Here is a 57,671-nt window from a genome sequence, read left to right as displayed (position 1 = left end):
GAATAAGCATTGCTAAGGAATATGCTTCTTCTCCCGTGCTACATCCAACATCCCATATTTTAAGGACATCGTTATTTGATTTACTTTCAACAAGTTCTGGAATAATATCATCTGCAACAATTTCCCAAACCCGTTCATCTCTAAAAAAGTTGGTGACACCAATTAAGAATTCACGATAAAGCATAGGTATCTCTTCATCGTTATTTAATAGCATGTCGTAATACTCTTCTAAACTACTGCAACTGCAAACATTTACACGTCTAGCTACCCTTCTTGCTAATGTAGAATACTTATATTCTCTAAAATCAAGCCCAGTTTTTTCATCAATCAAACTCAATATTTTAGAAAGCGTTTTTTGATCAAATTCTACATCATGATTTTCAATATCAAAAATTAAAGGGGCATTTATAAATTTTCTAAGCTCTTCCCCCATTTCTTCTGCAGGTAGAATGTAATCTACTAATCCAGTTTGGATGGCGCTTTTAGGCATTCCATCAAATTTGGATTGATTGGGATCTTGCACCATTACCATCCCATCATTGCCTTTAATCGCTCTAATGCCTCTGGTTCCATCACTCCCCGTACCGCTAAGAATAATTGCTACCGCTCTGTTCTTTTTATAGCGTGAAAGCGATTCCATAAACATATCTATGGGTAGATTAAGATGTGCTCTTTCTGGTTTTTTCACCAATTTAAGTTTCCCGTCTTCTATCAAAAGATTAGATTTTGGCGGAATAAGATAAATAGTTTTATCTTCTATGGTGATACCGTCCTGAATCTGTTTTATAGGCAGATTTGTAAATTTTTCAAGCAATTCTCCCATCATACTCTTATGATCGGGTGATAGATGCTGAATTACAATATAGGTGTTATTGTCCTCTTCCGGTAAGCCACCGAAAAAAGCTTTTAAAGCTTCTAGTCCCCCAGCACTTGCTCCAACAGCAATAATCCTGGATTCTACATCTTTACTATTAATCTGCTTTACTTTTTGCGTCGTTAGTTTGTTATTTCTAGTCATTAAAATTTATGAGCAGTAGTTTACACGTGTAAATGTCAAATATATCGGATTAATTGCATTTGTAATAATACAAAAGAGTTTAAAATGCACGGTATTCACAAGATTTTAGTTCAAAAATTAAAAAGCGGGACTAAAGTTTCTGCCAGCTTATCAGTTGCATTTGTCAGTTCGGCAGCTATAAAAAATAATTATTAATCATAGAAAATTTCAATACATACATAGCGCGCTCATTTCAATTAATAAATTTTATGATATTTTAACAATAATAAAATCTAAATATTTGTGGCTAAATACTCTCCAAACACCTTCTAGCGACCTTTATATATTGCTTTAAATAATATAAAGTTCAGAATACATTCTTTAAATCTTTGCATTTCTTTAACTCCAGTTGAGATTTTGTTAAAACAATTTCATCCTATATTAAGCCCTCTTAAATTTTGTGAGCAGAAACATACATTTTGGCTCGCACGGTCTTTGAGATATAAAACAAAGTTTAACTAAATAAATGCGACAGAGGTCGCAAACAAAATTGAAAAACATAAAAATGAAAGTATTAGTTATTGGAGCAGGAAATATGGGACTCACTTACGCCGAAGGAATGGCGAAAAGCAGTCTGCTAAATCGAAGAAATCTTATGATTTTCGATAAATCTGCCGAAGTTATTACCGACTTAAGTAAAGTAGACCATTTTGATGTTTTCGATAAAATAGACCATTGCTTACCGCAAGCAGATATTGTATTTTTAGCTGTAAAACCATATCATACCGAAGAGCTTTTCAAAGAAATAAGCCCTATGGTTAATGACGAACAAATTTTTGTTTCCTTAATGGCAGGTGTTACCATTAAAACCATACAAAATGGCTTAGGCATCAAGAAAGTTGTTAGATCTATGCCTAATCTTCCAGCACAAGTTGGTAAAGGAGTTACTTCTTACACCGCTGCGAAGGAAGTTTCTAGAGTAGAACTTTTAATGGTTAGAAATTTGTTGGATACCACTGGCGAATCTATAAAAGTTAAAAACGAAAATTTCATAGATGCCTCTACAGGTATTAGTGGTAGTGGACCAGCATACGTATTCTATTTTATGGGATCTATGCTTGAAGCAGCTTTAAAAATGGGATTCTCTGAAAATGATAGTAAAGTTTTGGTTAGCCAGACTTTTGAAGGTGCAGTAGAACTTTTTAATCAGCACGATCTTTCGCCAGATACTTGGATGGAAAGAGTAGCCTCTAAGGGTGGAACTACAAGAGCAGCTTTAGACTCGATGGACGATAATAATGTGAAAGAATTAATTAAAGAAGCGGCATACGCAGCCTTCAATCGTGCTGTAGAACTTGGCGAAGAGTAATTAACTAACTAATACTATCAAAATTTTATAATGGAAACTAAAAAGAAAAGAATTGTCGTAAAAGTTGGTACTAATGTTATGACCAATAAAGACAATAGAATTCTGGGACCAATACTTAAACATTTAGTAGAACAAATCTCAGAGTTATACGAAGAAGATATTATGACGGTTTTAGTATCTTCAGGTTCAGCTATTGCAGGTAAAGAAATCTTGGGAGAAATTAATATCAAAGAACCTTCAAAAAGAAGACAAGTATACTCTTCAGTAGGGCAACCAAGAATGATGAGACATTACTATAGTATTTTTCATGACTACGGAATGCGTTGCGCCCAAGTACTTGCCACTAAAAGAGATTTTAGCCCAGGGATTCATAGAGAAAATATGATTAACTGTTACGAATCTTTACTTTCTGAAGGAATAATACCGATTGCGAACGAAGATGATGCCGTATCAGTCACCATGTCGATGTTTTCTGATAATGATGAACTAGCTAGTCTTGTAGCTGAACTTATTGGTGCAGATTCTCTTATCATTTTAAGTGATACAGATGGGCTTTATACTGGACATCCAGATGATGACGATTCTGAAAAACTCAATAAAGTCCAGGTAGATCAAAATGTTGAAAAATACGTTCAGGAATCTGGTAAAGGTGAAGGTGAAGGTCGTGGAGGAATGGAGTCTAAAATTAAGATTGCAAAAGAAACAGCCTCTAAAAATATCACTACATATATCGCAAATGGTAAAAGACCTAATGTGATTCTCGATATAGTGAAAGGTAAACCGGTTGGAACCAAATTTACCTCTTAAAATAACTCTGGAATACACTAAATAACTAACCAACCAATTTGTAAGATTCCAGAAACTAAATAAAATTAAATCCTATATATAGGATTAAACCACTAAAATTAGATTAAATGATACTTTTAAATTCAGATAAAAAGAATAACGTTTTAAAATCTATGATGCGCATCCTAGATGAAAAACGCCAAGAAATTATCACAGAAAATAAAAAGGATCTTGAAGCTTTTGGAGAAGGAGATCAGGCGATGTACGATCGACTGGTTTGTGATGATAAAAAAGTGGATGGTATGATTACATCTGTAAAAGATGTAATGGAACAGGAAGACCCTGTTGGCCAGACGATCGAAAAAAGAACTTTGGATACTGGTCTGGATATCACTAACAAAACGGCACCTTTTGGAAACATCATGATTATTTACGAATCTCGTCCTGATGTGACTATAGAAGCTGCCGTACTTGCTTTTAAAGCCAATAATAAGATATATTTAAAAGGTGGTAAAGAAGCAATAAATAGTAATAAAATTCTTGTGCAATGTTGGCATGATGCACTAAAGGAAAATGATTTAGATTCAAATTGGATTGAGTTATTGCACCTTAGTCGACCAGAAACTCAGGAATTCCTAAAAAACCCACCAGTACAATTAGATTTAATAGTACCACGTGGTGGAGAACGACTAATAGGTTTCGTGAAAGAACATGCTACAGGAGCAGTTTTAGTAAGTGGTAGAGGAAATAATTTCCTTTACGTTTCTAAAAATGCCGACTTTGAAACTGCAAAAAAAGTGATGCTAAATGCAAAAATCGATAAGATTTCTGGTTGTAATGCTTTAGATAAAGTTTTAGTAGACGTTAATGTTCCTAATTATGAAGAAAAGTTGAAAGAACTTCAGGAGATGTTCAAATCTAACGAAGTCAAAATCTTGGTTGATAAGGACGTTAAAAAAATACTTAGTGACGAAGAAGAAGTACCATCAGAATCTACGTGGTATGAAGAATTTCTTGCCATGAAGATTGTAATTGGTAGTATTGATGGTTTAGACGCTGCTATCGAAAAAATTAATAAATATTCAGGTGGGCACTCTGCCTCCATTATTACAACAGATAAAGCGGAAGCAACTAAATTTATGGAACAAGTAGATAGTGCTGCTGTTTACCATAATGCTTCTACCAGATTTACAGATGGTGGCCAAATGGGAGTTGGTGCAGAATTAGCAATTAGTACTGATAAATTACACCACCGCGGGCCATTAGGATTAAAACAATTAACAACAAATAAATATTATGTGTTAGGTGATGGACACATTAGAGAATAATTTCAATTTAAATTGAGACTTAAAAAAAGAGTGGCTTAAAAAGTCACTCTTTTTTTATATCCGTACCCAAAATAAATTATAATAAAATGTAACAATTTCTGTTAGTAATAGTCTAAATAGGAAAGAAAATAATACAATGAAGAAAATACTGTATACAGCGGCTTTATTGGCCAGTTTGTACTCATGTAAGACCACTCAAAACCTAAGTTCTAAAGATCAGCCGGTTATTGCTAAATTAGATCTGGTAAATGTTGAAGACGACAAAGTAAAAGTTACCATAGATCCTGCAAAAATCACTACCGAAGAAATTAGCTTTTTTATCCCGAAAACCGTTCCCGGGACCTACTCCACCGATAATTACGGCAGATTTGTAGAAAATTTTAAAGCCTATGATTACGACGGTAACGAATTACAAGTATCGCACAACGACGACAACACCTGGACAATAAGCGACGCTAAAAATTTAGATAAAGTTTCTTACCAGGTAAATGATAGTTTTGATATCGAAGGCGAAAAAGATGTATTTTCTCCAGCAGGTACAAATATCGATGCTTCAAATAATTTTATGCTGAATTTGCATGGATTTGTAGGTTATTTTAATTCGCTGCAGGAAGAACCTTATCGCATAGAAGTTACACGTCCAGACGGTTTAATCGCAGGTACAAGCTTAATTTCTCAAACAAAAAATGAAGATAAAACTGACAGCGTTAGCACAGATATTTATAATGTAGGTCGTTACTTTGAAGTTACCGATCATCCTATCATGTATGCAAAACCAGATACCACTAGTTTTGATGTACAGGGAATGAAAGTTCTTTTGGATGTGTATTCACCATCTGGGAAATTTTCAGCACAAGATATCAAGCCTGGCATTCAAAAAATGATTAGTGCGCAAAAGCAATTTTTAGGAGACATAAACGACACTAAAAAATATGCGATATTACTTTATCTTTCAAATCTAGAAGCTCCAGATGCTCGTGGTTTCGGTGCTTTAGAACATCATACCAGTACGGTAGTTGTACTTCCTGAAACAATGACGAACGAGCAGCTTGATGAAAGTATGAAGGATGTGGTTTCGCACGAATTTTTCCATATCGTAACACCATTAAGTGTTCATTCTAATGAGATTCATTATTTTGATTATAACGACCCTAAAATGAGTCAACATTTATGGATGTACGAAGGAGTTACTGAATATTTCGCCAACCTTTTTCAGGTAAATCAAGGCTTGATTGATAATCAGGATTTCTATGACCGTATGGCTGATAAGATCAAATCTTCAATGAATTTTGATGATACAGTACCTTTTACGGTGATGAGTGAAAATATTTTAACTGATGAATACAAAGACAGTTATTATAACGTATATCAAAAAGGTGCGCTTATTGGTATGGCATTAGACATCAGGCTGCGAGAATTAAGCAATGGTAAAATGGGTATTCTGGACTTAATGAAAAAATTAAGTAAGAAATATGGTAAAGATAAACCCTTTAACGATGAAGATTTAATAGGTGATATCGTAGACTTGACTTATCCTGAAATTCAAAATTTCTGCGACTCGTATGTTACCGGTGAAACTCCGATTCCTTACGACGAATTTTTTGCTAAAGTTGGTCTTGAAGAGCAAAGCAAAATGGTAAACACAGGATATTTTCTGCATGGCCAGGTTCCTTATATCGATGGCGAGCCAACTTCCCAAGAATTATTTTTTAGAGAAGGCATTAAATTGAATAGCTTTCTTGAAGAATTAGGTGTAAAAGGCGGTGATGTTATCAAGAAAATTGATGGGACTGAATATACAATCCAAAATGTATATGCCCTTATTAATAGTTCTAGATCTTGGGAAGAAGGAAAAGAAGTGGAATTTGTTATAGAAAGAGATGGTGAAGAAATGACATTAACTGCCACAACTTCCCAGCCACAAACTGAAGAAACTTCGATCACAGAAATGGATTTACCAGCTGGAAGTCCAAAAGTTGAACTTAGAAAAGCATGGCTTAAAAATTAAATTATAGTCTTTAAAAGACTGAATTATTGCTGCTTAGAATTTTTCTTTACTATCTAAAGTTGGATAGTTTAAAGATCAATTTTAAGCAGCTTTTTTTTTTCATTTAATTCAGCTAAATTACCAACAAACTAACCTAAACCAATTTACTGATGGAAATCCCAATTTTACAAGATATTGTTGTTATTCTGGGATTATCTGTACTTATAATTCTGGTTATTCAAAAGATAAAAATACCCAGTATACTTGGCTTTTTATTAGCGGGGATTATTGCTGGACCGCATGCTTTTAATTTAATAAGCAACGGCCACGAGGTTGAACTCTTAAGTGAAATTGGTATTATTTTCTTACTTTTTGTAATTGGGATAGAACTATCTTTAAAGGGCCTCGCCGCAATTAAAAATACTATTTTTATTGGTGGTGGTTTACAGGTTGGTGGTACCATTTTATTTACAGCTCTAACAGCCCAGATTTTAGGTTTACCCTTAAATACTTCTATATTCCTTGGATTCTTATTTTCTCTAAGTAGTACAGCAATTGTTTTAAAATTATTTCAGCAACGTGGTGAGATCACTTCTCCCCACGGAAGAATTAGTATAGGAATTTTAATATTTCAGGACATAATTGTTGTTCCCATGATGCTACTTACACCAATTTTAGCTGGAAAATCTGATAATATCTTAATGACCGTTGGGATTTTAGTAGGGAAAATTGCACTGGTTTTGGTAGTGATCTTACTTTTGGCAAAATATGTAGTACCTAAAGTTCTTGGTTGGGTAGTAAAAACCAAAAATCAGGAGTTATTTATTCTAACCGTTGTTGTTTTTTGTTTTGCGATCGCCTGGTTAACAAGTTCAGTCGGTTTGTCGCTTGCCTTAGGTGCCTTTTTCGCCGGACTTATTATTTCTGAATCTGATTATAGCCATCAGGCCACAGCCAACGTGCTTCCTTTTAGAGAAATATTTATTAGTTTCTTTTTTATCTCTGTAGGAACGCTTTTGGATTTAAAGTTCTTTTTCTCCAATATTGGCTATATTCTTCTCTTAGTACTTGGGGTTGTTCTACTAAAAATGCTGGTAATAGGGATTACAGTTTTGGTACTTAAATACAAACCTAGAACGGTGTTTCTTACATTATTTAGTCTATTTCAGGTAGGTGAATTTTCTTTATTACTATCTAGCGTTGGTCTAGAAAATGGATTGCTTCCAAATAATATTTACCAGTACTTTTTAGCAATTTCTATTTTAAGTATGGCGCTAACGCCGTTTTTGATTATGAATGCTTCTAAGCTTACCTATGCTATTTTAAAAGCACCCATTCCTTCAGCTGTACGCTATCGCTTATCCAACATTAAGAAAAACACTCAATCTGAAGATCAATTTTCCGAAGAAAATTTAACCGACCATATTGTAATTATCGGTTACGGTACTAATGGAGAAAACATTGCAAAAGCCGCTAGAAGCGCAAATATTCCTTATGTAATTGTCGATATCGATCCCGATAGTTTTGAAAATGCAAAACGAAATAATGAACCAATTGTTTTTGGAGATGCTACCAATTCAGTAATTCTAAAACATATCCATATTCAGGAAAGTCGTGTTGTAGTAATAGCGATTTCTGATGCTACGGCAACAAAAAAAATAATCAGTTCGATAAGATTATTTACACAAACTGCATTTATTATCGTACGAACAAGACAAGTAAAAGAAATCGAGGAAAATCTTCGAGTGGGCGCAGATGAAGTAATTCCGGCAGATTTCGAAACTTCCATAGAAATATTTACGCGTGTGTTGAAGAAATATTTAGTTCCTTACGATGAAATTGTAGATTTCACCAGCAGTATTCGGTCAGCAGATTACGAGATGCTTACAAAAATTAAAGACAAACCACATAATCCTGCATTGCATCATTTAAATATTCCCAATAAAGAGATTGCCACGCTAAGTGTTCAGCAAAAAAATAAAAATATTGTTGGAAAGACTTTAGAGGAATCTGGTATTGCGAAAAATTACGGCGTTACAGTATTGGCGATTAAACGCGACACTCAATATTTAACCGAAATAACACCTAAAACAAAAATAAAAAGAGGCGATTTAATTTACATTTTTGGTAATCCTTCAAATATAAATCACCTTAACAGCTTGCTTTCTATTTAATCCAAAAACAGGATAAGATACATTCAAAGTAGTGGTAGCTTATCAAAGTGCTAAAAGTAACAAAAGAAGGACTGTTAGAATTCTAAAGAATCGTAATTTGCAGGGAATGTAATGCTACAAAGTGCCTATGTCTCTATTGCCAGAAAACTTTAATCGCTATAGAAAATTTTTCGGTTTTATGCTGAAATATGGAAATAGTGATCTTTTTAAATCGACTACTGCTAATGCTTTTGATGATGCTACTAGCAGAAATGAAAACCAAGAAGAGTTTGATCGATCTCCAGAAGAATTAGTAGAGGATTTAAAAGCCATGGGGCCAACTTATATCAAACTGGGACAATTACTGTCTACACGCCCCGATTTACTTCCCGATGCGTACTTAAAAAGGTTAGCCACACTCCAAGACGATGTACCTTCTATTACTTATGAAGAAGTACATCAAATTGTTGAAGAGGACTTAGGAACCAGAATTTCGAAAGCCTTTGATACCTTCGAAAAAACACCTATTGCCAGTGCATCCATAGGACAAGTGCATTACGCTACGCTTAGAAGTGGCCAACCAGTTGCAGTAAAAATCCAAAGACCGGGAATTAAGCGCAAGTTTTTGGAAGATATGGATACACTCCAGGAAATGGCAGAACTTGCAGTTAAGCACTCCAAAGTCGCAAAAAAATATGCTATAGATACGGTCTTAGCAGAACTGCGACGAATTTTAATGAATGAGCTAGACTATTCTAAGGAACAACAAAACCTTATCACTTTACGGGAAAACTTAATTCCCTATAATTATCTGATAGTTCCAAGACCAATCCCAGATTACTGCGGAACCAGAGTTCTCACAATGGAATTTATCGACGGGAAAAAAATCACTTCTTTATCGCCACTAAAACAACTGGAAGTAGATTACGCGCCAATGGTCGATCAATTGGTTGAAGCTTATTTGCAACAAATTATAAACGACGGCTTTGTACATGCAGATCCGCATCCTGGCAATATTCAATTTACCAAAAACAGTAAAATCGCACTTATTGATCTTGGTATGGTTGCAAAATTTACCAGCCACATGCAGGAATGCATGCTACAGTTATTAATTGCTATTAGCAATAATAATGGGCCCGAAACAGCTCATATTATCATTAATATGAGTGAAACAGATGAGGAAAGCGACCTTGTTACCTTCAACAAAATTATAAGCGATATTATTTTAGACAGCGAGAACAGCCCGGCGAAAGAATTACAAACGGGTCGCTTATTAATTCAGTTAAATAGACTTACTGCTGAAACCGGAATCCGTATGCCAGTTGAAGTAAATATTTTAGGTAAGATTTTGCTGAATATGGATCAGATCATCGCAGTTCTTGATCCCGATTTTGATTTAAGAGTTGCCATTAAAAAGCACGCACAAAAAATCATGCAAAAGAAGATGTATGATGAATTGAAGCCAGAGAATTTCTTTTCAATGCTTTTGGAATCTAAAAAATTATTAGAGCATATTCCAGAACGACTAAATAAAATAACCGAAAACTTAGCCGAAAACAAATTTAAAGTAAATATCGAAGCTTTAGACGAACAACGTTTAACCGACGGTTTTCAAAAAATAGCCAATAGAATAACTCTAGGAATCATTATCGCTGCCATGATCATTGGGGCATCTATGCTAATGCAAATTCCTACCGAATTCGAAATTTTTGGTTATCCGGGATTTGCTATTTTGTTCTTTATTTTAGCTGCTTTTCTAGGTTTATGGTTAGCTTACGTGATCATTTTTAGAGATAACAATCTTAATAATAAAAAATAGGAAAGAGCATTTTTTTAAATGATTTCTATCAATATCAGGATTAATTTAAAGGTAAAAACCAACAGTTTTTTGCAGACTAAGGGAAATAGCAGTATTTTTCAGCAATAACCCTAAACAAATTAATCCAAAATGAAGAAAATTTATACTATTTTTTTCTTGCTTATTGCAAGCATTTCTTTCGCACAACAAGTAAAAGTACCGGTAGATACTACCGTAGTAACTAACCATTCTGTTACAATTAACGGTAAGAATATTAATTATTCAGCAACAACGGGTATGCAGCCGGCATGGGATAAATCTGGAACTCCAATTGCCAGTTTGTACTATACATATTATCAAAAAAAAGATATTAAAAATACTGAAAATCGACCTTTAGTCATCTCTTTTAATGGTGGGCCCGGTTCGGCGTCAGTTTGGATGCATATAGCATACACCGGCCCAAGAATCCTAAAAATTGATGATGAAGGATTCCCCGTACAGCCTTATGGAATTAAAGAAAACCCATATTCCATTTTAGACGTTGCTGATATTGTTTATGTGAATCCTGTAAACACTGGTTATTCTCGACCTATTCCTGATAAAGATGGGAAAGTTGATAAAAGTAAATTCTTTGGCGTGAATGCCGATATTAACTATTTAGCGGAATGGTTAAATACTTTTGTAACTAGAAACAATCGTTGGTTATCACCAAAATATTTAATTGGTGAAAGCTACGGAACTACCCGAGTTTCAGGCTTGGCTTTAGAACTTCAGGAAAGTCAGTGGATGTATTTAAACGGAGTTATTTTAGTTTCTCCTACTGAATTAGGTATCGACAGAGAAGGCTCTGTTGAAGTCGCCAACCGTTTGCCTTATTTTGCTGCTACCGCATGGTATCATAAATTGCTTCCGCAGGAATTGCAGAGTAAATCACTCAACGAGCTTTTAGAAGAAGTTGAAGCTTACAGTATCAATGAAGTGCTTCCTGTTTTAGTTAAAGGTGGATTTACTTCCGAAGAAACTAAGAATGCTATTGCTGAAAAAATGGCGTATTACTCCAGCATCGATAAAAAAGTATTTCTTCAGAATAATTTAGAACTACCAATTGGTGCCTTCTGGAAAGAACTGAGAAGAGATGAAGGTTTTACTGTTGGACGTTTGGATTCTCGCTACTTAGGTATCGATAGAAAAGAAACTGGTAATTATCCAGATTATAATGCTGAATTAACTTCTTGGTTGCATTCCTTTACTCCGGCTATAAACTATTATTTACGTGAAGATCTCAACTTTAAAACTGATCTTAAATATTTTATGTTTGGCCCTGTACATCCTTGGGATCGTACACGTAATAATACTGGAGAGAATTTAAGACAGGCTATGGCCCAAAATCCAAATTTAGATGTGATGATCCAGTCTGGTTATTTCGATGGTGCGACTACCTATTTTAACGCTAAATATAGTATGTGGCAATTAGACCCAAGCGGAAAAATGAAAGATCGGCTTTCGTTTAAAGGTTATGAAAGTGGCCATATGATGTATTTGCGAAAAGAAGATCTAAAAACGGCAAATGATGATATTCGTGAGTTTATAAAAAATAGTTTACCGGCTGAAGGTGCCTCAGCAAAGTACTAAGTTTTAGAAATTTTTAGAACTAAAAAAAGCCTTTCTAAAATAGAAAGGCTTTTTTAATTTATCACAATCAATATTTAAGCGTTCCCATACATATTTGATTCTCCACCGTCAATGGCAAGAGTCTGCCCATTTACATATCCATTATCGTCACTTAATAAAAACGCAACTACTTTTGCTACATCGTTTGGATCACCTAAGGCTCTAGTGGGGTTTCGACTTGCATATTCTTTTTCGGCTGCTTTAGGATCTGATGGATTTACCTGCTTAAAAGATCCGGCTACCATAGGTGTTAAGATAGCTCCTGGTGCAATCGCATTGGTCAAAATTCCATATTGTCCATATTCAATTGCTGCATTTTTCGTCATTCCGCTTACTGCGTGTTTACTAGCAACATAAGGTGTTTGATTAATTACACCACGAATTCCGCCTACAGATGCTACATTTACAATACGACCGTAGCCCTGCTCTTTCATTACAGGAATTACGTATCGAAGTCCAAAATAAACACCCATTAAGTTAATATCAATTACTTTTTTAAACACATCCATGTCGTAATCGGCCATTAAAGCTTGTTTACCTTCTATCCCCGCATTGTTATAAAAAGCATCAATTCTTCCGTATTTCTCTACTGTTTTATCCACGTAAGCTTTAACCTGATCTTCTTTAGAAACATCAGCGCTTATCGTTAATATTTCAACATCAGAAAACTGCTCTTTCAACTTTTCCTCGGCGTCTGCCAAAGCTTTATCGTTATAATCTACTAAAACCAATTTAGCTTTTTTAGCAGCCAACTCTTCAGCAGCAGCATAGCCCAAACCAAGAGCCGCGCCTGTAATAATTATAATTTTATTTTCCATAACTTTCAATGTTTCAATTTAATACATTAAAGATATGGAATGCTCGATTTGTCATCAATTTACAAGCATTAAAAAATGCTTAAAATTTACCGAATTTAAGATTTCTACTTTAGCAAAAAGGCTTTTAAATCTTCGTAATCTCTAATTGAAATAGCTTTTTTCTCTTTATCGAGAACCGATTTGATTGCATCTGGAATTTCAATTTCTTTTCCGATTGCTTCCTGAACTGTTTCTCGAAATTTACAAGGATGGGCAGTTTCTAAAAAGGCGCCAACCTCATCAGGATGTGTTTCAAAATAGCCTTGCAATCCAAGATAACCAACCGCTCCATGAGGATCCATCACATAGCCTGTTTCCTTATAAACTGAATCCATAGCTTGTTTGGTAACCTCATCATCATAACTGAAGCTAGTCAGGTTTTCTTTTACATTTCCGTATTCATTTTGGAATAATTGCAAAATCCGTACAAAATTACTTGGATTACCGATATCCATCGCGTTAGAAATTGTTGAAACACTTGGTTTTGGCTGGTAATTGCCTGTTTCTAAATAATCAGTTATCGTTCTATTGGAATTATTAGCGGCTATAAAATGTTTTATAGGAAGCCCTAATTCTTTAGCGACCATCCCGGCACAAATATTTCCGAAATTACCACTGGGCACAGAAAAGACAATATCTTTTCCTTCGGAAGCTAATTGGCGATAGGCTAAAAAGTAATAAAACATCTGCGGAAGCCAGCGCGCTACATTAATCGAATTTGCTGAAGTTAACTGGCGTTTCGACTGAATTTCATCATCTAAAAATGCCTGCTTCACCATATCCTGGCATTTATCAAAAGCGCCATCAATCTCTAAAGCGGTTACATTTTGCCCAAGCGTGGTTAATTGCTTTTCCTGTATTTTACTCACTTTCCCTTTAGGGTATAAAATCACCACATCGATACCTTCTACTCCTAAAAATCCATTAGCGACTGCCCCTCCTGTATCTCCAGACGTAGCTACCAAAACAGTTACTTTACCCACTTCATTTTTGGTAATAAAATAACCTAAACTTCCCGCCATAAAACGAGCACCAACATCTTTAAAAGCTAAAGTTGGTCCATGAAAAAGCTCTAAAGTATAAACGTTGTCTTTTATGTGAACTATCGGAAACTCAAAATCTAAAGTTGTAGCAATAATTTCTTTAAGCTCTTTTTCAGGAATTTCATCACCCACAAATTGTTTAATGGCCTGATAAGCCACTTCAGTTTGTGGTAAATCAGGTAGTTTTTCAAAAAAAGAATCCGGTAATTTTTCGATATTTTCGGGAAAATATAATCCTTTATCGGGAGCCAGCCCTCTAATTACCGCATTCTCAAAACTGGAAGAATGACTTCGATTATTCAGACTAAAATAGTTCATTGTTTTATAAGATTTTAACTCCTTCAGGGTTTATTTTTGATACATGAAGATCGTAGGTTATACTTTGTTTTTCCATAAATTGAGCAATCTGCTGTTTTACATTTTCAGCTTGCTCGCGGCCACGACACATTGCGTAAACCGAAGGCCCAGATCCTGAAATTCCGAATCCGAGTGCGCCACTTTCTAAAGAAAGTACTTTAATTTCATCGAAATATGGTATTAAAATAGAACGAATCGGTTCTACAATTTCATCTTTTAAGCTTCTGCCCAACAAATCATAATCGTTAGTATATAAAGCGCTTACCAATGCGCCCAAATTCCCCCATTGGCTTACCGCTTTATCCAAACTAATATTGCGTTTGATGATTGCACGAGAATCTTTCGTTTTCACTTCAATTTGCGGATGAAGAATTACTACATTCAATTCTTCCGGAGATGGTAGCGATAAAACCTCTAAAGGATAATAACTTTTTACTAATGTAAATCCGCCTAACAAGGCCGGCGCCACGTTATCGGCATGCGCATTTCCGCTAGCCAATCGTTCTCCTTCCATCGCAAAAGGTATCAATTGATTTTTAGTAAATGGGGAACCTAATAATTTATTTACGGCAAAGACAGCACCGGCAGAACTGGCAGCACTACTACCAATTCCGCTTCCTGCTTTTATTTTCTTATAAATTTCGATATCAAAACCGGCGTTAGATTGCAGCTTTTCGAGCATAGCTTTTACTGCTACACCTGCTACATTCTGATCAACTTCCATAGGAAGATCTTGTCCTTCCAATTTGGTAATTCGAAGCTCGTTAAAATCGTTCTTTTTAATGACCATCTCGTCGCCAACATTATCCAGACAGCAACCTAAAACATCGAAACCGCAAGAAAGATTAGCCACCGTTGCCGGCGCAAAAACTTTTATTTCTTCCATGGTTATTTTTTACCTATTCGTATAACATCAGCAAAAATTCCTGAAGCGGTTACATCGGCTCCGGCACCTGCTCCTTTTACGATTAGTGGTTGTACACTGTATCGATCGGTAAAGAATAATACGATATTATCGCTACCGCTTAAATTATAAAATGGATGCTCGGAACCTACTTTTTGTAATCCTACCGAAGCTTTACCATCTTCAAGCTGGGCTACATATTTTAACTGAGCCCCTTCTTTTGCTGCATCTTCGTAGATTTCTTTGAATTTACCTTCATCTTGCTGAAGTAATTTAAAGAAATCTTCATTATTCTCGGTATTTAGGCTTTCTTCGGAAAGGAAACTTTTATTTTCAATATCACTAAGCTCCATTTTCAATCCGCTTTCACGGGCCAAAATCAATATTTTACGAGCTACATCTACCCCGCTTAAATCGATTTTAGGATCAGGTTCCGTATACCCCTCTTCCATCGCTTGCTCTACCGTTTTGTAGAAAGGTTCAGTAGCATTATAGGTATTAAAAACAAAATTTAAACTACCCGATAATACCGCCTGAATTTTATGAATTCTATCTCCGGAAGCGATTAAATTTTTAAGGGTATCGATAATCGGTAATCCGGCACCTACATTGGTTTCATAAAGGAAAGAAGCTCCATATTCTCTAGACAGTTCTTGTAAATGCTGATAGTTCACCAAATCGTCTGCGGCTGCAATTTTATTACAGGTAACCACGGCAATGGAGTTTGCTAAATATTCTTTATACCATTTTGAAATCTCGGCACTTGCCGTATTATCTACAAAAATGCTGTTTCTAAGGTTGAATTCTTTAACACGATTAAAAAAGTCGTGCTTACTGGCTTTTTCACCATTGCCTAAGGCTTCTTCCCAATTGCTTAAATCGAGTCCGTTTTCATCAAAAACCATTTTTCTGGAATTCGATAAACCAAGAACACGAACTTTCAATCGTAGATTTTCAAGTAAGTATTTTTCCTGTTTCTTTAATTGCGCTAACAATTTACTTCCTACATTTCCTACACCGGTTATAAATAGGTTTAGTTCTTTAGAAGGTACTTCAAAAAATTGCTCGTGAAGCGTATTGAGGGCTTTATTGATATCTTTTTTAGCAATGATTGCAGATATATTACGCTCTGAAGATCCTTGCGCTATGGCTCTAATATTAATATTATTATTCCCTAGTGCGCTAAACATTTTACCGCTTAACCCGTGGTGACTCTTCATTCGATCTCCTACTAAGGCAATAATGGCTACATTTCCTTCAATTTCTACCGGTTTGATCTTTTGATAGTCGATTTCTACCGCAAAAGCTTCATCTAAAGCCTCTTTTGCAACCTGAGCTTCATCTCCTTTTACAGCTACACAAATACTATGTTCTGAAGATGCCTGAGTGATAAGAACAACATTGATATTCTCCTGATAAAGTGTTTCAAAAAATCGCTTAGAAAAACCTGGAATCCCAACCATTCCACTACCTTCAATATTTAATAATTTGATATCGTCGATATGCGTTATACCAGTAACCCATCTAAAGTTTTCTTCACTAGATTTAGAAATCAATGTACCGGCATCATCTGGTGAAAATGTATTTTTTATATGAATTTGAATCCCTTTATCCAATAAGGGTTGAAGCGTTGGTGGATATAGAACTTTAGCTCCGAAATGCGATAATTCCATCGCTTCCTGATACGATATTTTTTCTAGCGGATACGCCTGATGCACCACATTTGGATTTGCAGTGTACATTCCGTTTACATCGGTGTAAATGATTACTTTGGCAACATCTAAAGCACCACCAAAAATTGCAGCTGTAAAATCGCTACCGCCTCGTCCTAAAGTACTGGGTACACCTTGTTCATTTTTTGCTACAAATCCAGGAACCACAAATAAACTAGCATCATTTTCTTTAAAATACTGAACTACATTTTTATTCGTCAGTTCATAATTCAGCTGAATCTTTTCATTGTTATTCTTACAAACAATCAACTCTCTAGAATCAATTAAGAGTGCATCGGTAGCCAGACTTTTAAAATACTCCGCAATAATTAAAGAGGACAATATTTCACCAAAACTAGACACTACATGTTTGGTTTTGTTGGAAAGTTCGTTTAGCAAATACACCCCTTCATATAAAGTTTCCAAACGATTAAATTCGGTTTTTACTTTACTTAGAACTCCGCTTTGATTTTGTACCGGAATTAATTCTTTTACCGCATCTAAATGTCTTTTTTCATTTTTTGCAAGAATTTGTTTATAAGCTAAATCCTCATTAGCGGCAAGATCTGCCATTTTTAAAAGATCGTTGGTAACCCCTCCAAATGCCGAGAATACTGCTAAGGTTTTATCTTGTTGCACATGCTTTTTTACAGTTTCAGCTACAAGTTTGATTCGCTCCGGAGAGGCTAAAGAAGATCCTCCGAATTTTAGGATATTCATAAGAATAATTTAAAAGTTGAAATAAAAGTTTAAGTTTCGTTGAAAAACGTGTGTGAGTGCGGACGGAAAATTATATACATATTACCCCAAAGGGGTAATAAATGTGCGAGTAATAATAATAGAAATAGCAGCTCCTGTTGTAGAAGTAATCCCAGAACCATTATTTAATTTAAAACTCTTCATTATTTTCCTTAAAAAGATGTGATAAAAGTATACAAATAAGAACATAAAAAAAACTAAAACCTCTCTTTTGCTGAAAAAATGTGAGATTTTCATAATTTCGAAAAAACAAAAGCCCGATTTTTAGTGAAATCGGGCTTTTGTTCTTTTTATTTCAATAGGAAAAATTATAATCCGCTGATATAACTTCCGTAAAGATCATTAAATTGAATACCTTTTGTATAGCGTTGTTTACTAAGCTTCTTAAATTCAACTAATCCCCATAGCAAAAATTCTTTTAGAAAATAGGTGTCGATTTTATCCATTTTGGGTTGATATTTTTCGATCAGCTCATTTAATGGCTCTATTTCATCTAGCTTTTTCTTATATTCTTCATCGGTTAAATTATCAGGTAATTCAAAACCGGTTTGTTCAAAAAACCATTCTACCAAATTATCATACGGTGTTTTATCATCAGGCCTTTGCAGTTTCTCAATCTTTGGGAAATACTCTGGAAATAGTGTTTTTACCGCATCGCCTAACAACTGTGTTGCAACGGCTGCAGCACCTTCTTGCTCGCCTTCGTAAACCAGCTCTACTTTACCAGTTACTGAAGGAATTACCCCCATAAAATCACCAAACCTTAGTAAGGTTTTTTCTTCGCCATTCTTCAAGGTTCGTCGTTCTGCAGCACTTAATAAATTTTCGTAAGCAGTAATGCTCATTCGGGCACTAATACCACTTTTCTCATCGATAAATTCGCTTTCGCGAGCTTCAAAACCAATTTGCTCTAATAAATCTTTAGCTAATTCTGGAACATATACCATATCGGTTTGTCGGGAATCTAATTTAGCTTCTTGCTGCGTGATCGTTTTGGCGATCTCAATAGTTTCCGGATAATGCGTTAAGATCTGTGAACCAATTCTATCTTTAAGCGGCGTTACAATACTACCTCTATTGGTATAATCTTCGGGGTTTGCGGTAAATACAAATTGCATATCTAAGGGCAATCTGAGTTTAAAACCACGAATTTGAATATCGCCTTCTTGAAGGATATTAAAAAGGGCTACTTGAATTCTTGCCTGTAAATCGGGCAACTCATTAATTACAAAAATACTTCGATTAGCTCGCGGAATCATCCCAAAATGAATCACACGATCATCGGCATAACTTAGCTTTAAGTTAGCGGCTTTAATAGGATCGACATCTCCAATTAAATCGGCTACTGTTACATCTGGTGTGGCTAATTTTTCAAAAAACCTTTCACTACGATGAATCCAGGTTATTGGCGTTTGGTCTCCTTTTTCAGCGATTAACTCTTTAGCATAACGCGAGATTGGATGCAACGGATCGTCATTTATCTCGGAACCTTCAACTGCCGGGATGTACTGATCTAAAAGATTTAGCATTAAACGCGCTAACCTAGTTTTAGCCTGCCCGCGTAATCCTAATAAATTAATATTATGTTTCGATAAAATTGCACGTTCTAATTCAGGGATCACGGTATCATCATACCCATGGATTCCGGTAAATGCCGGTTCATCTTTTTTAATTTTTTCAATTAAATTATCACGAAGCTCGTCTTTTATACTTTTGCTAGTATATCCTGAAGATTTTAAATCTCCCAGAGTTTTCAATTTTTCAATATTCATATCTTCTTTTTCTTTTAGCCTCTAATTCTTTTTTTTCTGTTTGTTTCGTAATCTTCAAAAATCATTTCTCCTAAGCCTTGTAGGCCAGTGTAAAATGCTTTTCCTTGATTAGCTTGTGTAAACTCCCTTATAAATTGCATCAAATAAGGATCTTGAGCAATCATAAATGTCGTAATAGGAATTTGCAATTTTCTTGCTTGCTGTGCCATGTTATAGCACTTATCTACAATATAGGGATCTAAGCCCATACTGTTTTTATAATAACTCCCATCTCGTTCTCTAATACAGCTTGGTTTACCATCGGTAATCATAAAAATTTGTTTGTTGGTATTTCTCTTTCTTCGTAAAATATCCATCGCCAATTTTAAACCATCTACCGTATTCGTGTGGTAAGGCCCTACTTTTAAATATGGTAAATCTGCAATGGAGACCGGCCAGGCATCATTCCCAAAAACGATAATATCTAATGTATCTTTTGGGTAGCGCGTAGTAATTAATTCAGCCAAAGCCATGGCTACTTTTTTAGCCGGAGTAATTCGGTCTTCCCCATACAAAATCATACTATGGCTAAGATCGATCATAAGCACGGTACTCATTTGCGATTTGTAATGTGTTTCTTCAACCACCAAATCGTCATGCGTCATACTAAAATCACCAATACCATTATTGATTTGGGCATTTCGTAAACTTTCTGTCATAGAAATTCGGTCTAAAGAATCCCCAAACTGATAATTACGAAAATCGCCAGTATGTTCATCGCCACGGCCAACATGACTTGTACGATGATTCCCTGAATTACCTTTACGCATTTTTCCGAAAATCTGATCTAAAGCCTGCTGGCGAATAGCTCTTTCGGTTTTGGCGGTAATCTTTAAACTTCCCGAACCCTCACCTTCTCCATCAGCACCGTCTGGATCTAGTTCTTCTTTAATATAGCCTTTTTGTTTAAGATCTTCGATAAAATCTTCGATGGTATACTCGTCGTCGGTAAGTTTATATTCTTCATCTAACTGGCGTAACCAATCGAGCGCTTCGTCTAAATCTCCCGAAGTGTGGGTGATTAATTCTTTAAAAATTTCAAAGAGTTTTTCGAAAGGAGTTGTGCTTTCTTCTTCATATTTCTTGAAAACAAATCCCTTTTCCCTCATTTTTTCTTTCTTCTTCATAGCTTAAATTTAAGCTTTTTTCAGCAGAATTAAAATTGAACATTTCATAACTTTTCTTAATTGAAAAACTTATTAGTTAGTCTAGATATACGTTTATGCTTACGTTATTCTTTTCTTAAATACTTTCTAATTTTGCTGAATAATTAGAAATTTGACACTAATCTACATCAACCGGCTTCTCAAGCTAAAAATCGACTGTCAGCATGAAAACCGCTGAAATTATAATACTTTGTTTAAATATTATTTTCTTAATTCCTTCTATAGCTTCTATTACCAGGTTTGACCAGTGGTGGATTCGTGGTTTTGATTTTCCAAGAATACAAATCTCCTTTTGTCTATTAGTAATACTGAGTCTTTGTGTATATTATTATGATTATTCTAAAACTTGGCATTATGTAGGGTCTGGACTTTTAGTATTAAGCCTTGTGCATCAATTTTTCAAAATCTATCCTTATACCTATCTCTCTAAAAGACAAGTGGTAAAATTTAAAGGAAAGGAAAAAAATGATACCATTTCTATATTGGTAAGCAATGTCCTTACCACAAATAAACATCCTGAGAAGCTTATTTCTTTAGTTAAAGAAAGGGATCCAGATATTTTATTAACCTTAGAAAGTGATAAAAGATGGGAAAAAGCTTTAGAAGAAATCGAAGACCGCTACAAATATACAGTTAAAGTGCCTTTGGATAATCTTTACGGTATGCACTTATATTCAAAACTTGAATTAGTAGATACCGATGTACATTACCTTGTACAAGATGATATTCCATCGATACATGGTTTTGTAAAATTAAGAAATGGTGAATATGTAAAAATTCATTGTTTGCATCCTATGCCTCCAAGTCCTACGGAAAGTTATACCTCTACAAATCGCGATGCCGAAATTTTAATGCTAGGTCGAGATATCACTCCAGAAGATAGAAAAGTCTTAGTATTTGGCGATTTAAACGATGTGGCCTGGTCTAGAACTACTAAGTTATTTCAGGAAATGAGTGGACTTATGGATCCAAGAATTGGTCGTGGATTTTTTAACACGTTTCACACGGGTTATCCTTTACTTAGATGGCCTTTAGATCATGTATTTCACTCCAAAGATTTTACATTAATTGATATTGCTCGCGAAAAAAATATTGGTAGCGATCACTTTCCTATGTATATAAAATTGCATTACGAACCACGGGCTGAAAATGTTCAAGACGAATTAGAATTGGATCGGAAAGATGAGCAATGGGCTTTTGAAAAGATTGAGGAGGCACATCCTTTAGAAAAAAGTATTAATATGCCTAAAAAAATGAGTTAATCGGCTCGAGCTGCTTTAATGTTTTACAATGTTTTATCGTTACGGGCTTTTCAATGTAATCTATTACTCTCTGGTAATTTTTTGCCTTTAATCGATCTTTTTGATCTATCGAAGAAGTTACCATAATAACATTCATATTACCATATAATCGATGCTTTTTTAATTCATCTAAAAATTCCCAGCCATTCATTTCTGGCATATTAATATCTAGTAAAATTAAATAGCGCTTCTCAAAATCCTTAATCATTTTGGGATGATTTAGGTAATCAAGAGCTTCTTTTGCACTCTTGAATGCTAAAGGCTTAGAGGCGATACCGCATCTTAAAACCATTTTTTTTTGCATCATCAAAACAATATCATCGTCATCTACTAATATGACTTCTAACATAAGCTAAAGGTAGGTTTAGATTAAAGGTTCAATAGACTTGAGGGTATAAATCTAATTATTGTATGTTTTCTCAGCTATTTTTCTAACGATAGCATCCAAATCATCCGCGGAATTTAATAATTTTTCTAACAAATCTTCATTTTCTACGGCATTTTTTTTATCGTGCTTTATAAGTTGCACTAATCCCATGATTTTTGCTAGCGGTGCTCTAACCATATGTGACTGCTGCCAGGCGATTTCCTCCAGTTTACGATTTCTTTTTTCAATTTGTTTCAGATGCTCTATTTGCTGAGTAATATCTTGTTTTGACGCTATAATTTTTTCGGGTTTACCGTTCGAGCCAAAAACAATATAACTACGATCTAAAAAAACTTTATAAAATCCATTAGCGCATTTAAAACGATATTCAAGCTGAAATTTGCGTTCTCCAGAAACGATTGCCTTTTGAATCTTTTCATTTACTTGAACACGATCTTCAGGATGAATATTTTCATTCCACCAATCTATAAATTCATTTTGTTCAATTTCTTTAGGATCGTATCCGCAAACCTTATAAATCGCCTTAGAAATTTTTACAGTTTCATTTCGTATATCATACTCAGTTATTATATCACTGGTTGCTTCTGAAACAATTTCATAATTAGATAAACTTTCTGAAAGCCTATTTCTTTGCTCTACCAAATCGGTTACATCTCTGCTATTAATAACTATTCCCTTTACAGGGCCGTAATCTAAAAGGTTGGTAGCTTTAGTTTCAATAAAGCGACAATATCCATTACCATCAAAGTATCTATAGAAAGGAAAACTCGTTTTTTTATTTGGCACTTTTTTTACCGCTTGTAATAAAGTAGTTATATAGGGTTGATCTTCGGGATGTACATGATTTAGAAAACTTTGATGTTCGATATCTTCCAACTTAAAATGTAAAATATTCTCGCTACCAGGACTAACATATTTATATTTTAAATTTTTATCTAAAATGGCAATTAAATCACCACCTTCCTGAACCAAAGCCTTAAAACGCTCTTCGCTATTTTCCAGAGCTTTTTTAATTTTTAAGTTCTGTGTTACATCGTTGGCAATTGTTAATCTGGCGGCACGACCATCGAAATCTATAGGCGTACTGTGAAAATTAACTCGAATTAATTGTCCGTTTTTTTTTCTATGACCAATGGTATCCTTGAAGAACTCACTCGTTCGTTTTTTCTGAATTAATAATTGCTTTTTTTCTTCATCGACATCCCAAATTTTACTTGCAGATTTCTGTAAAAATTCTTCTTCAGAATAGCCATAATGATTTATAGCGGCTTGATTGACACTTAAAAACTTTAAAGTTTGGCGATCAAGAACCCACATTGGAAGTGGCGAAGCATAAAAAAGTGTTTTATAATTGTTCTCCGATCGCTCTATTTTGCACTTGTAATATTTACGCTTTATAGTAAAATCTATGCTGCGTTTTAAAGAAGATGGTGTTACTTCTGCTATATGCATATAATCTTCTATCCCTCTGGCAAAAGAGTCGTAGGCATATTTTCTAACTTTGCTATTTGTTATTATTAATACAGGAAAATCTTTATGGTGAGTTACAAAATCTAATATTTTATTTAAATTCGATTCTCTATAATTTAATTGCAAAACCAAAATGTCAAAGTCGCAATTTTCAATTAATATCCTTTTTAGAGAATCTAAGCTAGTACAATGTGAAATATAATTATGAGGTTCTTTTTTTAAAGCGCTCATAATTATTTCGGTTTCTGCAATAAAACCAAAAAGAAGTATATGTAAGCTTGACGAAGTGTTCATAATTTCAAAGTACCTGCATTCATCATTCATCAATTAATAGAATTACCAAATTAGTATTTTTTAAGTTAAAATGATGAAATTTTACTATAAATAAAAATAAAGTGATCATGACATTAAAAATCGAAAAATTGGAGTTTTTATTACTTGGCGGTGTGCCAAAAACACACTAATTTTCGAAAAAAGTAATTTAGATGTTTTCATTCTTTTCGAAGAAATATTTTTTTGTGGATTTGCTAGAAGGTTTTACCGACTTTCATAACCATATCCTACCAGGAATCGATGATGGTTCTCCCGATGTTGAAACAAGCCTTCAGTTACTACAAAAATTTGGAGAGTTTGGAGTTACAAGCTTTGTACACACCCCGCACGTGATGAATGACTATCATCCCAATACTCCAAAAACCATTAATGCTGCATTGGCAGAATTACAAGCTGCCCAAGCAGCGCATATTAAAAATTCAGCAGCTGCAGAATATATGATGGATCAATCCTTAATGGAAAAACTTGATGATGAAGAACTCCTAAAAATTTCAGGAAACTTCAGCCTGGTTGAGATGTCGTTTTTACAAGCCCCCATTAACCTAAAAGAAATCATCTTTAAACTTCAAAATAAAGGTCACGTATTAATACTTGCCCATCCAGAGCGCTATGGATTTAATCATTCCGCAGATCTAAAAAAATATATAGATCTTAAAAATCGTGGCTGCTATTTTCAATTGAATATGCTTTCGCTTTCTGAACACTACGGAAAAGGAATCCAAAAAATGGCCTTTAAACTTCTCGAAAATCAAATGATCGATTATATAAGTAGTGATACACACCGAATGGAACATCTAGAAAAACTTCAAAACATCAAATTAAAATCGAAAGAAATAGAAATGCTAAAACCGATTATAGAAAAAAGTAAAGAGCTTTTTGCCTAAAGTTTATAGTCTTCTATAATCGTTTTTTTTTCCTCTGGCGAGATTTTATCACTCAGCAACACGCTAAGCTGTTCCATAAAATCGTCATTGATCTCGGTATTTTCCAGAATTAAAAAATTACCATTTCGTTGAATCTCTTTCTCATTTTCAGCAAGTAATTGTTCTTGCTTCTTTTCGCCCCGCTTTAATTCTGTCCGCAAAATATCGGCAGATCGATTATACAACTTAAGATTTGCAAGTGTGTTTAACGAAACTGCTTGTTCATTCTCGGAAATGAAAATTTTACCAGAACTTTCACTTTCCAAAATAAAATCGGTAAGCTTAAATACCTCCTGAAGCGTAAAAAAGTATCGTGAAGCATTGCCATCGGTTAGATTTATAGCATTTTTCCACTCAATCTGCTTCTGCCAAACCGGTAAAACCGAGCCAGTGCTTCCCAAAACATTCCCAAACCGAATCGTTTTAAAAGCTGTCTTCTCTCCCATTTGCGAAAACCAGAAACATAATCTTTCTGCCCAAAGTTTGCTTTTTCCCATAACAGATTTTGGCTCTACCGCTTTATCTGTCGACAGTAAAATACATTGCTCTGCTTTATAAGTTTCGGCTAGATAAAACAAAATATAAGCGCCAGCAATATTATTTTTTATCGCTTCTTCAATCTCATTTTCCAATAAACTAACATGTTTATAAGCTGCTGCATGAATCACAATTTCTGGTTCAAATTCTTCGAATATAGAAGTCATTTTTTGCCGGTTGGTAACATCGGCTAAAAAACATCGAATATTGGCACTAGGGTATAAAAAACCAATTTCTTCTTTTAGAAAAAACAAGGCCGACTCACTCTGATCTAAAATTATAATTTCTGAAAACGAATCTGAATAATATTTTACCAAAGCTGAACCGATATACCCGGCACCACCAGTAATCAATAACTTTTTATTTTTCTGCGGAAATTTACTCGGACGTACCTTTTCGATTTTATAAAGATCCTGAAGCTCAAATTCTTTAAAATTGAAATCGTTTAGATTTTCCTGAAGAGCAATCGTAAAAAGATCTGCTTTTGCTCTAATGGCATTATCTAAAAAACTAGCTTTAGTTCCAAAATCAGATTTATAATTCTCTTCAACATAAATTACAGAACAGTTATTTTCTTGAAACTCAAAATTCAAAAAATCTTCAGAATAAAGCTGATATTTATCGAAATTTAAAATGTTCGATTTTGGCCATTTTCGGTGAATAAATTCAGAAACTTCCTGAAATTTGGAAGCTTCTCCTATTAAAATAATTTGCTCTTTTAGATCTGGTTTAAGCATGTTTTACAGCCGCTAATAGTTCGGTTTTTATAAATTGAAGATCTGCTTTAGTCATCGCAGTTCCTGAGGGCAAACATAAGCCATTTTCAAAGATTTTCTCCGCAACCTCGCTCCCATAGAAATCAAATTCAGCAAAAACAGGTTGGGTATGCAAAGGTTTCCAGATACGCCGACTTTCGATATTTTTCTTAGCCAATTTTTTCATCAGGTCTATAACCGAAATTGGAGATTTTTCAGGATTAATTTGAAGAATCGTCAACCAATGATTACTAAAAAATTCTTCCGAAGCTTCTTTAAATACTTTAAAACCTTCAACTTTATTCAGAAAAGAACTATAAAATTGCTGAATTTCTTGTTTCTTTTTTACGCGCTCTTCCAAAACATCTAATTGTGACAAACCAATTGCTGCCAACACGTTACTCATCCTATAATTGTAACCAACTTCCTTGTGAAGGTAAAAATCTTCATCTTCTTTAGACTGCGTTGCCCAAAAAATAGCTTTATTTTTCTGAATTTTATTACTACAAATCAGCGCACCACCAGCCGAAGTAGTAATTATTTTATTACCATTGAAAGAGTAAATCGCTAAATCCCCATAGCTACCGCAAGGTTTGTTTCTATAATAACTTCCCATAGCTTCAGCAGCATCTTCGATAATAGGTATTTCATATTGAGCCGAAATTCGATGAATTTCATCTACTTTATAGGGCATTCCGTAGATATGGACCGCGATTATTGCTTTGGGCTTCTTTCTTTTTTTGATCTGGTCTTTTATAGCTTCTTCCAGAAAATCTGGCGAAAGATTGTAGGTTTCCTTTTCGCTATCTACAAAAACCGGTAGCGCACCTTGATACAAAACCGGGTTTACCGAAGCGGCAAAACTTAAACTTTGGCAAATTACCACATCTCCTTCTCCAATATTCAATAATTTTAAAGCTAAGTGTAAAGCTGAAGTTGCTGAGTTGGTTGCAACAACTTGATGACCTTCAGTTTCTAAAAATGAAGAAATTCGAGCTTCGAATTCGGCAATCTGGGGACCAACCGGTGCGATCCAGTTTTCCTGAAAAACCTGTTGTATTTTTTGCAATTCGTTACCACTTAAATGCGGCGGTGAAAGCCATATTTTTTTCATCTACGACTCATTTTTAGGAATTATAGCTTATTCTGCGTTTTTTTCAGGAATAACATTCTCAAAATTTAAAGCATCGTAACCATTAGAGCTCAGTAATGTTTTCAGCAAAATTTTAAAATCCAACCAAAAACTCTGGTTTTCGATATAATAATTATCTAGTCGATATTTTTGTGGCCATTTCAATGAATTTCGGCCAGTGATTTGTGCTAAACCGGTGATTCCGGGCAACACACGATGCCGATCACGTTGTAATTCATTTTCTAGATCGATGTAATAAACCGGCAAAGGTCTTGGGCCAATAAAGCTCATCTCTAATTTAAGAATATTAAAAAGTTGCGGAATTTCATCTAAACCAGATTGTCTTAAAATTCGGCCTAAAGGAGTAACGCGAAGATCTTCTTTTAAAAGTTTCCCTTCAAAATCCGTTTTATCGTTCATCGTTTTGAACTTGTAAATCCTAAAACTGCAAGCATCCTTCCCTACCCGATCCTGAATAAAAAATGGATTGAAACCATCGAAAATTAATATGAGTAAAATAATTATTAGAAAGACAGGAAGAAATAATACGATTGTAAACAACGCAAAAATAAAGTCGGCAGTGCTTTTTACGTATTTACGATACATATTGAAAATCCGTTTAAATTAAAGCAGAATTTGTCTAATTTTAGATAAAATTTACAATTTTTTATCGGCTTTTTCGCCTAAAACACCTTTTACATCGTAAATTACAGCATTTTCAGTTTTCAATTCGGTTAAATCTATTTCCAAAAATTTCTGATGTGCTACAGCTAAGATCAAAGCGTCGAATTTTGCATCTGGTTTTTGATCGAGTGTTTTCACGCCGTACTCATATAAAACTTCTTCAGGGTTCGCTAAAGGATCATAAACCGACACGTTTACTCCATATTCAATTAAATTTCGATAGACGTCGATCACTCGTGTATTGCGCACATCTGGGCAGTTTTCTTTGAAAGTAAATCCTAAAATTAGAATATTGGAATCTTTAACTTTAAGATCATTTTTCAGCATTAATTTTACCATTTCTGCCGCAACATATTGGCCCATACTATCATTCATACGTCTACCGGCAAGAATAATCTCTGGATGATATCCCACTGCCTGTGCTTTTTGCGCTAAATAGTAAGGATCTACACCAATACAGTGACCACCAACCAAACCTGGGGTAAACGGAATAAAATTCCATTTTGTTCCCGCAGCTTCTAAAACCGCTCTGGTATCAATTTCAAGAATATTAAAAATTTTTGCCAACTCATTTACAAAAGCGATATTAATATCCCGTTGCGAGTTTTCTATAACCTTCGCAGCTTCAGCAACTTTTATTGAAGGCGCCAGATGCGTTCCTGCTGTAATTACCGAGGCATATAGGTTATTTATTTCTTCAGCAATAACTGAAGTTGAACCCGAAGTTACTTTTAAAATTTTATCTACAGTATGCTTTTTATCTCCTGGATTAATACGCTCTGGCGAATAGCCGACAAAAAAATCTTTGTTGAATGTGAGTCCGCTTATCTTTTCTAAAACCGGCACACATTCTTCTTCTGTAGCGCCTGGATAAACTGTACTTTCGTAAACTACAATATCTCCCTCCTGTATCACTTTCCCAACTGTTTCACTGCTTTTATATAATGGCGTAAGATCTGGTTTGTTATTTCTGTCTACTGGAGTTGGCACAGTGATAATGTAGAAATTACAAGATTCCAGATCACTTAAATTATTTGTGCAGAATAGTCCGTTTTCTTCTGAATTTTCTTCTTTTAAAACAGCTTTTAGAATTTTATTTTCAACCTCAAGCGTTTTGTCTTCGCCGTGATTTAGCTCACTTATGCGAGATTGATTAATATCAAAACCTACAACAGCGTATTTTGTAGCAAAAAGTCGCGCTAAGGGCAGCCCTACATATCCAAGACCAATTACAGCTATTTTCTTTTTAGTCATTTACTTTAAGTTATTCCAATACCAGGAAACGGCTTCAGTTAAACCTTCTTTTACTGAAAAATTAGGCCGATATCCAAGTAGCTCTTTTGCCTTTTCTATTGAAGCCTGAGAATGTGGCACATCACCTTGACGTGCGGGACCATATTCAGCAGAAATCTTTGAAATTTCAGGATCAAATTTAGCTAATTCTAATTGCAATATATCAAGAAGTTCATTAAGATCGGTTCTTCCTCCACAAGCGACATTATAAACCTGATTAACGGCTTTTGGATTGTCGGTGGTAACTGCAAGAAGATTCATTTGAATCACGTTATCTATATAGGTAAAATCCCTGGAGAAACTTCCATCGCCATTGATCGTTGGCGATTTATGATCCATTAGTTTTTTTACAAACTTCGGAATTACCGCAGCATACGCACCGTTGGGATCCTGATTTCTACCGAAAACATTAAAATAACGTAAACCAATATTTTCTAAGCCATACGTTTTCTGAAACACATCAGCATAAAGTTCGTTTACATATTTAGTAATAGCATATGGTGACAAAGGTTTCCCTATATTATCTTCTATTTTTGGCAAATCTGAAGCATCACCATAAGTAGATGAACTTGCTGCGTAGATAAATCTTTTTACTTTATTTTCTTTCGCAGCGACCAACATATTTAAGAATCCACTTACATTGACCTCGTTGGTTGTTTGCGGATCTTTAATTGAACGTGGCACCGAGCCCAAAGCAGCCTGATGCAAAACATAATCGATATTTTCGCAGGCTTTTTTGCATGCTTCTGAATCTCGAATATCTGCTTCTATTAGACTAAAATTAGGATGATCTTCAAAACGTTGTAAATTTTGTCTTTTTCCGGTAGAAAAATTGTCCAGACAAGTTACTTCAGCATTAAAATCTAGAAGTGTTTTGCAAAGGTTTGATCCAATAAAACCAGCTCCTCCGGTAACAAGAATTTTACTGGAGGAAAGCTTTGCTGTTTTATTTTCGTCTATAATTTTTTTCACTTATCAGAATCAAAATCGGTAGATTCTAAATGCATCAATTTAGTTTTGATAATTTTCTCGGTGGTTTTATTCAATTCTGCTTCTCCTTTTAATCGTTTTCCTAGAAGTTTCATTGCTCCTTTACCAATCTTACGTGGATTCTGCTCTATATAGCTGATTGACGGAGTTAGGTATTTAGTAATTTCTTCATTTAGAAATCCTACAACTTTTAAATCCTCAGGAATACGGATATTATGTTCGTGAGCGTAACGATAAACTTTCATCGTACTTTCGGTATCACAACATAGCACAGCCTGAACACGATCTTCAATAAGAATTTCGCGAATTCTTTCATCTAAAAATTCTCTACGAGTAGAAGCAGCTATATGTTCTTTCATGCTTGGTAACAAAGCTTCCTGATAACCACGAATCCTTTCCTTACCATTTACCAAATGCAGTATTGTTGAAACAACACCAATCTTTTTTAGTCCTTTTTTGATAAGTTTATTAGTTACCTTTTTAAAGCTTTCGGCATCATCTACACCAACTTTATCCACCGGCATATCGTAATTAATACGATCGTATAAAACTACAGGAATATCGTAATCGATTAGCTGATAGATATGATCAAAAGCACGCTTACGCTGAGTTTCTTCGGCTATAGAAAGTAAAACACCATCAACAAAACCAGACGTTAGATGATCTATAATTTGTACTTCTCTATCATAAGATTCGTTAGAAATATAGGTAATTACCTGCAAACCTTCTTCCTGTGCTCTAGCTTCGATACCAGAAAGTACTTTTGCAAAGAACACATTGGCAATATTTGGAATGATCACACCAATGGTGCCGCTTCTACTGCTTTTTAAATTAACAGCTACAGGGTTAGGACGATAATTATGAAGTTTCGCCAACTCCTTTACGCGCTCTACAGTTTTCTGACTGATTTCAGGACTGTCATTAAGTGCCTTCGATACAGTAGAAACTGAAACGTTTAGCAATTTAGAAAGCTCTTTTAAGGTGATCTTGTTTTTCATACCTCCAACCTAAGTTTAAATCTGGTTTACATTCAAAGAAAAGCATTTTTAACTTTGAAAGAAAATTAATTCGACGAGATGTAACTCGTCATAATTTTTTCTAAGTGTGCAAAGATAGCTTATCCAAGTCACAAACCCAACCCCCTATTTTTATTAATATTGGTGTTTATAATTATCTATCTAAAGCATTTCAGAATATTACTAGGGGGCATTATTTTTAATTACACATATTATAACATATAGCCCCCTAAAAAATCTTAGATTCAATGAATAAAATCAGAAATTTTAGAATGATAGCTTCAAACCATTTTTAAAGAATTTTGAGTTAATTTGCTGAAATAAATAGCTTATCGGCAATAAATAATGCTTAAAAAATAGCTTATACAAACAATTTTCTAAATGAAAATCCCAAAGTCTTATTGGTTTTATATTATCGCTGCCATCATCACAATTGTTGGTATTGTAACGGGGTGGTATTTCTTTTTTCTACTTGTTATTCCGTTTGGTTTATTTGGTAGAAATAAAGATGAATAATACAAGTTCTAAAGGAATCGCCAAATCAAGTTAAACTTATACTAAACACCCTGAATGGCTTGGAAATAAAGGATTCTCGACGTAATTTAACATTTGAAATAAATTGAAAATAAAGAAAATGAAAGATTACGGAACCCTGTCTCAGGCAATTAATAAATTAAAATTAGAAGAAGGTTACGAACATGATTTTAACCTTTTGGACGAACATTTAGAACTTAAATCTGAAAAAGAAAAATTTGCTGCTCACGAATTTGATGTAGACAAAGTTTTACGATTTGAAGGAATGAGTAATCCAGACGATAATTCAATTTTATACGCGATAACTACAGAAAGTGGTCGCAAAGGTATATTAGTTGATGGTTATGGGATTTCTAGCGGTCAGCTTTCAGAAGAAATGAGCAAAAAATTAGATCTTAAAGAAAACCGACCAATAAAATAAATTTATAATCGTATTTGGTTTAACTTCTACAATTAGAATTTTGATCGAATAAACTATTGTAAATTTGTATCGAAATAAGAAAAACTATAAATAAAAATTATGAACTATTTAGGATTAGACAAGGAAAAAACAGCCGTTACAGTTGATGAGCTTAATATTCTGTTGGCTGACTACCATCTATATTATCAAAAACTTAGAAATTTTCATTGGAACGTAATCGGTAAAAATTTCTTCGATTTACATGAAAAATTTGAAGAAATGTACGATGATGCAAAACTTAAAGTTGATGAGATTGCCGAACGTATTCTAACGCTACGATTTCAGCCTACAAGTAATTTAAGTGATTACTTAAAAATGTCGAATCTAGAAGAATCGATATCTGAACTTACAGATTACGACATGATCGAACAGCTAATTAATGATCATGGTGTTTTGCTAAAACAAATGCGTAAGGTTGTTAAAAGTGCAGATGCTGCTGGTGATGAAGGAACTATCGATCTAATTGGTGCTTATATAAGAGAACTTGAAAAAACAAGTTGGATGTTAGATGCATGGAAGATGAAAACAACAGAAACTCACAAAGCTATAGCAGCGGAATAATCCTTAAGTAAATGTTTGAAAGATTTGATTTCAAAAAATCTTTAGAATCTTTAGTTGAAAAACTAACTGGATGGCTTGACAGCCTTATCGTGAACCTGCCAAATATAATTTTGGCAGTTCTCGTTTTTATACTTTTTTGGTTTGTGGCAAAATGGGTGGGTAAGTTTGTAAATCGCCTATTAATAAAAAAAGTTAAGCAGGATTCTATAAGAGAAATTACCGTAAAAGTTTTAAAAGCGACCATTACGCTTGTTGGATTTTTTGTTGCATTAGGTCTTTTAAATCTTAATCAACTACTAACCTCTATTCTTGCCGGTGCCGGAGTTATTGGTTTGGCTGTCGGTTTAGCATTGCAAGGGCCGTTAAATAATAGCTTTTCTGGTGTTATATTAAGTTTTTTACCAGAATTACAGATTGGTGATTGGGTAGAGACCAACGGCTATGCTGGTAGCGTAATAGAAATTAATTTACGAAGCATTAAGATTAAGCAATCTGATAATAATTTTGTAATTATACCGAATACTAAGATCGTAAATGAATCTTTTAAGAATTTTAGTAGAACCGAACGCTCAAGAATATTCGTGGATTGCGGAGTGCATTATGATTCTGACCTAGAAATGGTACAGAAATTAACCGTAGATACCATAGCAGATTTATTTCCGCAAAACGGTCAGGAAGAAGTGGAATTTATGTATAATGAATTTGGTGATAGTTCGATTAACTTTACAGTGAGATTCTGGACCGACGCTAAAAAGAATTACGATATTTTAGTAGCTCAAAGTCGAGCTATTATAGGGATTAAGAAAGCTTTTGATGGTGAAGGTATTAATATTCCATTCCCAATTAGAACCATTGATTTTTCAAATAAACTAGATTTGAATCAGGCTCAAGAAAAATCTAGTAAGGATTCAGAAGATTAAAATTGATAAGATTTCTTTATAAAATCGGCTTTTGAAATTTCAGAAGCCGATTTTTATTTAACTCAACTTAGAAGAAAAAATTGGTTTCTCTAACTTCTCCTTTTTTACCCAAGGTATTAAACTTATAACTAAAACCTATCATGAAATATTGTTGTAAAACTGTACTTTGCACATCCTCTACAAAGTTTTCTGAAGTTTGACGTTCTGTATTTGTATTTTGATTTAAAAGATCAAAAGCTTTTAAACTAATATTTCCTTTATTATCTAGTATTGAATACGTTAATGTACTATTCCATAAGAACGTATTTTTCTGAAAAGCTTCCCCCACATTAGGATTATTAAAATAGCGAAAATCATTTTGCCACTCTAAATTTTTTGGCCAATTTGTAGTTGCTCTTAATCTCAATTCGTGCCGCGTAAACTCATAATCTTGTATGGCATTGATATCGAAATCGGTATTATTAAACCTCATGGTATATCCTGGTCGTAGTTCTAAGAAATCTCCAAGAGTATACGTTAAATTTAAAGTTGGGTTTAAAGCTGTGGTGTTGCTGTTATATATTTCATTATTTATAAAATTCACATTTCTTAGTAAGGTTCCATAGAATCCTAAACCAATTCTTAGGGAAGAAAGAGAATCAATTTGAACTTCTTTACTATAACTAATATTTCCTGATCCTCTATAAGCTCCGTCAACATTATCATAGGTTGTGGTTCTCACAAAATTATCATCTACGGTAGACCTTGAAACTACCTGATCGTTGGTATAACTATACATGACATACGCGTAAAATCCGCTTCGCGATTGAAAATCAAAATTATTATAATTTAAATAAAATTGTGTTTCGTTAGAAGGTTTTAAATCTGGATTACCTTGGATAATATTCAATGGATCTGAAACATCAACATAAGGTGATAATTGCCTAACTTGGGGGGCATTATTATTTCGTGAAACCGATGCGTAAATTCTCGTCTTCTGACTAAGCGAATAATTCATATTCAAATCAAATTCGATGGCATCAAAATCCTGAGAAAAATCAAAATTCCTTAAATTATCACGACTGGACAGTTCTCGTAAAATGTAGCCGACATCCATACCAAGATTAAGTTTCTCTGTATTCCAGTCTACGCCAAATTCAGGTCTGTAATATTCATTAATATTTTCAAAATCGGTACTTTGCTCTTCATTAAAATTGTCTAAATAAGAATCGCCACTTACATCATAAACATATTGTTTATCGTCTCTGGAATCATTTCCGTAGCCTGCTTCAGCATTAAGAAAAAGTTTATCCTTTAAAACCGGTATTCGATATTTTAAAGATGAACTAATATTTACATTATCCTGGTTTCCATCGGTCACTTGGTTTCTAAAAATGTCTTCTCCTTCATCGCCAAAAGTTTCTGCGGAAGTCATAATAAAGGATTCCGATTCATTTTTTTCAATATTTCCTTCAGTTAGCAGCGATAATGAAGATCCGTTTGCCCATTTTTTATTTATATTGAAGTTACCTCCAAAGGTTTGCCCATCACTAAATGTTTGGTTATCACTTTCAGACTGATTTACTAGTTCTCCGGCTTCATTATAGGTTTCAGAACTGCTCTCGTAATTATTTTCTGCTTTGGTAATGCTAAAGCTAGGACGAGCATCAATAAACCAGGTCGTATCTGGCTTTGTAGTAAACTTCATATTCGCCTGATGACGATCGGTATTTCCATCACTTCTAGAATAACTTTCTGTAAAAAACCGCTCATCTGGTAATATATTTTGGCGCTCTCGCTGCGTATTTTCGTAGTTATTTGATCCTGAATAAAAATAATCTGCGGAAATCTCTGAAGTTTCTCCCCAGGAATCTGCAAAATTTAAACCGCCAGTTCTGGAATTTATAATCCCACTTCCAAAACCGAAATTACGCCCGTTGATACTAAATGCCCCTGAACTAGAAACCATTAAACTGCCTCCGCCCCCAAACATTTTTTCAATCTCACCAAAACTAAATCCCGGCGAATTAATATTATTACCTCCACCAAGTGCACTTATTTGTAAATCATTATCAAAATAATTTACGAGCCCGGCATATTCAAATCGGTCGTCTGTTCCTCCACCGCCAGAAACTCTACCGAAGATTCCTTTATTTTTATCTTCGTCGATGGTTATATTGATGGTTTTATTCTCGCCATCACTATTTTCGCCAGTAAACGCATCTGAATCTGATTTCGAATCTGAAACCTGTATTTTACTGATCATCTCTTTGGTAAGATTTCTGGTTGCGATCGTAGGATCATCTCCACCAAAGAATGTTTTACCATTAACAAGTATTTTATTTACCGGCTTCCCATTCACTGTAATATTTCCTTCAGCATCAACCTCAACCCCCGGTAATTCTTTCAGCAAATCCTCAACAGTAGCATCTTTCTTCGTCTTAAATGATTCCGCATTAAATTCAAGCGTATCCTTTTTTATGGTTACAGGTGCTCGTCTTGCTTTTACTAAAACATCACCTAACGACTCTACCTGAAATTCTAAAGAAATAGGATCTAAATTTACTATTCTGCTTTCTTTTAAGCTAACCCGACTTTCATACGGTATATAACCAACAAAAGTGACATATAAATTTAGCTCTTTTAGAGATGTGATACCTTTTAGTTTAAAGGAACCATCTTTATCGCTGATCGTGTAGGTTACCAGCGTACTATCGCTAACAGCTTCGGCAAAAACTGTAGCCGCTTCTAATGGTTCAGCAGTTTCCTTATCTAATAATTTTCCTGAAATTTCGAATTTCTGAGCAGTTAATGATATACTGAAAAGTCCTATGGCCAGAACCATTAATTTTTTGAGCATGAGATGATTATTTTGATTGATGTCCTCTAAGAACTAAAAAAACAGTTATAAAATTGCATATAACTATTCTTTTAAATTTTATTTAACATTTTAGATGTTGCTTATTTTTAGATTTCATCTCTAAATCATCCAATATTAAACATAAAAAAACCTGCAAAAATGCAGGTTTTTCATTTTAAATAATGAAATATTTTTCTAGAATCTAAAGCCAAAACCAAAGCTCAATCGCCATCCTTCGTCACTTTTAAATAAGTGAACAGTTCCATTTACTGCTTCCGCGCTATTAATCCAAATACCGCCACCGTAGCTATCGTGCCATTCATTGCTATCTTCATTATCTGCCCAAACTCGACCAATATCATATCCTCCAAAAACTCCTATCTGAAATGGCAAAAATGACGTTTTAAATTTATTAAAGCTATAGCGTAAATCTCCACCTGTTGCAAATTTGCTTTTACCAGCAAAACGCTGTAATCGGTAACCTCTTAATCCAGAACCTCCTCCTAGAATTGCTGCTTGGTAAAATTCGTAATCGCTACCAATGTTTATTTGTGTTTGAACATGACTTTTTAAAACCAATTTTCTACTTCTAATTAATGAATTATAAAATTCTAAATAGGATTTAAAGTAACCATAATAACGGTCTGTATCTGAAGTGTTTAATTTACCGCCTAAATTTAGATCAAATTGCATTCCTCTAGTAGGGTTTAAAACATCATCATAACTTTCGTAACGATAAAGAGCATCAAGACCAGCAAAAAACTTTCTATCAAAAAACCCATCAGGATTTTCAGGAGTAAATTCATCTATAAAACGTCCTTCAGTATTATCTACTTCAACTGTTTCGAAACTTGCTTTGTAACTAAAATAACTTCCAAATGGTGTTTCGTTAACTAAACCAACATCACCACCAATTCGACTAATCTTAACTCGGTTAAAATCCAATGTTCTTTCATCATCGAGATTTACGGTTTCATTTCCGTAGCCAAAAAAGTTTCTTGCAAAATTAGGGCTTGTAAAATGAGCTCCTACCTGCAAATTATAATTTCCTATAATAGTAGCGAATCTTGCTTGATAATCTAGATCAAACCCATCTGTAGCAAAATAGAAACCGGCGTTTAATTCATGCTGAGATGTATATGGGTTACGCTTAAAATTGTTTATTGTATAAAGTGCTTTAAAACCAAGCTTTAAACCATCATCAGGATTATAACCTATTCCCGGAGTTATACTTGTAGATTTAAAAACTTTTTTATCCTTATCGTAAACATTTAAATCGTATTTATCGGTAAATCTAAAACGAGCATCTTTACCTTCTTCTATAGTATTTGGTTTAGATTTATAATCATAGATTTTAAGTTTTTTCTTATTTCTTATTCTATAAATATCATTATTCTGTCCTCCAATAATACGGGTGTAAATTAAGTGATCTCCTTCCCCGTCTACGGTTATTAAATCATCGTCATCAAGAGCATAAACCCAAATATCTTTTGTAAATTCTTTATCATAAACATAATCACTCACAATGTCTTTTCGCTCTCCTTTTTTATTACGGTAAACGGTTACTCTTGTTTTGCCTTCTGGCATTCTGGTAATGTCTATAAAATCATCTTTATCAGTACCTGTGATAATCGCTAATTTTGCGTAATAATCGTAGTATCGTTCGGCAATATCAACAATATTGTCTCTTCGCCCTTTTACCTTTTTTATAAGATTTTGAGTGATATCCCCCTGCGTTTCCGGCGGGAGCTTACTAAATGCATTTTCTATAACCTGATCGGTAATATTTTCCTGCACAAATCTTGCCTGAGCCAACCACGTATCTTTTCCGGTATTCTGAAGTATAGAACGATCTAAGCCAATTGCTGCAATATTAAACCACTCTATATTTGGTAATTTTTCATCGTAGACAGCGAATTGATTTGCCAAACCGACCAATGAGCGTAAAGTTCCAAAAAAAGCACCGTCAAAATTTGAGAAAACCTGATCCCGATCTCTGGGTATTGGTGTGAAAGTGTGATTACCTTCTTCATCTTCGTTCTCTGCCCATCGCCATTGATCTTGGTGTCGATCCCAATCTCCAACAAGCATATCAAAAATTCTAGCTTTAACGTAAGCGGGTTCATCTACTTTATATTTCTCATCTCTTCTAATTCGCTCAAACATATCTGCTGTGCTCACGATATCATGATTTGGAGTGCCAAAACTTTTGTTTTTCAACCAATGCTCTTCAGGCCGTTCTACAATCATATAAACATCATCACCATGATTTTCGTTCATGGCGCCAAGATTATCTTGCTTTGGCAAATAATAAATTTCAGGATTTGTATGTGCTAGACCAATAGCTTCAGACAAAGTTGGTATTGCTAAAAAAGCAAATGGATGTGCAGAGGTATAAAAGTCGCTTATAATATCTTCTGCCGCCGTATTTTGAAATTGCTTTTCTATAGGCTTGGTTTTATAAGCTACCGTTTGCAAAAATTGTACTGCATCCTTTCTTATTCTTCTAATATTATATTCTCTATCTAAAGAATCTTTAACCCGAATAGATACCGTTTGGTGACCACCACCTTCTAGCAATGGTGTTAATCCTCCATAAAGTGTATCCAAATCTGCTACTTTATAAGTAACATCGGTACCGTATAATTTCCGGTAGCGTTCTCCCCATAAAGTTTTATACAACCCACTAACATCGGTTTCTTCTTTGGAATATATACTTGTAGTTTCTGTTTTAGGGAAAGAATCTGGATAATCTGCTAATTCGTAAGGTTTAGGTGAAGCAAAAACTTCTTTTTGGTACATCAATTCAGGTTTATCATCTTTATTCCGATAGTAACTTACCCAAGAAGATCCGTCTTTAAAAACATCATAAACTGCAAATCCCTGAAGTGAAAAGGCAAATAAGCCGTCTGTTCCTAGCGCGACATAATTTTCCTTGGAACCAGATCCTGAAATTATTTGTTTTATTCCATCATGGTCAATATACTGAAGTGTATGCTCATGGCCAGAAACAAAAATTACTCTTTCTTTACCTTTTACCAGTGTTTGTAATCGATCTGAAAGTGATTTATAACGTTCGTTTTGTAAATCCTGAATAGATACTCCGCCGGTTGTCCTTATAAGCATAGCCAAAGATCCAAGAAGCGGAATTGGAATTTTATTTTGAGAAGGATATAAATGTCGATTAAAATTATATTGCCCACCATGAATACCGTTTGAAAATATTGGATGATGCAATGCAATAATCACTGTTTTATTCTGAGATTTTTTAAGTTCACTCTCAATTTCAGTAAATAAGGCTTCTCTAGTTTTTATTTGCTCGCAATTATCGTTTATTGTAGGGCTTTTGTCCCAATCCTCTAAATACCATTGCGAATCGATAATAATCATTTGTATATCTTCTGATATTTCTTTGATTTCTAAACCACAACCGGTACTGGGTGACCAATCTAAAGAATCACCATATTGCTCTATTAGATATTGCTCTTGTCGTTCCAAGCCTTCAACTCGTTCGCTATACCAATCATGATTACCTGGGATATAAATAACTTTACCATTATAATTTTCTACAGCATCAAGCTGTGCATCTAGTCGATATTCAGATTGTTCGCGTAAGGGATCATCTTTAGGAGGCATTCCCGCAGGATAAATATTATCACCTAAAAAGATAGCGTAATCGCCGCGTGTATCCCGTTCTTTAATAAACTCTTTAAAAACTATTAAAGCTTTAGAAGTTCCACCAGCGGGTGAATATCCACCATCACCTAAAAGATAAAAAGTCTTTTCAATTTCTTTATTTTCAGGATATTCGAAATTTGTAGTTGGTTCTCCCTTACGATATTTGGGATCTGAGCTTGTACAAGAAGCAACAAGCGTTAAAATTAATAAAAAACAGTAGTAGTTATTTCTTTTCATAAATGTTGTTACACAAATTTTCGTAATTTGGCCTCTGTTAAATAAGTAATTTATAGATGAACAACCTCTTAGATAAAGCTGATAAATATATCCTTGAACTGTTCAAGGAAAACCTTCCAAATACTTATCTATATCACAATTATAAGCATACTGAAAGGGTTGTTAAAAGTACAGAAGAATTAATTGAACATTCTGAAATTAATGTTAAACAAGAAGAAGCGCTAAAGCTGGCTGCCTGGTTTCACGACAGTGGTTATACTGAAGGTTATGATAAGCATGAAGAATCTAGTGTTAAAATAGCTAAGAACTTTCTTGAAGAAAATAACGCCACCCAGGAACTTATAGATATGGTTTCAAGGTATATTATGGCCACAAAATTTAGCCATAATCCTGAAGGAATTGGAGAAAAAATTATTCGTGATGCCGATTCTTCACATTTTGCAAAAGAATACTACGATGAAACCAGCGAACTTTTAAGACAGGAACTTCAATTACATAATCGTAAAAATTTCTCTTCCAGCGAATGGATCATGGAGAATATCAAAATGCTTACAGAGAAGCATACCTTTTATACAGATTATGCATTAAAAAATTGGAATCAGGCCAAAGAACAAAATCTTTTAAATCTCGTTGAAAAGCAGAATAAAAGAGAAAAAAAGTTAACTAAAGAAGAGCATAAAGCCCGTCTAAAAGCAAAATATAAAAACGATAACCCAGAACGTAGTATCCAAACTTTGTTTCGTGTAACGTTACGAAATCACATCAAACTTAGTGATATTGCAGATACAAAAGCGAATATTTTACTATCGGTAAATGCTATTATAATTTCATTAGCCATCTCTAATCTTATTCCAAAATTAGATGCGGTAAGCAATCGGCATTTACTAATTCCTACATTAGTATTGGTTCTTTTTAGTGTGGCTTCTATGATATTATCGATAATGTCTACACGTCCCAATGTTACCAGTGGCGAATTCACTAAAGAACAGGTTAAAAATCGTGATGTAAATCTTCTTTTCTTTGGAAATTTTCATAAAATGCCTTTCGATTTGTTCAAATGGGGAATTAATGAAATGATTCAGGATAAAGATTACGTTTACGAATCTTTGATGCTAGATTTACATCTTTTAGGTAAAGTACTTCATCGCAAATACTTATTGCTACGATTAACGTATACCGTTTTTATGCTAGGAATTATCGTATCTGTAATAGCTTTTGTGATTGCATTTTATTTAATGTAAGAGAAATAACATGGAAGAGTTTAATGCAACTCTTCCATAAGATTTTCGTAAGTTATAGAGTCTTGATGATCTTTTTTATCTGAAGTATATAGAACATTTACACGTATTGCTTTTAAACCAATCACTCCCTGAACATCTTCTAGCTCTAGTAATTCTAATTCGTCTCCTAAATAATCCTTTGCTTGTAAATACTTTACATATCTCAAATATTCGCGTTCATCAGATTTTTGAGAGTAAATAATTACAATCTTACCTTTTTGAGTAATTCGTTCTTCAGTTCCCTTAATGAATGCTTTATCAATTCGTTTTTTGATAATTTCGTAGCGTGCATTATAAGTGCCGTCGACATCAAATTTCTTTTCATCCATCCGGTACCTAATAGATAAAGTAGAATTATATACTAAAATTAGTGAAGCAGCATCTAAATGCATAGGTGTAGATTCTTGCAAATGATAGAATTTATTTTCCATTTCTACCATCGTCTTAATTTGCCACAATCTTAGATTATAAAGATAAACGGCATTAAAAGGTTTATTTTTGGTAAGCGATGCGCCGATATACATATTATGATCTACACCATCGGTTTTGTAACGTTCAAAATAATGAGGATAAATTTGCTGCGCTTCCGATTGTTTTTTATCTAAAAAACGAGACATGGTACGATTAATTTGTTGCACCGTGTCATCATAATTTTTACGGTGATTATACACAATACCTGTCTCAGGGTTTAGCAGTTCTTGATACTCGGCAACCATTCCGCGAATTTCTTCACTTTGTTTCTCTAAATGTTCCATTAATGGATTCACCTCTTTTTGCAAAAGACCAAATATTTTTTGCTCACTACTAGCATTTAGACTCTCTTCGATGTCTTCTCTAAAGTCTTTAATCCTGAACTTCACCTGTTCGTAAATAGGTAATTCTTCAATTTGATAAGCTTTATCAATAATATTAAGAATTACATCTAATTGATAAAGCAAATCTTTTTGAATAGCATCATTCCTAGCGTCACTACTTGCTACGATATCAATTTGCCCGTATAAAGGATAAACATCTTTAAAAACGATATCTTTAAAAGAAGCTAAACCGTCGCTATCGTAATCACTGATGAATTTACGTGCTTCCCGTTCAAAAATCCAGAGAACACTTGGGTGGATTGATGTACATTCGCTCTGGATTACAGCTTTTACACGATTTTCAAAATCATTTTTGTTCCGCTCTGATGCAGTGATGATATATGGCAAAATCTCATCAAGCTTCATTGCATTGATCCGATTTAATACATTTTTTCTATTGGCCACTAATTCTAATACTCCTACCAAATTGCCATTTTTTGATAATGGCGCCAAAATGCAGCTTTTAACATCGTTCGCGAGAAGATTTTTGGCTAACAAATTGTCATTTTCTTTAGCATAGATTTCCACATTAGGAATGCTAAATTTTTTATTCTTCTCAATAAGACTATTAAAACTTTGCTCGCAAATACCGGTTTTACAATCGCTGGATAGATCTTTATTCAGCATAAAACTTTTTGCGTTCATTTTAGTGACGCGTTCAAAAGTTTTTTCATCAATATTGTAACTCGTAAATCCTACACGTAGATCTGGAACTTTATAAATAGTTCTAAAAATACCTTGCAATTTTTCAAGCTCGTCTTTGCGTGTCGTTTTTTGGAAAAGTAAGGTTGTTTTCAATTCAGATATAGCATCTTCGATAGTTACATCTGTAAGGTTTACGATTATGAATCCCTTGAAAACCCAGCTACATGGAGGGAATTTCTCTTTCCAAAGATCAATATTATCCACATCCTGAAGTAATTCATCTACATCATCTTGTGTAATTTCTTTTGCTTCTTTTTTAGGATACAGTTCTACGAAGTCACCATTCAAACTCGCTCTATAATGCTTCTCTATTCCATTTTCATCTGGAATATCATAATATGGTGGTCTGGAAAAATCTAAATTAAAATCGTAATAATTATTTAGAATATTAATACAGGCATGAATGTATTTAGAATTCCCGTCGATTTCTCGCATTTCAGGCTTAAAATCTTCTCCTGCAGCCTCTATAATTTTTTTTAAACGATTAGAATGATTAAAAAGTAAATTATGATAAGGTATAGAAACTGCTTTAATTTCGTTATTACTCAAAACGCTGGGAAAAAGATCGTCAAGTAATATTTTAATTGGATCCCGATATTTTTTTAACTCCTCTATAGTATCAATTCCATCGACAAGGTTTGGATAATCCTTAATATAATTTAGCACACTTTCGATATAATTTTTGGCAATAGGATTTTCTTCAACTTCAAGCCGATCTTCGTATTGCTCTATTACTTTATGAAAGCTAACTTTTATATCTAAGGGAAAATCCTGTTTTTGATCCTTCATTCTTTATCGCGTCGTTTTCGGTAAATTATATTGGTTTTTAAATTACAAAACTTTTGCAATAATCACACCGCTTTCAATCACCAGTTCATTACTTTTGCACAAAATTAATATTTTATCATGCGAAAATTAATAGGAATAGCTAGTTTATTGGTTATACTAACCGGATGCGAAAAAGATAAGGGATATTCGATCTCAGGTAAGGCTGATGGTATCGAAAATGGAAAGAAAATTTATATTTCTGAATTAACAGATCTAAACCAACGTCCAGAAAGAATTGATTCTACTACCGTAAAAGACGGTAAGTTTGAAGCAGATCTTGCAGAAACCAAAAGTCCTAATTTAAGTTATCTAGAGGTTGAAGGTGTAAATGGTATGGTTCTTTTTATTTCTGAAAACGAAAATATCGATTTTACATTATATAAAGATAGCTTACAGACTTCTAAGAAACAAGGAGGTAAACAAAACGAGCTTCTTAATGAATATCTTGAAAACTTAAATAGCATAAATAAAGAGGTTAGTAATTTAAGAGTAGAGATGCGATCGGCTTATCAAAGTCAAGACTCTACGAAATTGGAAACCTTACAAGGTACACAACAAGAAATTATGGATAACGACAAGTTATTCAAAAAACAAATTATCAAAGAGAACAAAGATGCATTTGTATCTTTAATGGCGATAATGGATTTGTTAAGAATGCAGGGAGCTACTACTAAAGAGCTTAAAGAGATGTACAATTCTTTAAACGAAGAAATTAAAAACACGCCGCTTGGTAGTAAAGTTGGAGAACAATTAGAATCTATGACGGCTACAGAAATTGGTAGCAAAGCACCAGATTTTAGCGCTACTACTCCAGAAGGTGAAAATCTTGCATTACGTGATGTACTTGGTAAAGTTACAATCGTAGATTTTTGGGCATCATGGTGTAAGCCTTGCCGAAAAGAAAACCCTAATGTGGTTAAAGTTTACAATAAGTATCATGATAAAGGCTTAAATATTATTGCTGTGTCTTTAGATAAAGAAGAAGACAAAGATAAATGGTTACAAGCTATAAAAGATGATGGTCTTATTTGGAATCACGTATCTAACCTACAGGCCTGGAATGATCCTATTGCTAAAAAATACGGAGTTCGTGCTATCCCGGCAACTTTTATCTTGGATGAAAACGGAGTGATCGTAGATCGCGATGTTAGAGGTGAAGAAGCGCTAGACAAAAAAATAGAGGAGCTTTTGGCGAATGCTGAATAATTTCTTCGGAAATAATTATAAAAAAATCCCCGGCAAAACCGGGGATTTTTTTGTTCTACTAATTCTATATTCTTGATTAATATAATTGAAAACTTATCGTAACACTTACGCTAATTTCCATTTCACCAGGAGCGATAGTTTGTTGATCTGAACTCTGTGAAGACTTCATCTCTGCCATTCGCATTACTGGATAATTATTCTGACTACTTTCTGAAATCATTACCGCTTTACCAATTTCCTGATCTAATGGAGCCACAAGATCTTCAGCTTTTTGCTTTGCATCTAAAACCGCTTTTTTCCTGGCCTCCTTTTGATACTCTTCCATATTAGAGGAAGAGAAACTTACGCTATTAATTCGATTTAAGCCATTTTTAAGTAACCCCTGCATAATCTTCTCGTAGTTTTTTAAGTTTTCCAACTTAATAGAAATAGACTGGTTGGCTACATACGTTTCTTCTTTGGTATTATAATCAGTACGCTTATTAAGATTCACATATTCGGTCTGGATATTCTTTTCAGCAACACCTTGAGATTTTAAATATTTGAATATATTATTCGCTATCTCATCATTTTCCTTCTTAACATCTTCAGCATTTAATCCTTCTGTTTCTATTCTAGAACTTATAGTAACCTGATCGGGAACTACATTTACAGTACCTTCTCCATTTACATTAACTACATTTCTTTCGGCAGAATTTTGTGCGTTTACACCCATGCTGGTGATAACCGCCAGTAGTAGCACTAACTTTTTCATAAGATTGATTTTTTTTAGATTTATAGTAAGTATTTCAAATACGATACCAAACTATAATTTACCGGTACGATGAAGGATAAATAAAACAATGATTGGAATAGCTAAAAGTATAACCATCACAAGATGAGCCTCTAATACATAAGGAGCAAGAATTATTGTTGATAAATATCCTCCAACCGCTCCGCCAAAATGAGCATCATGACCAATACTATCTCGTCTACTCTTCATACCGTAAATAGTATAAAGCAAATAACCAATTCCAAATAAGTATGCAGGGATGGGTATAATAAAAAACAATCCTAGCATCATATCGGGATTTAGTAAGATTGCTGCATATAACACGCCCATTACTGCACCACTCGCCCCTACGGCGGTATAGTGATACTCATCCTTATGGAAATAAAGAGAAAGTAAATTGCCTAATATCAAACTCACTAAATACACAACAATAAAACCTGTGGTACCCAAATAATACATCACAGATTCTGCAAAAAAATAAAGCGTAAGCATATTCACAAATAAATGAGAATGATCTACATGTAAAAATCCCGAAGTAAATATTTGATATTTTTTACCACTTTTTATATCAGCAATATTGAATTTATATTTATGAAAAAATCCTGGATCATTAAATCCTTTAAAGGATATAATCACGTTAGCCGCGATAATGATAATGGTTACCAAGCTTAAATCTCCCATAGGTGTTGCAGTTTAGTTTCAAATATACCATATATTTGCTGAAAGTTTTTTTATGCAAGGATTAGTTTTCTGGCTGGCCTATCCTCTACTTTGGTTAATTTCTATTTTGCCATTTAGGCTATTCTATATTTTTTCAGATTTAATTTATGTTTTAGTGTATCATTTAATTGGTTACCGAAAAAAAACGGTCGTTAAAAACTTAAAAATCGCTTTTCCTGAAAAGTCTGAAAAAGAAAGAAACATCATCAAAAAGAAATTCTATCACCACATGTGCGATATGTTTCTAGAGATGATTAAAACGATGAATATTTCTGAAAAAGAAATTAAAAAACGTTTTGTATTTACCCATCCTGAAGAAATTGAAAATATTAATAAACTTGGCAAAGGTGTTTTAGTAATGTGCGGACATTATGCCAGTTACGAGTGGATGATTTCTATGGAAGTATACGGACTCAAATTAAAAGGTCACGGTATTTACAAAAGAATTAGAAATAAACGCTTTGATAAACTTATTAAAGACATTCGCGGAAAATTTAATACTGAAATGATCGAATCTCACCGTGTAGTGAGCACCATCGCGCGCCATCAAAAAAATGATCTAAAAGGAATTTACGGAATGATCGCCGATCAAACCCCAAAGCGCGCAAACTATAAATTCTGGACCGATTTTATGGGCGTTAAAGTTCCTTTCTTCACCGGATCTGAAAAACTAGCTAGAGATTTTGATATGCCGGTGTATTATCTTGAAGTCGAAAAAGTAAAACGAGGTTTCTATGAAGCCCGTTTAAAAAAGATTACCAATAATCCACAATCTGAACCTGAATTCTTTATCACTACTTCATTTCGTGATCGACTGGAAGCACAAATTAAAGCAAAACCCGAATATTACCTTTGGACGCATAAACGCTTTAAACATCGTAACGCGCCTATCCCAGAGAATGCTGTGGTGAAATAAATTCGAAATTACTGAAATAGTAGCATTAAATAACTTCCTTAGTTTTCATGCTCAGCAAAAAAAAGACATTCTTTATAACTTGTCAAAAATCAAGAGATTTAGCATAAGACGCTTAGTTAATTTTCAACCTATTTAACTCTTTTCAATAGTTTGCTTGCAGTATAAAAATACTTTTCACTGAAAACAGTGATAAATAATATGTTATAAAAAATGATTTTTGTGAACCGGTAATTTTTAAAATCAATCATTTTTTATGGATTTTAAATCTTTCCAAAAAAACTATTCTTAGAAACAAAAACATTAAAATTAAGATTATGAAAAACTTAATAGCCATTCTCTTTTTAGTTGTAAGCATTTCTGTTAGTGCACAAAAAAAGAACGATCCTACTGCTGAAGAAACACTAGACAGCATCCAGCTTACATTAAAAAAGAACCAAAAGATCCAGCAAACTTATTCACTAAGCCAAATTGATTATATACTGGATAGCTATAATAAATCGGAAGAATCTAATAAATTTAAGGTTCACTTTTCAGCTTCGTTAGAGCATCAAATCGATAAAACATTTTTAGATTGGCTTAAAGGAATCCCCGAAGAATGGTCTGGAAATTTAATTGTTTATCAAAACGGAAAAAAAGAACCTGTATTTACCTTAGATTTTGAACAATCTAAAATCTCTTCTTTTAGCCAAACCATAGATAAAGAAAGACCTCTAAATACAATTATTTATTTTGCTTCAATCCTAGAAGATGTGCAGATAAATGGCATCGATTTAGAATAAATGGCCACATCAAAAAAGCCGAAATTCAATAATTTCGGCTTTTATTCTTTTATGGGAAAAATTATGAGATTATTTTTTTAATCTCTTCGATCATTTGTTGTGCAAGTTCATCTGCTTTTTGTTGTGATTTTGCTTCGGTATAAATTCGAATAATAGGTTCTGTGTTCGATTTTCTTAGATGTACCCAGTTTTCAGGAAAATCGATTTTCACTCCGTCTAACGTGCTAATTTCTTCATCAGCATATTTCTCTTCCATCGATTTTAAAATGGCATCGACATCGATTTGCGGAGTCAGTTCAATTTTATTTTTGCTCATATAATACGCAGGATATTCAGCTCGCAGTTCAGAAACTTTTACGTTCTTTTCAGCTAAATGCGTTAAAAACAAGGCTACACCTACCAAACTATCACGCCCGTAATGCGCTTCAGGATAAATAATTCCGCCGTTTCCTTCTCCACCAATTACCGCATTACTTTCTTTCATTAAGGTGACCACATTTACTTCTCCAACAGCGCTGGCATTATAATTTCCGCCATGTTTTTGGGTAACGTCGCGTAAAGCTCTAGAGGACGATAAATTACTAACTGTATCACCCGGAGTTTTTCCCAGCACATAATCGGCACAGGCCACTAACGTATATTCTTCACCAAACATTTCTCCGGTTTCATCGACAAAGGCCAAACGATCCACATCGGGATCTACTACCACTCCAAAATCGGCATTTTCCGTTTTAACCAATTTGCAAATATCAGTAAGATGTTCTTTTAAAGGTTCTGGATTATGCGGAAAATGACCATTTGGTTCACAATATAATTCAACAACCTCAGCGCCTAATTTTTGTAGAAGTTTTGGGATAGCTATTCCTCCGGTCGAATTTACCGCATCTACAACCACTTTAAATTTTGCAGATTTTACCTTTTCAACATCTACCAACTTCAGTTTTAAAACTTCCTCGATATGTCGATCAATATAATCATCGATTTCAGTAATTTTTCCAAGATCATCTACTTCGGCAAAATTAAAATCATCACTCTCGGCGATTTCAAGAATCTTGGCTCCGTCTTCACCGCTTAAAAATTCACCTTTCCTATTCAGCAATTTTAATGCATTCCATTGTTTTGGATTGTGACTTGCAGTGAGGATAATTCCGCCATCTGCATTTTCTAAAGGCACCGCAACTTCAACTGTTGGTGTTGTAGACAAATCAATATCTATCACGTTTATTCCTAAGCCAATTAATGTATTTACCGTTAGTTGTTGGATCATACTCCCAGAAATTCTGGCGTCGCGACCAATAACGACCTTTAAATCTTTTTTATCTGAAGTCCATTTTAACCAGGTTCCGTAAGCGGCAGCAAACTTTACGGTATCGATAGGTGTTAAGTTATCACCAATTTTTCCACCAATAGTGCCACGTATTCCTGAAATAGATTTTATTAAGCTCATGTTATAAGTTTGTTTGTTTTACCCGGCTTTTTTAATGCCTTATTACAAATATAGCAGGATGCGACGCCTACTCAAAATCTTAACATAACTTAAAGAAGTAGATATTGTATATTGTGAAAATGAATTACCTCGCCCACATTTACCTTTCTGGCAATAACGACATGCTTAAAATCGGTAATTTTATCGCCGATTCTGTAAAAGGAAAGCAATATTTAGAATACCCAAAAGCCGTACAAAAGGGAATTACTTTACATCGCAATATCGATGAATTTACAGACTCTCACTCTATTGTTCACCAAAGTGTTCGCCGACTTTTTGAGAAATATTCGCATTACAGTACCGTAATCGTTGATATTTTATACGATCATTTTTTGGCAGCCAACTGGCAGGATTTTCATAAAACGAAATTAGAAGATTACAGTGCAGATTTTTACAATCTTATTCAAAATAATCCCGATGTGTTACCAAAACGGGTGAAAAATTTTATGCCCTATATGATCGAGCATAATTGGCTTGTTACCTATTCTACTATAGACGGAATTGGTCTAATTTTATCACAAATGAATAAGCGTACAAAATTTAGATCGAAAATGGACGAATCTGTAAACGAACTTCGAGAATATTATGATGAGTTTAAAGATGAATTCTATAGGTTTTTTGCTGAACTTGAAGAATTTTCAGAAAAAAGAAAAAAAGAACTACTAGAACAGTAATTGCCAATCGATAGTTTAAAAAAATCACTCAATTTTAGATTGAAATTAACAATGGTGAAACTTTGCTTACTTTTTAGTTCGCAATGCATTGAGTAACTTTGCGATCTTGATGAAAAATATGACGAAAACTGAAGAAAAAATAGAAGTTTTAGGAGCCAGAGTTCATAATTTAAAAAATATTGACGTAGAAATTCCACGTGAAAAATTAGTTGTGATCACGGGACTTTCAGGGTCTGGAAAATCTTCTCTTGCTTTTGATACGATTTATGCTGAAGGCCAACGCCGCTATATTGAAACATTTTCTGCTTACGCACGCCAGTTTCTTGGTGGCTTAGAACGTCCCGATGTCGATAAAATTGAAGGACTTTCTCCCGTAATTGCGATCGAGCAAAAAACCACTAGTAAAAATCCGCGTAGTACGGTAGGAACGATAACCGAGATTTACGATTTCTTGAGGCTTCTTTTTGCCCGTGCCGGTGAAGCTTACAGTTACAACACCGGTGAGAAAATGGTAAGTTATACCGATAATCAAATTAAAGAATTGATTATCGAACATTATAAGGATAAACGCGTAAGCATTTTGGCTCCCGTGGTGCGATCTAGAAAGGGACATTATAGAGAACTATTCGAAAATATAGCCAAACAGGGTTTTGTTAAAGTAAGAACCAACGGAGAGATTAGAGATATCGTAAAAGGCATGAAGCTAGATCGCTATAAAACGCACGATATAGAAATTGTAATCGACCGGCTTAAGATCGACGATAATACCGATGCGCAAAAACGTCTGGACGAGAGCATCAAAACCGCGATGTACCATGGTGATGATGTGCTGATGATCATGGAACAGGAAACCGGTGAGACGCGCTTTTTTAGTAGAAATCTAATGTGTCCTACAACCGGGATTTCATATCCAAACCCAGAACCTAATACTTTTTCTTTCAATTCTCCAAAAGGGGCTTGTCCTAGCTGTAATGGTATTGGTACACTCTATAAGGTTAATGAAGATCGAATTATACCAGATAAATCAAAGTCTATCAAAAAAGGCGGACTTGCGCCACATGGACCGCAAAAAAAGAATTGGGTATTTTCCCAACTTCAGCTTATTGCAGACCGATTTGACTTCAGCCTGAATGATCCTATTGAAAAAATTCCGAAGGAAGCCATGGATATGATCATGAATGGAGGGAAAGAGAAATTCAGTAAAGAATCTAAGACCATAGGCATTACTCGAGAATATAAAATCGATTTTGAAGGTGTTGCTACATTTATTGAAGAAACTTTTAAAAATAATGATTCTACTTCACTGCGACGATGGGCTAAAGAATATATGGACAAAATAGAATGTCCTACCTGTAATGGAAGTAGATTACGAAAAGAATCACTTTACTTTAAAATCGACGATAAAAATATTGCTGAATTAGCGAATCTTGATATTAGTGATCTGGTAGCTCTTTTTGAAAATATGGAAGATCGACTTTCAGAAAAACAAAAAAAGATCGCTACAGAAGTGGTTAAGGAGATTAGAACCCGACTTCAGTTTTTAGAAGATGTTGGGCTTACCTATTTAAACCTAAATCGAAGCTCTAAAAGTTTATCTGGTGGTGAAGCACAACGCATTCGATTGGCGACTCAAATTGGGTCGCAATTAGTTGGCGTACTTTATATTTTAGATGAACCAAGTATTGGTTTGCATCAGCGTGATAACGAAAAACTAATCAATTCCTTGGTTTCTTTGCGAGATATCGGAAATTCAGTAATCGTGGTAGAACACGACAAAGATATGATCGAACGTGCCGATCATGTAATTGATATTGGGCCAAAAGCAGGAAAACACGGTGGGGAAATTATTAGCCAGGGACCACCTTCAGAAATGCATAAAAACAGCACGCTTACTGCAGATTATTTAAGCGGTAAAAGAGAAATCGCTGTTCCGAAGGAAAGAAGAAAAGGCAACGGGAAGAAAATAAAACTTACTGGTGCTAGCGGAAATAACCTAAAAAATGTTTCAGTAGACTTTCCTCTGGGAAAAATGATCGCTGTAACTGGAGTTTCGGGAAGTGGAAAATCAACCTTAATCAATGAGACTCTTTACCCGATTATGAATGCGCATTACTTTAATGGCGTTAAAGAACCTCAACCTTATAAGAAAATAAAGGGATTAGATCATATCGATAAAGTAATTGATATCAATCAATCGCCGATTGGGCGCACGCCAAGAAGTAACCCGGCGACCTATACCGGTGTTTTTTCTGAAATCAGAAGCCTTTTCGCTAAAACTCCTGAAGCTTTAATTAGAGGTTATAAACCTGGGAGATTCAGTTTTAACGTAAAAGGTGGTCGATGTGAAACTTGTAAAGGTGGCGGACTTCGAGTAATCGAAATGAATTTTTTACCCGATGTTTATGTGGAATGTGAAACCTGCCACGGAAAAAGATTTAACCGCGAAACTTTAGAAATTAGGTATAAAGGCAAATCGATTGCAGATGTGTTAGAAATGACTATCGACGAAGCAACAGATTTCTTTGAGCCCATACCCAAAATCTATCGAAAATTAAATACAATTAAAAATGTTGGTTTAGGCTATATTACGCTTGGGCAACAAAGTACTACCTTATCTGGAGGTGAAGCTCAACGAATTAAATTAGCTACTGAATTATCTAAACGTGATACCGGCAATACATTTTATATTTTAGATGAACCCACAACCGGACTTCATTTTGAAGATATTAGAGTATTAATGGAAGTCCTTAATAAATTAACCGATAAAGGAAATACAGTTTTAATTATCGAGCATAATCTGGATGTTATTAAAATGGCAGATCATATTATCGATATTGGCCCAGAAGGTGGTAAAGGTGGCGGCGAAGTGATCGTTACCGGCACACCAGAAGAAGTCGCCAAAAACAAGAAAAGCCATACGGCTAGATTCCTAAAAAAAGAACTTAAATAAAAATTTTGAATTCGAACCGAGCGGATAACGAAAGTTAGATGGATTGGAACGAAAAATTTAATCCCGATTTTCGGGCAAAAGAATAAAAGAATGAGACCAAAACAAGGAGGAAAAACCTGGAACGAAATAAGAACAAACGATAGCTGGGCAATCTTTAAAATTATGGGCGAGTTTGTGAACGGATACGAAAAATTGAGTCAGATTGGCCCATGTGTTTCGATATTTGGTTCAGCTCGTACAAAACCCGATATGAAATATTATAAGCTTACTGAAGAAGTAGCGAAGAAAATAGTAGATCATGGCTACGGAATTATAACAGGTGGTGGTCCCGGGATTATGGAAGCAGGAAACAAAGGAGCACATCTTGCCGGAGGAACTTCAGTTGGACTTAATATTGAACTACCTTTTGAGCAGCACGACAATCCATATATTGACAATGATAAAAGTTTAGATTTCGATTATTTCTTTGTAAGAAAGGTAATGTTCGTTAAATATTCTCAGGGATTTGTAGTAATGCCGGGAGGTTTTGGAACTTTAGACGAATTGTTTGAAGCTATTACACTTATTCAAACCCATAAAATCGACAAGTTTCCTATAATTTTAGTGGGAAGCGATTTTTGGAGTGGTTTGGTAGAATGGATAAAAACTACGTTATTAGATAGTTTTAAAAACATTAGTGCTCCAGATATGGATCTTGTTCAGGTAGTTGATACTCCAGAGGAAGTAATTGAAATTCTGGATAAATTTTATGAAGAGTACAATTTAAGTCCTAACTTCTAAACCTTGATATCAAAGTTTTCGTAAGCATATTAGACACTAAAACCTAAAAGCCTTTTGAGAAACTTTCTTCTATTAATTTTATGTTGCCTAGTTAATATAACGAGCTTGGTCGCTCAGCATTATATTTCAATAGATGCTAGAATAAATAAAGAAGAGAGTAAAATTTATATTCAACAGGAAGTTAAATTTTTAAATACTTCCACAGAAGCAATTAGGGAAGTTTATCTAAATGATTGGGCGAATGCGTTTAAGGATAAAAGTACTCCCCTGGCACGGCGCTTTGAGGAAGAATACATAAGAAAATTTCATTTTTCTAAACCAGAAGAAAAAGGATATACTACGATAAATAATGTAAAACTGGATGGTGACAGTCTTATTTGGCTAAGACCTAAAGACCATCCAGATATTCTTCGGGTTCTGTTAAATAAAAAAATCGAACCTGGTGCATCAGTATTTCTTCATTTTGATTACAATATCAAATTGCCCAGCGATAAATTTACTCGCTTTGGTGTAGGCGATAAGGGAGATTACAAATTAAAATTCTGGTATTTAACTCCGGCTGTTTTTAATGGGGGTTGGAAAATTTATAGCCATAAAGATATTGGCGAGCAATTTACACCGCCTGCTGATATTGATATTCATCTAAATACACCTACCGAATTTAGTCCTTCGAGCTCATTAAATATTACCGAAAATTATGTTGAAGGCAATAGAAGACGCATTTCATTATCGGGGAAAAACCGGGTTGAATCTGAACTTTTACTTACCCAAACTTACCAGTTAGAAACCTTACCCGTTGGTCGCCATCGATTAGTAACTAATCTTGATGATGATGGTTTACAGCCAGAAATAAAAGATCTAATTCTTACTAGAATTTTTGATTTCTTAGAAGAACGTTTGGGTGCATATCCCCACAAAAAACTTTTAATTACCAGAGAAGATTATCTTAAAAATCCTGTTTATGGCTTAAACCAATTACCCGATTTTATAAGACCTTTCCCCGATGGTTTTAATTATGATATTCAGCAATTAAAAACAATTACCAACAATTTTCTTAGCAATAGCCTTTTACTTAATCCTAGAGAAGATCAATGGATTTATGATGCCATAGCTATTTCAATAATGATGGATTATGTAGATCGTTATTATCCAAAAATGAAACTTCTTGGTAGTCTTAGTAAAATTATAGGTCTTCGCTGGTTTCATGCAGCAGATCTGGAATTTAATGATCGCTATCAATTGCTTTATATGAATATGGCGCGAATGAATATCGATCAGCCTCTAAATGAACATAAAGATTCGCTATTAAAATTTAACCTTAATATTGCCAATCCTTATAAAGCCGGAATTGGAATAAAATATTTAGAAGATTATCTTGGAAGCACGGCTGTAAGAAATTCGATTTCTAAATTTTATTCAGAAAATAAATTAAAGCTGAGCAATGCAGAAGAATTTGCTTCGATACTTCGCAACAATACCGATAAGAATATCGATTGGTTTTTCGAGGACTATGTGAGTACTCGTAAAAAAATCGATTTCAAAATATCGAAACTCAAAAAATCTAAAGATTCACTTAAGGTTACAATTAAAAATCGTCGGGAAAATAGCCTGCCCGTTTCTCTATATGCGATTAGAAACGACCAAATAATTTACAAAACATGGGTAGACAGTATTAATAAGGAGAAAACGGTTACGATCCCGCGTAATGACGCCGAAAGAATTGCACTAAACTACGAGCAGATAATCCCTGAGTTTAATCAACGCAATAATTACAAAGGGGTTAGTAAATTATTCAACAAACCACTTCAGTTTAGATTACTAGAAGATGTTGAAGACCCACGATATACACAGGTTTTTTTTATGCCAGAGTTCGAATACAATTTATACGACGGTATAGCCTTAGGCCCTAAATTATATAATACAACATTTTTGTCACGCAATTTCAGTTTTAAATTATCTCCAAAATATGGTTTTAATAGTAATACAATCGTTGGGAGCGCAGGTTTAGATTACACTTGGCAATATCTAAATCGCGATTTAAGCACTATTAGAATGGGCATAAGTGGTAATAGATTTTCTTATGGATACGATTTGTATTATAGAAGATACACCCCTTATCTTAGCTTTTACTTTAGGCCGCAAAATCTTCGCGATAACGAAAGACAAACTTTATCCATAAGAAATGTAAATGTTTTTCGCGATGATAACCCGGAGATTGAAAATGAAACCCCTAATTACAATGTTTTCAATGTTCGCTATGCTTTTAGCAAATCGTATTTAGTAGATCGTACCTCAGCACTGATAGATTACCAGCTTGCAGAAAATTTTAGTAAAGTTTCATTAACACTTCAATATCGTAAGCTTTTCAAAAATAATCGCCAGTTAAATTTAAGATTTTTTGGTGGAGCATTTATTTATAGAGACATACAGGATTCAGATTACTTTAGCTTCGCTCTAGATCGCCCTACAGATTATTTGTTCGATTATAATTACTACGGAAGAAGCGAAGGCTCTGGATTATTTAGCCAGCAAATTATTATGGCTGAAGGCGGCTTTAAATCTCAGGTGATGCCAGAATACGCAAACCAATGGATTACTACAGTTAATGCAAGTACTAATATCTGGAAATGGATTTTTGCTTACGGTGATGCCGGAATAGTAAAAAACCAAGGCAAGAACAGCGAATTTCTATACGATTCAGGAGTTCGCGTAGCCCTTGTTGAAGACTATTTCGAATTATTTTTCCCGGTTTATTCAAATCTGGGCTGGGAAGTGGCTCAACCCAATTATGACCAAAAAATTCGATTTATAGTTTCTCTGGATATCAATACATTAATAAGATTATTTACCAGACGTTGGTACTAAAGGACTAGAATCCGAAAATTTCAGCAATATCTGCAAATTTTAAAGAATTCAACAAAAACTACAATTCACTAATATTTTTTAAATTATATTTAATTAATCGATGTTAA

General features: G+C 34.3%; 42 protein-coding genes (1 of these 42 running past the window's edge). 21 read left to right on the top strand and 21 right to left on the bottom strand.

Annotation, left to right across the window (positions count from 1 at the left end; genetic code table 11):
* Positions 1-1,018, bottom strand: partial view of a CheR family methyltransferase gene (locus tag PBT91_RS06745; RefSeq protein WP_270061014.1) — the 5' portion only. It extends 2,648 nt beyond the left edge of the window; the window shows 1,018 of its 3,666 coding nt (coding positions 1-1,018); it begins with the start codon at positions 1,016-1,018; its stop codon lies off the left edge, out of view.
* 505 nt (positions 1,019-1,523) lie between these two features.
* Between PBT91_RS06745 and proC the strand changes: the two genes are divergently transcribed.
* The 7 genes from proC to PBT91_RS06710 all read left to right on the top strand — a co-directional run bounded on the left by proC (position 1,524) and on the right by PBT91_RS06710 (position 12,050).
* A complete protein-coding gene (gene proC / locus PBT91_RS06740) occupies positions 1,524-2,366 on the top strand; it encodes a pyrroline-5-carboxylate reductase (RefSeq protein ID WP_270061013.1) in 843 nt (280 codons plus the stop codon).
* Positions 2,367-2,396: 30 nt separating this feature from the next.
* A complete protein-coding gene (proB, locus tag PBT91_RS06735; protein WP_270061012.1) occupies positions 2,397-3,173 on the top strand; it encodes a glutamate 5-kinase in 777 nt (258 codons plus the stop codon).
* A 107-nt stretch (positions 3,174-3,280) separates the two neighbouring features.
* Positions 3,281-4,480: a glutamate-5-semialdehyde dehydrogenase gene (locus PBT91_RS06730; protein ID WP_270061011.1), complete on the top strand. Its 1,200-nt coding sequence runs from the start codon at positions 3,281-3,283 to the stop codon at positions 4,478-4,480.
* 136 nt (positions 4,481-4,616) lie between these two features.
* Positions 4,617-6,488, top strand: a complete 1,872-nt coding sequence (locus tag PBT91_RS06725) for a M61 family metallopeptidase (protein WP_270061010.1) — start codon at positions 4,617-4,619, stop codon at positions 6,486-6,488.
* Between the two features lie 149 nt (positions 6,489-6,637).
* A complete protein-coding gene (locus tag PBT91_RS06720) occupies positions 6,638-8,641 on the top strand; it encodes a monovalent cation:proton antiporter family protein (protein WP_270061009.1) in 2,004 nt (667 codons plus the stop codon).
* Between the two features lie 178 nt (positions 8,642-8,819).
* Positions 8,820-10,439 (top strand): ABC1 kinase family protein, encoded by a 1,620-nt coding sequence (locus tag PBT91_RS06715; RefSeq protein WP_270061008.1) that lies wholly within the window; start codon positions 8,820-8,822, stop codon positions 10,437-10,439.
* Between the two features lie 129 nt (positions 10,440-10,568).
* The gene (locus PBT91_RS06710) at positions 10,569-12,050 is read left to right on the top strand and encodes a S10 family peptidase (protein ID WP_270061007.1); all 1,482 of its coding nucleotides are present in this window, start codon (positions 10,569-10,571) and stop codon (positions 12,048-12,050) included.
* A gap of 74 nt (positions 12,051-12,124) precedes the next feature.
* Here the strand turns inward: PBT91_RS06710 and PBT91_RS06705 are convergent, their stop codons facing one another.
* The 6 genes from PBT91_RS06705 to PBT91_RS06680 form a co-directional block, all read right to left on the bottom strand.
* Complete coding sequence (locus tag PBT91_RS06705; RefSeq protein ID WP_270061006.1) at positions 12,125-12,907, bottom strand: SDR family oxidoreductase; 783 nt, start codon at positions 12,905-12,907, stop codon at positions 12,125-12,127.
* Positions 12,908-13,011: 104 nt separating this feature from the next.
* Positions 13,012-14,307, bottom strand: a complete 1,296-nt coding sequence (gene thrC / locus PBT91_RS06700; protein WP_270061005.1) for a threonine synthase — start codon at positions 14,305-14,307, stop codon at positions 13,012-13,014.
* A gap of 4 nt (positions 14,308-14,311) precedes the next feature.
* The gene (locus tag PBT91_RS06695) at positions 14,312-15,232 is read right to left on the bottom strand and encodes a homoserine kinase (RefSeq protein ID WP_270061004.1); all 921 of its coding nucleotides are present in this window, start codon (positions 15,230-15,232) and stop codon (positions 14,312-14,314) included.
* Between the two features lie 2 nt (positions 15,233-15,234).
* Entirely contained in the window at positions 15,235-17,682 is a 2,448-nt protein-coding gene (gene thrA, locus PBT91_RS06690; RefSeq protein WP_270061003.1) for a bifunctional aspartate kinase/homoserine dehydrogenase I, read from the bottom strand.
* Between the two features lie 347 nt (positions 17,683-18,029).
* Positions 18,030-19,493, bottom strand: a complete 1,464-nt coding sequence (locus PBT91_RS06685) for a magnesium chelatase (RefSeq protein ID WP_270061002.1) — start codon at positions 19,491-19,493, stop codon at positions 18,030-18,032.
* Positions 19,494-19,507: 14 nt separating this feature from the next.
* Positions 19,508-20,659, bottom strand: a complete 1,152-nt coding sequence (locus PBT91_RS06680) for a vWA domain-containing protein (RefSeq protein ID WP_270061001.1) — start codon at positions 20,657-20,659, stop codon at positions 19,508-19,510.
* Between the two features lie 203 nt (positions 20,660-20,862).
* Here PBT91_RS06680 and PBT91_RS06675 point away from each other — a divergent pair, with 203 nt between their 5' ends.
* The gene (locus PBT91_RS06675) at positions 20,863-21,960 is read left to right on the top strand and encodes an endonuclease/exonuclease/phosphatase family protein (RefSeq protein ID WP_270061000.1); all 1,098 of its coding nucleotides are present in this window, start codon (positions 20,863-20,865) and stop codon (positions 21,958-21,960) included.
* Here PBT91_RS06675 and PBT91_RS06670 read toward each other — a convergent pair.
* Positions 21,944-22,348 (bottom strand): response regulator, encoded by a 405-nt coding sequence (locus PBT91_RS06670; protein ID WP_270060999.1) that lies wholly within the window; start codon positions 22,346-22,348, stop codon positions 21,944-21,946. The two genes, PBT91_RS06675 and PBT91_RS06670, sit on opposite strands and share 17 nt — an antisense overlap.
* Before the next feature lie 51 nt (positions 22,349-22,399).
* Positions 22,400-24,088 carry a PAS domain-containing protein gene (locus PBT91_RS06665; protein WP_270060998.1) on the bottom strand — a complete coding sequence of 563 codons (1,689 nt, stop codon included), beginning with the start codon at positions 24,086-24,088 and terminating at the stop codon, positions 22,400-22,402.
* A 254-nt stretch (positions 24,089-24,342) separates the two neighbouring features.
* Here PBT91_RS06665 and PBT91_RS06660 point away from each other — a divergent pair, with 254 nt between their 5' ends.
* Positions 24,343-25,074, top strand: a complete 732-nt coding sequence (locus tag PBT91_RS06660) for a tyrosine-protein phosphatase (protein ID WP_270060997.1) — start codon at positions 24,343-24,345, stop codon at positions 25,072-25,074.
* On the opposite strand, the gene PBT91_RS06655 is transcribed toward PBT91_RS06660, so the two are convergent.
* From PBT91_RS06655 to PBT91_RS06630, 6 genes are read right to left on the bottom strand one after another with little or no spacing between them, the layout of a single operon-like run.
* Positions 25,071-26,387 (bottom strand): polysaccharide biosynthesis protein, encoded by a 1,317-nt coding sequence (locus tag PBT91_RS06655; protein WP_270060996.1) that lies wholly within the window; start codon positions 26,385-26,387, stop codon positions 25,071-25,073. The genes PBT91_RS06660 and PBT91_RS06655 overlap by 4 nt on opposite strands.
* Positions 26,380-27,519: a DegT/DnrJ/EryC1/StrS family aminotransferase gene (locus PBT91_RS06650; protein ID WP_270060995.1), complete on the bottom strand. Its 1,140-nt coding sequence runs from the start codon at positions 27,517-27,519 to the stop codon at positions 26,380-26,382. The genes PBT91_RS06655 and PBT91_RS06650 overlap by 8 nt, the downstream gene beginning before the upstream one ends.
* Before the next feature lie 27 nt (positions 27,520-27,546).
* Positions 27,547-28,143, bottom strand: a complete 597-nt coding sequence (locus tag PBT91_RS06645; RefSeq protein ID WP_270060994.1) for a sugar transferase — start codon at positions 28,141-28,143, stop codon at positions 27,547-27,549.
* A 51-nt stretch (positions 28,144-28,194) separates the two neighbouring features.
* Positions 28,195-29,475 carry a nucleotide sugar dehydrogenase gene (locus PBT91_RS06640; RefSeq protein WP_270060993.1) on the bottom strand — a complete coding sequence of 427 codons (1,281 nt, stop codon included), beginning with the start codon at positions 29,473-29,475 and terminating at the stop codon, positions 28,195-28,197.
* Positions 29,476-30,477, bottom strand: coding sequence for an SDR family oxidoreductase (locus PBT91_RS06635; protein WP_270061437.1), 1,002 nt, complete (start codon positions 30,475-30,477; stop codon positions 29,476-29,478).
* 5 nt (positions 30,478-30,482) lie between these two features.
* A complete protein-coding gene (locus PBT91_RS06630) occupies positions 30,483-31,502 on the bottom strand; it encodes a LacI family DNA-binding transcriptional regulator (RefSeq protein ID WP_270060992.1) in 1,020 nt (339 codons plus the stop codon).
* A 399-nt stretch (positions 31,503-31,901) separates the two neighbouring features.
* On the opposite strand from PBT91_RS06630, the gene PBT91_RS06625 reads away from it, so the two are divergent.
* The 4 genes from PBT91_RS06625 to PBT91_RS06610 all read left to right on the top strand — a co-directional run bounded on the left by PBT91_RS06625 (position 31,902) and on the right by PBT91_RS06610 (position 33,995).
* The gene (locus PBT91_RS06625; RefSeq protein ID WP_270060991.1) at positions 31,902-32,036 is read left to right on the top strand and encodes a hypothetical protein; all 135 of its coding nucleotides are present in this window, start codon (positions 31,902-31,904) and stop codon (positions 32,034-32,036) included.
* A gap of 118 nt (positions 32,037-32,154) precedes the next feature.
* Positions 32,155-32,475, top strand: a complete 321-nt coding sequence (locus PBT91_RS06620) for a phosphoribosylpyrophosphate synthetase (protein WP_270060990.1) — start codon at positions 32,155-32,157, stop codon at positions 32,473-32,475.
* Positions 32,476-32,574: 99 nt separating this feature from the next.
* Complete coding sequence (locus PBT91_RS06615; protein WP_270060989.1) at positions 32,575-33,075, top strand: Dps family protein; 501 nt, start codon at positions 32,575-32,577, stop codon at positions 33,073-33,075.
* Between the two features lie 11 nt (positions 33,076-33,086).
* A complete protein-coding gene (locus PBT91_RS06610; protein ID WP_270060988.1) occupies positions 33,087-33,995 on the top strand; it encodes a mechanosensitive ion channel family protein in 909 nt (302 codons plus the stop codon).
* A 67-nt stretch (positions 33,996-34,062) separates the two neighbouring features.
* Here PBT91_RS06610 and PBT91_RS06605 read toward each other — a convergent pair whose 3' ends face one another.
* Together PBT91_RS06605 and PBT91_RS06600 are read right to left on the bottom strand one after the other, a co-directional pair.
* Complete coding sequence (locus PBT91_RS06605; RefSeq protein WP_270060987.1) at positions 34,063-36,834, bottom strand: outer membrane beta-barrel protein; 2,772 nt, start codon at positions 36,832-36,834, stop codon at positions 34,063-34,065.
* A 195-nt stretch (positions 36,835-37,029) separates the two neighbouring features.
* Complete coding sequence (locus PBT91_RS06600; RefSeq protein WP_270060986.1) at positions 37,030-40,749, bottom strand: metallophosphoesterase; 3,720 nt, start codon at positions 40,747-40,749, stop codon at positions 37,030-37,032.
* A 56-nt stretch (positions 40,750-40,805) separates the two neighbouring features.
* Between PBT91_RS06600 and PBT91_RS06595 the strand changes: the two genes are divergently transcribed.
* Positions 40,806-41,990, top strand: coding sequence for a Pycsar system effector family protein (locus PBT91_RS06595; RefSeq protein WP_270060985.1), 1,185 nt, complete (start codon positions 40,806-40,808; stop codon positions 41,988-41,990).
* Between the two features lie 20 nt (positions 41,991-42,010).
* Here the strand turns inward: PBT91_RS06595 and PBT91_RS06590 are convergent, their stop codons facing one another.
* A complete protein-coding gene (locus tag PBT91_RS06590) occupies positions 42,011-44,377 on the bottom strand; it encodes a GAF domain-containing protein (protein WP_270060984.1) in 2,367 nt (788 codons plus the stop codon).
* 117 nt (positions 44,378-44,494) lie between these two features.
* On the opposite strand from PBT91_RS06590, the gene PBT91_RS06585 reads away from it, so the two are divergent.
* Positions 44,495-45,622 carry a redoxin domain-containing protein gene (locus PBT91_RS06585; protein WP_270060983.1) on the top strand — a complete coding sequence of 376 codons (1,128 nt, stop codon included), beginning with the start codon at positions 44,495-44,497 and terminating at the stop codon, positions 45,620-45,622.
* Between the two features lie 76 nt (positions 45,623-45,698).
* Here the strand turns inward: PBT91_RS06585 and PBT91_RS06580 are convergent, their stop codons facing one another.
* Both PBT91_RS06580 and PBT91_RS06575 read right to left on the bottom strand, forming a co-directional pair.
* The gene (locus PBT91_RS06580) at positions 45,699-46,376 is read right to left on the bottom strand and encodes an SIMPL domain-containing protein (RefSeq protein ID WP_270060982.1); all 678 of its coding nucleotides are present in this window, start codon (positions 46,374-46,376) and stop codon (positions 45,699-45,701) included.
* 51 nt (positions 46,377-46,427) lie between these two features.
* Positions 46,428-47,075 (bottom strand): rhomboid family intramembrane serine protease, encoded by a 648-nt coding sequence (locus tag PBT91_RS06575; RefSeq protein WP_270060981.1) that lies wholly within the window; start codon positions 47,073-47,075, stop codon positions 46,428-46,430.
* A 52-nt stretch (positions 47,076-47,127) separates the two neighbouring features.
* On the opposite strand from PBT91_RS06575, the gene PBT91_RS06570 reads away from it, so the two are divergent.
* Complete coding sequence (locus PBT91_RS06570; RefSeq protein WP_270060980.1) at positions 47,128-48,030, top strand: lysophospholipid acyltransferase family protein; 903 nt, start codon at positions 47,128-47,130, stop codon at positions 48,028-48,030.
* A gap of 314 nt (positions 48,031-48,344) precedes the next feature.
* Complete coding sequence (locus PBT91_RS06565) at positions 48,345-48,809, top strand: hypothetical protein (protein ID WP_270060979.1); 465 nt, start codon at positions 48,345-48,347, stop codon at positions 48,807-48,809.
* 61 nt (positions 48,810-48,870) lie between these two features.
* Here the strand turns inward: PBT91_RS06565 and glmM are convergent, their stop codons facing one another.
* Complete coding sequence (gene glmM, locus PBT91_RS06560) at positions 48,871-50,256, bottom strand: phosphoglucosamine mutase (RefSeq protein WP_270060978.1); 1,386 nt, start codon at positions 50,254-50,256, stop codon at positions 48,871-48,873.
* Positions 50,257-50,375: 119 nt separating this feature from the next.
* Here glmM and PBT91_RS06555 point away from each other — a divergent pair, with 119 nt between their 5' ends.
* The 4 genes from PBT91_RS06555 to PBT91_RS06540 all read left to right on the top strand — a co-directional run bounded on the left by PBT91_RS06555 (position 50,376) and on the right by PBT91_RS06540 (position 57,564).
* A complete protein-coding gene (locus PBT91_RS06555; protein WP_270060977.1) occupies positions 50,376-50,969 on the top strand; it encodes an acyl carrier protein phosphodiesterase in 594 nt (197 codons plus the stop codon).
* A gap of 118 nt (positions 50,970-51,087) precedes the next feature.
* Positions 51,088-53,919, top strand: a complete 2,832-nt coding sequence (gene uvrA, locus PBT91_RS06550; RefSeq protein WP_270060976.1) for an excinuclease ABC subunit UvrA — start codon at positions 51,088-51,090, stop codon at positions 53,917-53,919.
* A gap of 90 nt (positions 53,920-54,009) precedes the next feature.
* A complete protein-coding gene (locus PBT91_RS06545) occupies positions 54,010-54,699 on the top strand; it encodes a TIGR00730 family Rossman fold protein (RefSeq protein WP_270060975.1) in 690 nt (229 codons plus the stop codon).
* A gap of 105 nt (positions 54,700-54,804) precedes the next feature.
* Positions 54,805-57,564: a metalloprotease gene (locus tag PBT91_RS06540; protein WP_270060974.1), complete on the top strand. Its 2,760-nt coding sequence runs from the start codon at positions 54,805-54,807 to the stop codon at positions 57,562-57,564.
* The last annotated feature ends 107 nt before the right edge of the window (positions 57,565-57,671 follow it).

It is taken from the genome of Zunongwangia sp. HGR-M22, assembly GCF_027594425.1.
Lineage (GTDB): Bacteria > Bacteroidota > Bacteroidia > Flavobacteriales > Flavobacteriaceae > Zunongwangia.
The sequence above is the reverse complement of the archived record's forward strand: the minus strand, read 5'-3'. Positions and strand labels throughout refer to the sequence as shown.

Bases quoted from the DNA above. Each gene is read 5' to 3' on its own strand.
- PBT91_RS06720 (WP_270061009.1), top strand. From the start codon at position 6,638: ATGGAAATCCCAATTTTACAAGATATTGTTGTTATTCTGGGATTATCT.
- uvrA (WP_270060976.1), top strand. From the start codon at position 51,088: ATGACGAAAACTGAAGAAAAAATAGAAGTTTTAGGAGCCAGAGTTCAT.
- PBT91_RS06590 (WP_270060984.1), bottom strand. From the start codon at position 44,377: ATGAAGGATCAAAAACAGGATTTTCCCTTAGATATAAAAGTTAGCTTT.
- PBT91_RS06555 (WP_270060977.1), top strand. From the start codon at position 50,376: ATGAATTACCTCGCCCACATTTACCTTTCTGGCAATAACGACATGCTT.
- PBT91_RS06625 (WP_270060991.1), top strand. From the start codon at position 31,902: ATGAAAATCCCAAAGTCTTATTGGTTTTATATTATCGCTGCCATCATC.
- PBT91_RS06630 (WP_270060992.1), bottom strand. From the start codon at position 31,502: ATGAAAAACAAGATCACCTTAAAAGAGCTTTCTAAATTGCTAAACGTT.
- PBT91_RS06565 (WP_270060979.1), top strand. From the start codon at position 48,345: ATGAAAAACTTAATAGCCATTCTCTTTTTAGTTGTAAGCATTTCTGTT.
- PBT91_RS06725 (WP_270061010.1), top strand. From the start codon at position 4,617: ATGAAGAAAATACTGTATACAGCGGCTTTATTGGCCAGTTTGTACTCA.
- PBT91_RS06610 (WP_270060988.1), top strand. From the start codon at position 33,087: ATGTTTGAAAGATTTGATTTCAAAAAATCTTTAGAATCTTTAGTTGAA.
- PBT91_RS06685 (WP_270061002.1), bottom strand. From the start codon at position 19,493: ATGAATATTGAAAAATTGAAAACTCTGGGAGATTTAAAATCTTCAGGA.
- PBT91_RS06665 (WP_270060998.1), bottom strand. From the start codon at position 24,088: ATGAGCGCTTTAAAAAAAGAACCTCATAATTATATTTCACATTGTACT.
- PBT91_RS06705 (WP_270061006.1), bottom strand. From the start codon at position 12,907: ATGGAAAATAAAATTATAATTATTACAGGCGCGGCTCTTGGTTTGGGC.
- PBT91_RS06640 (WP_270060993.1), bottom strand. From the start codon at position 29,475: ATGACTAAAAAGAAAATAGCTGTAATTGGTCTTGGATATGTAGGGCTG.
- PBT91_RS06660 (WP_270060997.1), top strand. From the start codon at position 24,343: ATGTTTTCATTCTTTTCGAAGAAATATTTTTTTGTGGATTTGCTAGAA.
- PBT91_RS06670 (WP_270060999.1), bottom strand. From the start codon at position 22,348: ATGTTAGAAGTCATATTAGTAGATGACGATGATATTGTTTTGATGATG.
- PBT91_RS06695 (WP_270061004.1), bottom strand. From the start codon at position 15,232: ATGGAAGAAATAAAAGTTTTTGCGCCGGCAACGGTGGCTAATCTTTCT.
- PBT91_RS06680 (WP_270061001.1), bottom strand. From the start codon at position 20,659: ATGAAGAAGAAAGAAAAAATGAGGGAAAAGGGATTTGTTTTCAAGAAA.
- PBT91_RS06620 (WP_270060990.1), top strand. From the start codon at position 32,155: ATGAAAGATTACGGAACCCTGTCTCAGGCAATTAATAAATTAAAATTA.
- PBT91_RS06650 (WP_270060995.1), bottom strand. From the start codon at position 27,519: ATGAAAAAAATATGGCTTTCACCGCCGCATTTAAGTGGTAACGAATTG.
- PBT91_RS06580 (WP_270060982.1), bottom strand. From the start codon at position 46,376: ATGAAAAAGTTAGTGCTACTACTGGCGGTTATCACCAGCATGGGTGTA.
- glmM (WP_270060978.1), bottom strand. From the start codon at position 50,256: ATGAGCTTAATAAAATCTATTTCAGGAATACGTGGCACTATTGGTGGA.
- thrC (WP_270061005.1), bottom strand. From the start codon at position 14,307: ATGAACTATTTTAGTCTGAATAATCGAAGTCATTCTTCCAGTTTTGAG.
- PBT91_RS06595 (WP_270060985.1), top strand. From the start codon at position 40,806: ATGAACAACCTCTTAGATAAAGCTGATAAATATATCCTTGAACTGTTC.
- PBT91_RS06655 (WP_270060996.1), bottom strand. From the start codon at position 26,387: ATGCTTAAACCAGATCTAAAAGAGCAAATTATTTTAATAGGAGAAGCT.
- proB (WP_270061012.1), top strand. From the start codon at position 2,397: ATGGAAACTAAAAAGAAAAGAATTGTCGTAAAAGTTGGTACTAATGTT.
- PBT91_RS06675 (WP_270061000.1), top strand. From the start codon at position 20,863: ATGAAAACCGCTGAAATTATAATACTTTGTTTAAATATTATTTTCTTA.
- PBT91_RS06585 (WP_270060983.1), top strand. From the start codon at position 44,495: ATGCGAAAATTAATAGGAATAGCTAGTTTATTGGTTATACTAACCGGA.
- PBT91_RS06570 (WP_270060980.1), top strand. From the start codon at position 47,128: ATGCAAGGATTAGTTTTCTGGCTGGCCTATCCTCTACTTTGGTTAATT.
- proC (WP_270061013.1), top strand. From the start codon at position 1,524: ATGCGACAGAGGTCGCAAACAAAATTGAAAAACATAAAAATGAAAGTA.
- PBT91_RS06600 (WP_270060986.1), bottom strand. From the start codon at position 40,749: ATGAAAAGAAATAACTACTACTGTTTTTTATTAATTTTAACGCTTGTT.
- PBT91_RS06615 (WP_270060989.1), top strand. From the start codon at position 32,575: ATGAACTATTTAGGATTAGACAAGGAAAAAACAGCCGTTACAGTTGAT.
- PBT91_RS06645 (WP_270060994.1), bottom strand. From the start codon at position 28,143: ATGTATCGTAAATACGTAAAAAGCACTGCCGACTTTATTTTTGCGTTG.
- PBT91_RS06575 (WP_270060981.1), bottom strand. From the start codon at position 47,075: ATGGGAGATTTAAGCTTGGTAACCATTATCATTATCGCGGCTAACGTG.
- PBT91_RS06715 (WP_270061008.1), top strand. From the start codon at position 8,820: ATGCTGAAATATGGAAATAGTGATCTTTTTAAATCGACTACTGCTAAT.
- PBT91_RS06545 (WP_270060975.1), top strand. From the start codon at position 54,010: ATGAGACCAAAACAAGGAGGAAAAACCTGGAACGAAATAAGAACAAAC.
- thrA (WP_270061003.1), bottom strand. From the start codon at position 17,682: ATGAATATCCTAAAATTCGGAGGATCTTCTTTAGCCTCTCCGGAGCGA.
- PBT91_RS06710 (WP_270061007.1), top strand. From the start codon at position 10,569: ATGAAGAAAATTTATACTATTTTTTTCTTGCTTATTGCAAGCATTTCT.
- PBT91_RS06730 (WP_270061011.1), top strand. From the start codon at position 3,281: ATGATACTTTTAAATTCAGATAAAAAGAATAACGTTTTAAAATCTATG.
- PBT91_RS06605 (WP_270060987.1), bottom strand. From the start codon at position 36,834: ATGCTCAAAAAATTAATGGTTCTGGCCATAGGACTTTTCAGTATATCA.